Source organism: Novosphingobium endophyticum, assembly GCF_014640675.1.
Classification (GTDB): domain Bacteria; phylum Pseudomonadota; class Alphaproteobacteria; order Sphingomonadales; family Sphingomonadaceae; genus Novosphingobium; species Novosphingobium endophyticum.
Window position 1 is genome coordinate 1 of record NZ_BMHK01000028.1, and the last position, 47,139, is coordinate 47,139.

Annotated in this window: 48 protein-coding genes and 1 tRNA gene; 24 read left to right on the top strand and 25 right to left on the bottom strand. The window is 65.2% G+C overall.

The window, feature by feature from the left end; genetic code table 11:
- The 3 genes from IEX32_RS15970 to IEX32_RS15980 form a co-directional block, all read right to left on the bottom strand.
- Positions 1-639: acyl-CoA dehydrogenase family protein (locus IEX32_RS15970; RefSeq protein WP_188772549.1), on the bottom strand; the 639-nt coding region annotated here is incomplete at its 3' end.
- Between the two features lie 110 nt (positions 640-749).
- A complete protein-coding gene (locus IEX32_RS15975) occupies positions 750-1,457 on the bottom strand; it encodes a GntR family transcriptional regulator (protein WP_188772550.1) in 708 nt (235 codons plus the stop codon).
- 72 nt (positions 1,458-1,529) lie between these two features.
- Positions 1,530-2,894 (bottom strand): GntP family permease, encoded by a 1,365-nt coding sequence (locus tag IEX32_RS15980; RefSeq protein WP_188772551.1) that lies wholly within the window; start codon positions 2,892-2,894, stop codon positions 1,530-1,532.
- 164 nt (positions 2,895-3,058) lie between these two features.
- Between IEX32_RS15980 and IEX32_RS15985 the strand changes: the two genes are divergently transcribed.
- A complete protein-coding gene (locus IEX32_RS15985; protein ID WP_188772552.1) occupies positions 3,059-4,336 on the top strand; it encodes a cyclic di-GMP phosphodiesterase in 1,278 nt (425 codons plus the stop codon).
- Position 4,337: 1 nt separating this feature from the next.
- Here IEX32_RS15985 and IEX32_RS15990 read toward each other — a convergent pair whose 3' ends face one another.
- The 3 genes from IEX32_RS15990 to queF form a co-directional block, all read right to left on the bottom strand.
- On the bottom strand, positions 4,338-6,116 hold the full coding sequence (locus IEX32_RS15990; protein WP_373285462.1) for an SLC13 family permease: 1,779 nt from the start codon (positions 6,114-6,116) through the stop codon (positions 4,338-4,340).
- 21 nt (positions 6,117-6,137) lie between these two features.
- Complete coding sequence (locus IEX32_RS15995) at positions 6,138-7,703, bottom strand: carbon-nitrogen hydrolase family protein (protein ID WP_188772554.1); 1,566 nt, start codon at positions 7,701-7,703, stop codon at positions 6,138-6,140.
- Between the two features lie 190 nt (positions 7,704-7,893).
- Positions 7,894-8,355 carry a preQ(1) synthase gene (queF, locus tag IEX32_RS16000; RefSeq protein ID WP_188772555.1) on the bottom strand — a complete coding sequence of 154 codons (462 nt, stop codon included), beginning with the start codon at positions 8,353-8,355 and terminating at the stop codon, positions 7,894-7,896.
- A gap of 154 nt (positions 8,356-8,509) precedes the next feature.
- On the opposite strand from queF, the gene IEX32_RS16005 reads away from it, so the two are divergent.
- The 3 genes from IEX32_RS16005 to IEX32_RS16015 are packed head-to-tail and all read left to right on the top strand — an operon-like array spanning position 8,510 to position 12,061.
- Complete coding sequence (locus IEX32_RS16005) at positions 8,510-9,748, top strand: hypothetical protein (protein WP_188772556.1); 1,239 nt, start codon at positions 8,510-8,512, stop codon at positions 9,746-9,748.
- Between the two features lie 25 nt (positions 9,749-9,773).
- Entirely contained in the window at positions 9,774-10,994 is a 1,221-nt protein-coding gene (gene metC / locus IEX32_RS16010) for a cystathionine beta-lyase (protein ID WP_188772557.1), read from the top strand.
- Entirely contained in the window at positions 10,991-12,061 is a 1,071-nt protein-coding gene (locus IEX32_RS16015) for a mechanosensitive ion channel family protein (RefSeq protein WP_188772558.1), read from the top strand. The genes metC and IEX32_RS16015 overlap by 4 nt, the downstream gene beginning before the upstream one ends.
- A 124-nt stretch (positions 12,062-12,185) precedes the next feature.
- Here IEX32_RS16015 and IEX32_RS16020 read toward each other — a convergent pair whose 3' ends face one another.
- Positions 12,186-13,082, bottom strand: coding sequence for a GGDEF domain-containing protein (locus tag IEX32_RS16020; RefSeq protein WP_229736418.1), 897 nt, complete (start codon positions 13,080-13,082; stop codon positions 12,186-12,188).
- A 222-nt stretch (positions 13,083-13,304) separates the two neighbouring features.
- Positions 13,305-13,985, bottom strand: coding sequence for a helix-turn-helix domain-containing protein (locus IEX32_RS16025; protein ID WP_188772560.1), 681 nt, complete (start codon positions 13,983-13,985; stop codon positions 13,305-13,307).
- Between the two features lie 237 nt (positions 13,986-14,222).
- Between IEX32_RS16025 and cobA the strand changes: the two genes are divergently transcribed.
- From cobA to IEX32_RS16050, 5 genes are all read left to right on the top strand, one after another.
- Positions 14,223-15,029, top strand: coding sequence for a uroporphyrinogen-III C-methyltransferase (gene cobA, locus IEX32_RS16030; protein ID WP_188772561.1), 807 nt, complete (start codon positions 14,223-14,225; stop codon positions 15,027-15,029).
- Positions 15,026-15,322, top strand: coding sequence for a DUF2849 domain-containing protein (locus IEX32_RS16035; protein ID WP_188772562.1), 297 nt, complete (start codon positions 15,026-15,028; stop codon positions 15,320-15,322). The genes cobA and IEX32_RS16035 overlap by 4 nt, the downstream gene beginning before the upstream one ends.
- Before the next feature lie 141 nt (positions 15,323-15,463).
- Complete coding sequence (locus IEX32_RS16040; RefSeq protein WP_188772563.1) at positions 15,464-17,098, top strand: nitrite/sulfite reductase; 1,635 nt, start codon at positions 15,464-15,466, stop codon at positions 17,096-17,098.
- Positions 17,099-17,209: 111 nt separating this feature from the next.
- Complete coding sequence (locus IEX32_RS16045; RefSeq protein ID WP_188772564.1) at positions 17,210-17,641, top strand: DUF934 domain-containing protein; 432 nt, start codon at positions 17,210-17,212, stop codon at positions 17,639-17,641.
- Between the two features lie 23 nt (positions 17,642-17,664).
- A complete protein-coding gene (locus tag IEX32_RS16050) occupies positions 17,665-18,459 on the top strand; it encodes a phosphoadenylyl-sulfate reductase (RefSeq protein ID WP_188772565.1) in 795 nt (264 codons plus the stop codon).
- A gap of 6 nt (positions 18,460-18,465) precedes the next feature.
- Here IEX32_RS16050 and IEX32_RS16055 read toward each other — a convergent pair whose 3' ends face one another.
- A complete protein-coding gene (locus IEX32_RS16055) occupies positions 18,466-18,864 on the bottom strand; it encodes a dihydrofolate reductase family protein (RefSeq protein ID WP_229736419.1) in 399 nt (132 codons plus the stop codon).
- 329 nt (positions 18,865-19,193) lie between these two features.
- The gene (putA, locus tag IEX32_RS16060) at positions 19,194-22,802 is read right to left on the bottom strand and encodes a trifunctional transcriptional regulator/proline dehydrogenase/L-glutamate gamma-semialdehyde dehydrogenase (protein WP_188772566.1); all 3,609 of its coding nucleotides are present in this window, start codon (positions 22,800-22,802) and stop codon (positions 19,194-19,196) included.
- 97 nt (positions 22,803-22,899) lie between these two features.
- Here putA and IEX32_RS16065 point away from each other — a divergent pair, with 97 nt between their 5' ends.
- Positions 22,900-23,370 carry an Lrp/AsnC family transcriptional regulator gene (locus IEX32_RS16065; RefSeq protein ID WP_188772567.1) on the top strand — a complete coding sequence of 157 codons (471 nt, stop codon included), beginning with the start codon at positions 22,900-22,902 and terminating at the stop codon, positions 23,368-23,370.
- 457 nt (positions 23,371-23,827) lie between these two features.
- On the top strand, positions 23,828-25,186 hold the full coding sequence (locus IEX32_RS16070; protein ID WP_229736420.1) for an MATE family efflux transporter: 1,359 nt from the start codon (positions 23,828-23,830) through the stop codon (positions 25,184-25,186).
- On the opposite strand, the gene IEX32_RS16075 is transcribed toward IEX32_RS16070, so the two are convergent.
- From IEX32_RS16075 to IEX32_RS16120, 10 genes are read right to left on the bottom strand one after another with little or no spacing between them, the layout of a single operon-like run.
- Positions 25,167-25,769 (bottom strand): DUF938 domain-containing protein, encoded by a 603-nt coding sequence (locus tag IEX32_RS16075; protein ID WP_188772568.1) that lies wholly within the window; start codon positions 25,767-25,769, stop codon positions 25,167-25,169. The genes IEX32_RS16070 and IEX32_RS16075 overlap by 20 nt on opposite strands.
- A gap of 38 nt (positions 25,770-25,807) precedes the next feature.
- Positions 25,808-26,104 carry a hypothetical protein gene (locus IEX32_RS16080; RefSeq protein ID WP_229736421.1) on the bottom strand — a complete coding sequence of 99 codons (297 nt, stop codon included), beginning with the start codon at positions 26,102-26,104 and terminating at the stop codon, positions 25,808-25,810.
- A gap of 32 nt (positions 26,105-26,136) precedes the next feature.
- Positions 26,137-26,577 carry a chemotaxis protein CheW gene (locus tag IEX32_RS16085; RefSeq protein ID WP_188772569.1) on the bottom strand — a complete coding sequence of 147 codons (441 nt, stop codon included), beginning with the start codon at positions 26,575-26,577 and terminating at the stop codon, positions 26,137-26,139.
- 41 nt (positions 26,578-26,618) lie between these two features.
- Positions 26,619-26,990 (bottom strand): response regulator, encoded by a 372-nt coding sequence (locus IEX32_RS16090; RefSeq protein ID WP_188772591.1) that lies wholly within the window; start codon positions 26,988-26,990, stop codon positions 26,619-26,621.
- 16 nt (positions 26,991-27,006) lie between these two features.
- A complete protein-coding gene (locus IEX32_RS16095) occupies positions 27,007-27,564 on the bottom strand; it encodes a chemotaxis protein CheD (RefSeq protein ID WP_188772570.1) in 558 nt (185 codons plus the stop codon).
- Between the two features lie 2 nt (positions 27,565-27,566).
- A complete protein-coding gene (locus IEX32_RS16100; RefSeq protein WP_188772571.1) occupies positions 27,567-28,592 on the bottom strand; it encodes a protein-glutamate methylesterase/protein-glutamine glutaminase in 1,026 nt (341 codons plus the stop codon).
- Complete coding sequence (locus IEX32_RS16105) at positions 28,589-29,458, bottom strand: CheR family methyltransferase (protein ID WP_188772572.1); 870 nt, start codon at positions 29,456-29,458, stop codon at positions 28,589-28,591. Before IEX32_RS16105 ends, IEX32_RS16100 begins: the two co-directional genes overlap by 4 nt.
- Positions 29,455-31,644 carry a chemotaxis protein CheA gene (locus tag IEX32_RS16110; RefSeq protein WP_188772573.1) on the bottom strand — a complete coding sequence of 730 codons (2,190 nt, stop codon included), beginning with the start codon at positions 31,642-31,644 and terminating at the stop codon, positions 29,455-29,457. Before IEX32_RS16110 ends, IEX32_RS16105 begins: the two co-directional genes overlap by 4 nt.
- Positions 31,645-31,652: 8 nt before the next feature.
- Positions 31,653-31,901, bottom strand: coding sequence for an STAS domain-containing protein (locus IEX32_RS16115; RefSeq protein WP_188772574.1), 249 nt, complete (start codon positions 31,899-31,901; stop codon positions 31,653-31,655).
- Positions 31,902-31,912: 11 nt separating this feature from the next.
- Positions 31,913-32,071: a hypothetical protein gene (locus tag IEX32_RS16120; RefSeq protein ID WP_188772575.1), complete on the bottom strand. Its 159-nt coding sequence runs from the start codon at positions 32,069-32,071 to the stop codon at positions 31,913-31,915.
- Between the two features lie 205 nt (positions 32,072-32,276).
- Here IEX32_RS16120 and IEX32_RS16125 point away from each other — a divergent pair, with 205 nt between their 5' ends.
- From IEX32_RS16125 to ribA, 7 genes are all read left to right on the top strand, one after another.
- Positions 32,277-33,308, top strand: a complete 1,032-nt coding sequence (locus tag IEX32_RS16125) for a chemotaxis protein CheB (RefSeq protein WP_188772576.1) — start codon at positions 32,277-32,279, stop codon at positions 33,306-33,308.
- A gap of 110 nt (positions 33,309-33,418) precedes the next feature.
- Positions 33,419-34,231: an undecaprenyl-diphosphate phosphatase gene (locus tag IEX32_RS16130; RefSeq protein WP_188772577.1), complete on the top strand. Its 813-nt coding sequence runs from the start codon at positions 33,419-33,421 to the stop codon at positions 34,229-34,231.
- 6 nt (positions 34,232-34,237) lie between these two features.
- Positions 34,238-35,032, top strand: coding sequence for a polyphosphate kinase 2 (gene ppk2, locus IEX32_RS16135; protein ID WP_188772578.1), 795 nt, complete (start codon positions 34,238-34,240; stop codon positions 35,030-35,032).
- A gap of 136 nt (positions 35,033-35,168) precedes the next feature.
- Positions 35,169-35,336, top strand: coding sequence for a 50S ribosomal protein L33 (rpmG, locus tag IEX32_RS16140; RefSeq protein ID WP_054945942.1), 168 nt, complete (start codon positions 35,169-35,171; stop codon positions 35,334-35,336).
- Between the two features lie 42 nt (positions 35,337-35,378).
- Complete coding sequence (locus IEX32_RS16145) at positions 35,379-36,035, top strand: LolA family protein (RefSeq protein ID WP_229736422.1); 657 nt, start codon at positions 35,379-35,381, stop codon at positions 36,033-36,035.
- 319 nt (positions 36,036-36,354) lie between these two features.
- Entirely contained in the window at positions 36,355-37,146 is a 792-nt protein-coding gene (locus tag IEX32_RS16150; protein WP_188772579.1) for an exodeoxyribonuclease III, read from the top strand.
- Positions 37,095-38,213 carry a GTP cyclohydrolase II gene (gene ribA / locus IEX32_RS16155; protein WP_188772580.1) on the top strand — a complete coding sequence of 373 codons (1,119 nt, stop codon included), beginning with the start codon at positions 37,095-37,097 and terminating at the stop codon, positions 38,211-38,213. The genes IEX32_RS16150 and ribA overlap by 52 nt, the downstream gene beginning before the upstream one ends.
- A gap of 5 nt (positions 38,214-38,218) precedes the next feature.
- On the opposite strand, the gene IEX32_RS16160 is transcribed toward ribA, so the two are convergent.
- Positions 38,219-39,172 carry a right-handed parallel beta-helix repeat-containing protein gene (locus tag IEX32_RS16160; RefSeq protein WP_188772581.1) on the bottom strand — a complete coding sequence of 318 codons (954 nt, stop codon included), beginning with the start codon at positions 39,170-39,172 and terminating at the stop codon, positions 38,219-38,221.
- Positions 39,173-39,485: 313 nt separating this feature from the next.
- Here IEX32_RS16160 and IEX32_RS16165 point away from each other — a divergent pair, with 313 nt between their 5' ends.
- The 4 genes from IEX32_RS16165 to IEX32_RS16180 all read left to right on the top strand — a co-directional run bounded on the left by IEX32_RS16165 (position 39,486) and on the right by IEX32_RS16180 (position 42,248).
- Positions 39,486-39,668: a DUF465 domain-containing protein gene (locus IEX32_RS16165; RefSeq protein ID WP_188772582.1), complete on the top strand. Its 183-nt coding sequence runs from the start codon at positions 39,486-39,488 to the stop codon at positions 39,666-39,668.
- A gap of 74 nt (positions 39,669-39,742) precedes the next feature.
- A complete protein-coding gene (locus IEX32_RS16170) occupies positions 39,743-40,720 on the top strand; it encodes a TerC family protein (protein ID WP_188772583.1) in 978 nt (325 codons plus the stop codon).
- A gap of 54 nt (positions 40,721-40,774) precedes the next feature.
- Positions 40,775-41,680: a DMT family transporter gene (locus tag IEX32_RS16175; protein WP_188772584.1), complete on the top strand. Its 906-nt coding sequence runs from the start codon at positions 40,775-40,777 to the stop codon at positions 41,678-41,680.
- 4 nt (positions 41,681-41,684) lie between these two features.
- The gene (locus IEX32_RS16180; protein ID WP_188772585.1) at positions 41,685-42,248 is read left to right on the top strand and encodes a pseudouridine synthase; all 564 of its coding nucleotides are present in this window, start codon (positions 41,685-41,687) and stop codon (positions 42,246-42,248) included.
- A 265-nt stretch (positions 42,249-42,513) separates the two neighbouring features.
- On the opposite strand, the gene IEX32_RS16185 is transcribed toward IEX32_RS16180, so the two are convergent.
- Positions 42,514-43,530, bottom strand: coding sequence for a GGDEF domain-containing protein (locus IEX32_RS16185; protein ID WP_229736423.1), 1,017 nt, complete (start codon positions 43,528-43,530; stop codon positions 42,514-42,516).
- Positions 43,531-43,578: 48 nt separating this feature from the next.
- The gene (locus IEX32_RS16190; protein WP_188772586.1) at positions 43,579-43,965 is read right to left on the bottom strand and encodes a VOC family protein; all 387 of its coding nucleotides are present in this window, start codon (positions 43,963-43,965) and stop codon (positions 43,579-43,581) included.
- Positions 43,966-44,168: 203 nt separating this feature from the next.
- Between IEX32_RS16190 and IEX32_RS16195 the strand changes: the two genes are divergently transcribed.
- On the top strand, positions 44,169-44,840 hold the full coding sequence (locus tag IEX32_RS16195; RefSeq protein WP_188772594.1) for a glutathione S-transferase family protein: 672 nt from the start codon (positions 44,169-44,171) through the stop codon (positions 44,838-44,840).
- 12 nt (positions 44,841-44,852) lie between these two features.
- Here IEX32_RS16195 and IEX32_RS16200 read toward each other — a convergent pair whose 3' ends face one another.
- Positions 44,853-45,815, bottom strand: a complete 963-nt coding sequence (locus IEX32_RS16200; RefSeq protein ID WP_188772587.1) for a complex I NDUFA9 subunit family protein — start codon at positions 45,813-45,815, stop codon at positions 44,853-44,855.
- Positions 45,816-46,053: 238 nt separating this feature from the next.
- Here IEX32_RS16200 and IEX32_RS16205 point away from each other — a divergent pair.
- Positions 46,054-46,140, top strand: a tRNA-Leu gene (locus IEX32_RS16205).
- A gap of 148 nt (positions 46,141-46,288) precedes the next feature.
- Here IEX32_RS16205 and IEX32_RS16210 read toward each other — a convergent pair.
- Positions 46,289-47,139: tyrosine-type recombinase/integrase (locus IEX32_RS16210; protein WP_229736424.1), on the bottom strand; the 851-nt coding region annotated here is incomplete at its 5' end.

Below are 47,139 nucleotides of genomic sequence, written 5' to 3' on the forward strand. Positions count from 1 at the left end.
AGTCGGCGAGCCGCGCATGCCCAGCTTGTCGATCTTCTGTCCGACCGAGAAACCGGGCATGTCTTTCTCGATCAGGAAGGCGGTGATGCCTTTCGAGCCTTCGCCCGTTTTGGCGTAGACGACCAGCGTATCGGCATGGGTGCCGTTGGTGATCCAGAACTTGGTGCCGTTGAGCCGGAAACCGCCCGCCGCCGCGTCGGCCTTCAGCTTCATGCCCACGACATCCGAGCCCGCGCCCGTCTCCGACATGGCAAGGCTGCCGACATGTTCGCCCGAGATCAGCTTGGGCAGATATTTCGCCTTCTGCTCGTCATTCCCCCAGCGGCGGATCTGGTTGACGCACAGGTTCGAATGCGCGCCGTAGGACAGGCCCACCGACGCGGAAGCCCGGCTGACTTCCTCCACCGCGATCACATGCTCGAGATAGCCCAGGCCGATGCCGCCCCATTCCTCCTCGACCGTAATCCCGTGCAGCCCCAGCTCGCCCATCGCCGGCCACAGTTCGCGCGGAAACCAGTCCTCCGCGTCCACCCGCGCGGCGAGCGGCGCAATCCGCTCGTCGGCGAAGCGTGAAACGCTCTCGCGGATCATCTGCGCGCTCTCGCCCAGCGCGAAGTCGAATTCGGGTGTGGCTGGCATTGGACTCTCCTCGCGATAGTCCTAGCAAAATGACATTGGCGCGCAAGCTAATGCCCGAGCACCGTAATATCATTTCGCGCACGCAGCATGCCCGAATGCGATGAAGCCCGCTATTCGGCAGCGATAAGCATCTCTTCCAGCGACATCCCCGCGCCGCCGTTCCCGCCCGCCAGAAGGTGTCCGTAACGCACGAGACCGATGCGGGTTCGCCTGATGTGCAACACCAGCGCCGCCTGCGCGGTCTCGACCTCGCCTCGGCTGATGGCGTCGAACATCAGCCGGTGCTCGGTATCATGCACGCGGTTGCCGCCTGAAAACACGAGTTTGAGATAGGCCCGGCGATAGCTCTGCGTCGTATCCCAGACCCGCTCGACGATCTGCGCCAGAAGCGGCGTGTCGTGGCCGCGATAAGTGATCCAGTGAAATTCGCGTCCCAGCGCGATTGCCTCGTCTATGTCGGTAGTATGCTCGTTGCGCTCCATCACCGCGCGCAGGTCGGCAATGTCCTTGTCGGTGAGATGGGGTACGCTTTCGGCCAGCAGCAAAGGCTCGATGCGTTCGCGTATCTCGTAGGAAATCTCCAGGTCGCGCCGTGTCAGACTGGTAACGCGCGCTCCGGCATTTGGGCGCATCGTAACGAGCCCGCGCGCCTCCAGCATACGCAAGGCGTCGCGCACGGGAATGCGGCTGGTCTGGAGTGCATCCGCCAGTTCGTCCTGCTTGATCCGCGCGCCAGGCGCGAGTTCGCCCGAAAGGATGCGCTCCGCAAGGATGTCCGCAACCCGCTGACTGGCGACGTTCGGCTGGTCTTTTTTCATCGTGCTCCGCCTTCGCTATGTCGTATACCATTAACGATATGCGCAGGCTACGCAATTAACGAAACGAAATTATCAAACAATTGCAAAGAGCCCGATCGCAACGGCAAGGCCAACAAGCGGAACGAGCACAGTCAGCACGCCCACCGCCGGGTAGGCATCGTGGTGAGTCTCGCCACAGATCGCGCGGATGGTCGTGACGACGTAGCCATTGTGCGGCAGGCTATCGAGCGCGCCGCTGGCGATCGCCACCGTGCGATGGAGTTCCGCGGGGTCGGCCCCCATCGCCAGGTAATTGGGAGCGAGCAGCGGCAGGGCGATTGTCTGGCCGCCCGAAGCCGAGCCGGTGAGGCCCGCGATCACCGTGACGGCAATGGCCGCGCCGATCAGCGGATCGCCAGGCAGGTTCTGGACGGCATCGAGCGCGGCGTGGAAAGCTGGCGAGAGCGAGGCCACCGCGCCGAAACCGACCACCGCGCAAGTATTGGTGATCGCCACGACAGCGCCCGTCGCCCCGCGCGAAAATGCCGCCGGCATCGCCCCGCGCGAACGCAGGCCGATCAGGACGGCGAAGGCCATGCCAACGCCCAGCGCCATCACCAGCGCCCATTTGCCAAGCGACTGGGCCGGCAGAATCGCCGAAACGACGGGAACGGCCTGCGGATACTGGAAGAGCATGAACACACCAAGGACCGCCACAAGCGGCAACAGGCAGAGCAGCGGATGCGGCAAGTGGCGGTCCACGGCGCTGACATCGTCGCCCGGGCGGCTTTCGAAGCGCTCGCCGCGCGCCACGGCGCGTTTCACCATCCCGTCGAGCAGGTAATAGCCCAGCCCGGCCATCAGAAGCGCCACGATGAGGCTGACTTCCCAGCCGGCATAGGCGTCGGTGCCGAGGTACTGCATGGGGATCAGGTTCTGGATCTCGGGCGAGCCGGCGCTCGTCATCGTGAAGGTCACCGAACCGAAGCACAATGCGCCGGGAATGAAGCGGCGCGGCATGTCCGCCTCGCGGAACAGGTGCACGGCCAGCGGATAGACCGCGAAGCCCACGATGAAGACCGAAACGCCGCCATAGGTCAGGATCGCGCAGGCGGCGACGACGGCGAGCACCGCGTGGCGGATGCCGATCTTCCCGATCACCCAGTGCGCCACGCTGGCCGCCGCGCCGCTCGCCCCCATGACCTCGCCAAAAATCGCGCCGAGCAGGAACATCAGGAACCAGTCCGCGAAAAAGCCGGTGAAGCCATTCATGTAGGACGTCGCGAAATCGGGAGCCCCCTCGCCCGCAAGCGGCGGCAGCCAGGCGATGCCGCTGGTCATGGCGACCAGTGCCGCCGCGATCGGCCCCGCCAGAAGAATGTTCACGCCCCGGACTGTCATCCAGATCAGCAGGATAAGGGCACCTGCAAGACCGACGGCACTGATCAAGGCGGTCATCTCCCCGAAGCTCGCGTGTGAGGCGCTCTTGTTGCAGACGCGGCGCGCGCTTGTCCATGCAGCGATTGCCGTTTCGTTAACACGCCGTTTTCCAAAGGATTACGGACTCCGTTCAGCCGGGCTGCATAGTCCAGACCATCCTGGCAAACATAATGATGGTCGCAATGGCACTGAAACGAATCTCCACGTCCCAGGTCCAACCGGGCATGTACATCCATGGGTTCCAGGGCAACTGGCTCAGTCATCCGTTCTGGCGTGCCCATTTCATCGTTGGCGACGACGAACGACTGCAGACGTTGCGCAACAGCAGGATCGACGCTGTCATAATCGACACCGAACGCGGCGTCGATGTCACGGAGCGCGAGGTGCCACGGCATGCCGCCACCGCGCAGCGCTCTCCCCTTGCCCGCCGCGCGCCGCGCGTCGCCGCCGCCCGCCCGCCGTCACAGCCGAACGCGTCGGCCGCCTTCCGCTCGGGTCCGACCCCGCTCACACGCGAGTTCGGCAATGCCCGCCGCACCGCCGACAAGGCCCGCAAGGTCATCTCCGAGATCTTCCTTGAAGCCAGGCACGGCAAGGCGCCGCGCGTAATCGAAGTCGCCCCGGTGGTGGAGGACATCTACGCCTCGATCCAGCGCAACCCCTACGCCTTCTCCGGATTGATGCGCTGCAAGGCGGAAAGCGAGTTCATCTATCAGCACATGCTTTCGGTCAGCGCCCTGATGATCTCGCTGGCCCGGCAGATGAGGATGTCTCCCAACGATGCGCGGCTGGCCGGCACGGCCGGGCTGCTGCTCGACGTGGGGGTCAGCCGGATCGGTGTCAGCCTGGATGCCGTGGGCGGACGGATCGACAGGATCGCCCCGGAAACCTGGCAGGGCCACGCCTCCATCGGGCACGACCTGCTCGCGGCCGATGGCGAAGTGCCCGAGGAAGTCCGTCGCGTCGTCATACGCCACCACGAGAGGCTCGACGGCACGGGCTTCCCGCAAGGGCTGAAGGACGCTGAAATAGACATCTTTTCCCGCATGGCGGCGATTTGCGACACGTACGACCACATGGTTTCCGGCGCTCTGGGCGAAGGCAGCCTCGATCCCGCGCAAGCGCTCAAGGAACTCCAGCGCACGACCGCGTTCGACGCGGAGATAGTGGCGCGCTTCGTCGAGGCGCTGGGCGTCTATCCGATCGGCTCCTTCGTGCAATTGCGCTCCGAACGGATTGCCATGGTCGTCGACCAGAATCCCTCGGAACCCGCCGTACCCACCGTGCGCGCGTTCTACTCGCTGCCGAAGAACCGGCGCGTTGCAGAAAAGACGATCGTGCTTTCAAACTGCTACGGCGAGGACGGCATCATCGGCGTGGCCGATCTCGACGGTCTCGACCTGCCGCCCATCGAGGAACTGCGCGAACAGTTGCTGACCGGCAAGTCCGGGGCCGCGTGACTCAGATATCGTACCAGTAGACGAGCGAGGTGGAGAGCGCCGTTATCATGATCAGCACCAGCGGAATCCCCGATCGCAGATAGTCGGAGAAGCGGTAGTCGCCCTCCGTCAGGATCATCATGTTGGTCTGATAGGCAACCGGGGTCGCGTAGCACAGGTTGCATCCGAACAGCACTGCGAGGACGAGCGGTTCGGCGGGCAGGCCGAGTTGCTGCGCGATGTTGAACGCGATCGGCGTTCCCACGGCGGCGGCTGCCGTGTTCGACGCGAAATTCGTCAGTAGCGTGACGAAGACCATGATGGCGGCGAGAACCCCCGCTGGCGGAAGGAGCTGGAGAAAGATGGCGAGCAGGCCGCCCAGCCAGGCCGCCGCGCCCGAGACCAGAATGAACTTGCCCAGCGCGATCGAGGCCGCGACCAGAACGATGACCTGTGCCGAAAGCGCCCTGCCCACCCGGTCAAAGCGCACACAGCCGGTGGCGAGCATCAAGATCGCGCCCGCCAGCGCCGAAATCGCGATCGGCACGAGGCCCAGGCTGGCAAGGCCGACTGCCCCGGCCATGATCGCCAGCGCCACCGGCGCCTTGGCGGACCGCGCCACTTCCTGGACGCCCTCGATCTGCAGCAGCCCTTCGGTTTCGGCGATGCTGCGCAGTTCCTCGGGCACGCCCATGACCACCAGCACATCGCCTTCCTTCATCGGCGCATCGGGTGAATGCTGGCGCGTGTCGCGAAACGGCTGGCGAGCGTGATGGATGCCCAGCAAAGCGACCCCGTCGAGGCCGGAAGCCCGGGACGTAAGCCCGATCAGGCGGCTGTCCGGCGCGATAATCATCTCCGCGACGATAAGATCCTGCGCCGTGCGGCCGGAATCGGCCTCAACGCGATCGAGCACCCAGGCCGGAGCCAGCTTGGCGGAAATCTTGCGAGCCGTCTCCTGCAGGTCCTCGAGCGTGCCCGAGGCAAAGACACGCCGGCCGACATAACCATCATCGGCGTCCGGCGGCAGCCATGCCGTGACACCCGCCGGCAGCCGGCCGCGCACTTCCTCGATGGTCTTGCCGCGCATGGGCGAATCGGTGTCCACGCGAAGCTTGGCGAGAAAGGTGCGTGATTCCACCGCGACGGCCTTGGTATTGTCCGGCAGCAGGCGCGGCATGACCAACCATATGTACGGCAACGCGATGAGGACCGTGCTGAGCACGATCGGCGTGAAGTGAAATACCGGCAGGGTCCTCATGCCAAGGTCCTGCGCGATCGAGACGACCAGCAGGTTCGTGGACGTGCCGATGGTGGTCGACATGCCTCCGATCAGGATCGCGGCGTTGACCGGAATAAGAGTCTTGGATGCGGGCATGCCGCCGCGCATCGCCGTCTGAACCAGGATCGGGATCATCAGCACGAGCACCGGCGTGTCGTTGACCACCATGCTGAGAAACATACAGACGACCAGCGTGAAGAGCAGGCCGGCCGACTTGTTGAATTGCCAGACACGGGCCAGTGCGCGCGTGGCCGGGTCCAACGCCCCCGTCACCACCAGCCCGCGCCCCATGATCATCAACGAGCAGATCGTGACCAGCGCGTAATGTCCGAAGCCCTCGAACGCGAGCTGGAGCCCGGCGTACTGGTCCTGCCCCGGCATGGGCAGGAAGTAGAGCAGCAGCGCGATCGAGCCGATCGTCAGCAGCGAGACGATCTCTACCCGAAGCTTTCCCTGGATGAAGCCGTAAAACATACCCAGCGCGATCACCATCGCGCTGAGAGCATGAAGTTCTGGCATGTACATGCGCAGCCTTTTGGCTCAACCTTGCTTCTGCGTCCACTCAACCCGGTAGAGGTCGAAGCGGCGGTCACGCAGGTTCTGCACCGTGCCCGACTGGCGCGCGGTCAGCAGGGCATCGAGCGAAAGGTCGGCGATCGCGATGGTTTCCGTGTTCGGCGCGGCATGGGCGGCGACACCGTCACGCGAAAAGGGAAAGTCCGACGGCGTCAGGATCGCGCTTTCGGCATAGTGGACATCCATGTTTTCCACGTTCGGAAGGTTGCCGACCACGCCCGAGGTGACGACGTAGCACTGGTTCTCCACCGCGCGGGCCTGGCAGCAATAGTGCGCGCGCAGGAACCCGCGCCGTTCATCGGTGCAGAAGGGGACGAACAGCATCAACGCGCCCTGATTGACGAGATGGCGCGCCAGTTCCGGAAACTCGCTGTCATAGCAGATCATCACGCCGATCGGGCCGCAATCCGTGGGGATCACGTTGGCGCCGTTGCCGCCCTGGATGTTCCACCATTTGCGCTCGGACGGGGTGGGATGGAGCTTTTCGGATTCGTGGACCGACCCGTCGCGCAGGAACGTATAGGCAATGTTGCGGATCTCGCTGCCACCCTCGGGCAGATTGACCTTGGTCGGGTGCGAGCCGCCGATCACATTAACGTTGTAGCTTACCGCCATCTTCGACATGAATTTGACGAAGCGGTCGGTATAAGTCGCGATCTTCTCGATCGCCTGCACGGGCTGGAGTTTCTTCTCCTCGATCGAGAGCAGCTCGAGCGTGAACAGCTCGGGGAAGACGACGAAGTCGGATTCGTAATCGGATGCCACGTCCACCCAGTATTCGACCTGCTCCTCGAACTGGTCGATGGTCTCGATCTTGCGCATCATGAACTGGACGGTGGCAACGCGAACCGAACTCGGCACGCGCTCCTTGAGGCCGAGGGCGGCCTTGCCGGTGCCGCGCGGGGCAAGCGCGTTGGTCCAGTACATCAGCACCGCGTAACCGCCGCTTTCCTTGTCGTTGGGGATATAGTCGGGCAGGATTCCGCGCGGCTCGTAGCCTTCGTTCATCTGGAACAGAATGACCTGATCGCGCACCTTCTTGTTCCTGACCGCCTCCACATAGTCGGCCGGGTTCGGGTACTGGCGTCGGCGGCGGGCATAGCCCGGCATCCGGCCGGCGAAGGCTATGCCCTTCAGCTCGAAGTGCTGGCACAGCTCCTTGCGCTTGCGATAGAGGCGCTGGCCGATGCGCAGGCGCCGGAAATCGGGATCGACGCAGACTTCGAAGCCATAGAGGACATCGCCATCCTCCGCCGGAGGACGGCCATAGCCGCCGTTGCTGATCTCTTCCCACGTATGCGGCTTGAAGGCGAGATCGGCCGTGACAATCATCGTCGCGCAGTGGCCGACGATCTTGCCTTCATATTCAGCGACGAACTGCCCCTCGGGAAAGTTGATGAGCTGGCCGCGAACCTCGGCGGCGGTAAAGGCGTCAGCCCGGCCATATACTTTGACCGAAAGGCGCGCGATCGCCGGGGCATCGGCGACGGTGGCGGGGCGGATTACGAGCTTGGCTTGCGTGTTGGTCATGGGCCGCCCTCTTACGCACAGCCCGGCACGCCGTTCCAGTACCTATTGCACCCGCAGGGAAAAACAGCCTCACGGCCACATCCGAAGAGGAGGGGGCGTTGGCCGTGCCGGCATGTCCGAAAATGGCCGCTATCCCGCGCACACCCTGAGCAAGCGGCCCCTGATCCGATCGCTCGATGGGCGCATGCGGTCAGCCCCGCCCGCGATAGCCGTGCACGCCCTGCTCTGGCGTCCAGAGCCCTTCCGGTACCGGTCCCGACTGCCAGAACACGTCGATGGGGATGCCGCCGCGCGGATACCAGTAGCCGCCGATGCGCAGCCAGCGGGGCTGCATCTCGTCGAACAGCCGCTGGCCGATGCCCACGGTCACGTCCTCGTGAAAGCCGCAGTGGTTGCGGAACGATCCCAGGAACAGCTTGAGGCTCTTCGATTCGACGATCGTCTGGCCGGGCGCGTAGTCGATCACGAGGTGCGCGAAATCGGGCTGTCCGGTCACTGGGCACAGCGAGGTGAATTCCGGCGCCGCGAAACGCACCATGTAGAGCGCCCCTGCGCGCGGGTTGGGGACGTAGTCGAGCACGGCCTCTTCCGGCGAGGCGGGAAGCGCGCTCTGGCGGCCGAGATGAAGGGGATTGGCGGGTTTGTCGCTCATGTGCAGGGCCATGACGCCAACGCTTCGCGATGACAAGCGCCTTGTCGCACGCGGCGTCGCACGCGGCGCCTGTTCGGCCGCATCGCGCAACGCCTCGTCGCGCCAGCGCGGCGTATTAACTTTCGGTTCAGCGAAGTTGCTCTGTTAGGCCGACATGCGGGGCCGCTACACGATACTGACACAGACCGTCATGGCCATGGCGCTGGCAGGCCTGCCAGCGTCTGCCGGTGCCCAATCGATCGGCACCTGGAGCCTGCCGGAGCCCGAGGACACCGCGACGCCAAGGGCGCAAGGGCCGGTCGATACGCAAAACCCGGTCGTGCTGCGGCCGGATGCGGAAAGCAGTCCCTCGCCCGCGCCGACCGCCAGCGCGTCGCCCGCGCTGCAACCAACGATCACGCCGCTCCCGGTCATCACCCCGCCGCCGGTACCGCGCGCGGCGGCCGAAGCGCCCGCCTCCGGGCCAGTGGCGGCGCCCGGCGCAGGCGCCGGCGCCGCACGGCAGGAGTCGCCCCGGCCCGGCTCGTCTCCCGCAGAGACACCTTCGCCCATCCCAATTCCCTCGGAGGTGCAAGCCCCGACCATTGCCATCGGCGAACCTGCCGCCACGCAAGCACCCGAGGGCGGATGGCCCGCCTGGTGGTGGGCGGTCGCCGGCGCCATCCTCGCGCTCGGCGCGGCCGTGCTGGGCCTGATTCTGCTCCGGGGCCGCGCTTCGCAAGCCGGGGAATGGGTCGAGGTCAAGGAAGCCCTGCCGCAACCGGAAAGGCAGGCCGCAGTGCCGGAGCCGGAGGTTGCCCCGCCTCCCGTGACACCGCCGGCGCCGCTTCCGACACCCAACTTCACGCCGCCTCCGGCGTTCGCGCGCGACACCGTGACCGTCGCTCTGGAACCCGTCACGATGCGGCTTTCGCTGTTCTACGCGACCTTGCAGTACCGCATCACCCTTACCGCGTCCGAAGCCCATGCGCCGCTGACGCTGCTGGGTGACCTGATTTCGGCCCACGTCTCGCTCTCGCAGGACGAGCAGCTCGCGCCCTCGCCCGCCAACCTCCCACGGCTGCACTCATTGCCCGGCCTCGCGCCGGGCGAGACGGTGCAACTCAAGGGCGAGATCCAGCTCGCTCTTCCGGAGATCCGCGCGCTGCGCCGGGGCGGCGGCGCGTACTTGGTGCCGCTGGTACGCATCTGCCTGATCGGCGAGGACGGCACCGCCCTGCGCCGGGTCTTCACTGTCGGCCTGCCCGGAAGCGGCGCCGGCCTCGCCCCATTGCGCACCGATACCGGTCCGCGCAGCTTCGAGCCGCTCGCCGCGCGCGAAATCGAGGTTGCGCGCCAATTGCCGTTGCAAACGGAGAGCTTGCCTCTCGACCCCCAGCGCGCGGCGGGCTAGGCTTCATCCCGCGCGGGCAGCGGAGATGACCTTGAGCGATACCGACGGCTTGGGCCGGAAGGCAGCAGCAACGAAACTGGTAGGGGCCGGTCGGCGCCAGGAATGGACCGGACCGGTGGTCAATCCCCCGGTCTGGCGCGCCAGCACGCATCTTTACGAGAATACCGCCCGCCTGGCCGAAGGGCCTCGCCGCAATGAGGACGGCCGGTTCTTCTACGGCCGGCGGGGCGCGCCGACGCAGTGGGCCTTGTGCGAAGCCCTGACCCAGATCGAACCCGGAGCCGCCGGGACTGTGCTCTATCCTTCGGGCGTAGCGGCCATTGCCGGCGTGCTCCTGACCCTGCTTCGCCCCGGCGACGTCCTGCTGATGACCGACAATGCCTATGACCCCAGCCGGACCATGGGCAAGGGACTGCTCAAGGACTTCGGGATCGAAACCCGCTTCTTCGACCCGCTCGACCTGCCCGCCTACGAGGCGCTGTTCTGCGAGAAGACCCGCGCCGTCCTGCTGGAGGCACCGGGCAGCCTCTCGATGGAAGTCTGCGACTTGCCTGCGCTTGCCCGCATCGCCCGCGAAAAGGGTGCGCTTTCGGTGCTCGACAATACCTGGGCAGGCCCGCTGGGGTTTGCCGCGCTGGAGAAAGGCTTCGACGTGACGCTGATGGCGCTCACAAAGCATGTCGGCGGCCATTCCGACCTGATGATGGGCAGCGCCAGCGCCGGAGAGGAACTTTACGCCCGCCTGCGCCAGCGCGCGCAGCAGCTGGGCACGGTTGTCTCGCCTGACGATGCCGCGCTCGCCCTTCGGGGGCTGAGGACGCTCGATGTCCGGCTGAGGCAGGAAACCGCCTCGGCCCTGAAGATCGCGCAGTGGCTTTCCGGGCGTGCGGAAGTTGCGCAAGTGCTGTGCCCGATGCTTCCCGGCGCGCCCGGCCACGAGCTGTGGAAGCGCGACTTCACCGGCGGCTGCGGCCTGTTCAGCTTCGTCTTCAGGGATGTACACGCGGCCGGCCGCAACCGCTTCGTCGATGCGCTGGAACTCTTCGGCATCGGCTACTCATGGGGCGGGTTCGAGAGCCTTGCCCTGCCGATCGAGCCCGCAAACTACCGTAGCTGCATGGCGTGGCCGCCCGGCGGCGGCGCCCCCGCCGATCGCTTCGGCGTGCGCCTGTCGATCGGCCTGGAAGACCCTGATGACCTGATCGCCGACATCGAACAGGCGCTCGGCAGGATGGCGGCTTCGTGAGCGCGCCTGTCGATCCGGCCGCCACCGCCTCCCCGGCGACTGAAGCCGCCGTCAGCACGCCCCCACCCACGCCCACGGAGACCGTCACCCAGTTCGTCGACCAGCCCGTCGCCGGCGCGGAAGGTCTCAGGGATGTCGTCGCCTCGCGAAGCGGCGCCGTAGGCGACGTGATCGATACTCTGGACAGCCTCGCCCTCCAGGTCGGCACGGCCCGCGTCTCGATATGGGACATGGTCGTGATCGTGCTGGTACTGGTGCTCGTCATCACCGTCGCCTGGGCGGCCAGCCGGTTTTCCAGCCGCGTTCTGGCCCGCGCGACCCGGCTCGACATGACGCAGCGGCTCCTGACCGAGAAAATGGTCAGCCTGGTAATCTGGGCCGTCGCCATCCTCATCGGCATCGACGTACTGGGAATAGACCTGACGGCACTCGCGGTGTTTTCCGGCGCCTTCGGCCTCGCCATCGGTTTCGGCCTGCAGAAGACTTTCGGCAACCTGATCGCCGGCATCATCCTGCTGATGGACAAGTCGATCAAGCCGGGCGACGTCATCGCGATTACCGATCAGGGCGGGCAGTACACGTTCGGCCAGATTCGCCGCATCGGCATCCGCGCCGTCTCGCTGACCACGCGCGATCAGAAGGAATACCTGATCCCCAACGAGAACCTGATGATCAATCAGGTCGAGAACTGGTCCTATTCCAGCAAGAACGTGCGCATCCAGGTGCCCGTGGGCATCTCCTACACCTGCGACATCGTCAAGGCCGAGGAACTGATGCTGGAAGCGGCGCGCAAGGTGAAGCGCGTGCTCGACGCCCCGCCGCCGACTGCCTGGCTCGATTCCTATGGCGACAGCTCGGTGAACTTCATCATTCACTGCTGGATCACCGACCCTGAGGAAGGCACCGGCAATGTCCGCTCCGCCGTGCTCAAGAACCTCTGGCACCTGTTCCATGAGCACGGGATCGAGATCCCGTTCCCTCAGCGCGACATCAACTTGCGCCAGAACAAGGCTCTGCAGGAGCTGATCAAGGCGATGCAAGGCGGCGCAGCGGCGGAAAAAACCTGACGTCATCCCGGGCTCGCCCCGGGACCGGTGGAGGTCGCTCGGCAGGAGTTCTCGGCAAGGCTGCGCGTAAACACCGCCACCGGTTCCGGAGCAAAGTCCGGGATGACGATCATGCCCCGCGCTATCAATGCGTGGAGGCGGGCCGGGCCTTCTCCATCTCCAGCCGGTTGCGCCCCTTGGCCTTTGCACAGAACAGCGCCAGTTCCGCGCGCTCGATGGTGCTGTCGAGACTGTCTGCGATATGGGCGATGCTGGCGCTGGCGGTAATCGCGAAGCGGCTTTCGCCGACCTTGTGGCGCAGCTCCGCCAGCGTCGTCACCACCCGGTGGCAGATCGCCTGCGCCTGCTCGGGAGTGGTGCGCGGCAGCAGCACCGCGAAACGCTCCGAGCCGATCCGCGAGATGATGTCCTCGGAACGCAGCATCTCACGCAGGAGATCGGCGAAAACCACCAGCACCTCGTCGCCGGTCGATTGACCGTACTTCATGTTGATGGTGCGGAAAAAGTCGATGCTGAACAACGCCAGACAGCCGCTCATCTCCTTCTCGATCATGTGATCGAGCATCGAGATGAAGGCGGCGCGATTGGTCAGCCTGGTCAGGGGATCGGTATAAGTGGCGGCGAAGAGCTGATCCTTCAGGTGGCGCCGCTCGTCAATACTGCGCATGACACTGAGCGCGCCGTAGACGTTGCCCTCCTCGTCCCTCAACCCGCGCGTCCGGATTTCGAACCAGTGCTGTCGTTCGTCGGAGGTGATCGCCCTGAACTCGACCCACGCGCCCGTTTCGTTCCCCTCAAGCGCTTCGCTGTGGGCCTTTGCCACCTCCTGGCGATGCGAGGGTTCGACGAGATCGAGCAACCGGGCAGGCAGCCGCGCCTCCGGCGGACGAAACCCGAACCGCTCGAACGCTGGCGAAGCGTGAACAATGGCGCCTTCACGGTCGGTCTTCAGGATCACGTCCGACGTGGACTCCGCCAGGAGTCCGTAAAGTGTCGAACTTTCCTGAAGCGTGAAATTCATGCCCATCGTCGAATGCCCCGGACGCCCAATATCTGCACCAGCCGGAAGGAAACGGCCACGAAAGTCGCCCGCGCAGCTCATCCCGGAACAAGAAAAAACATCGACCGCGTCAGCCCCGTTATCTAACGCGATTACATTTTTCCTTTATTACTCATATATTTACTAAAAAACATCAGCCACGGAAAGCGGGATTGTGAAACGAACCCGCAATTAAGCCGGTGATCAGAGTTCGATCATGATCTTGACCTTGTCCGGCGTGGTCTCGACCGCTTCGGCAATCTGGCCGCGGCAGCGCGCGATCAGCTCCGGCAGCCCGACGATCGTGCGCCCGGGCCGCAGTTCCGCCGTGGTGACGCCAAGCGCCTCGGCGATCGGAACGATGCGATCCTCGATGGGGCGCGCGCGGTCCTGCTCCCAGGCCCAGACGGTGGGCTTACTGACGCTCAACCGCGCCGCGAGATCGCCCTGTGTCAGTCCCCTCAGCTTGCGCAGCCGGTGCAGCCTTTCGCCCAGCGTCTCGCCACCGATCGCGACCGGTCCCTGCACGTTGGGTGAAGCGTCGAGATCGACGCCGGGCTCCACCGCGCCGCGCAGCTGCGCGGCACTGAGCGTGTACTGCGACACCGGCCGGTCGAACGCGCAGCCGTAAAGCTGGCCGCTGGCCCAGACCACCCGGGCGTGGATCGGCCCTGCCTCGGGCAGGTCGACATCGATCGCCTCTTGGATCTCCAGCTCGGTTCCGCTCTCCATGAGCATGCCGGTTTCCGACAGATTGTGGATCGTGACCGGCGTTTCGGCGCCGGACTTCAGCGCACCCTGCGTTTGCAGCATGAGTCTGCGACGGTGCGCTCCCCGCCGGGTGCCGCCGCCGTCAACTTCTTCGAAATGGGCCCCTATGGGCATGGTTCGTACTCCCGCGAGTGGCCGAATCGTCCACCCTCGCGGTTAAGATTCGGTTAGCAGCCGGCTTAACCCTGCTCGGGGACCGCCCACTCCGAGGTGCGGAGCATGCCGGAACGCCCGGCACGGGCGATGAGCGGGGGCTACGCAGGCCGGAATTTTACCGGCTAAAGCTCGTCTTAGCCCCACCCAAGTCATTCTGGCTGGCATGGAAAGGCGATTGCGCCCACATGGCCCGGCATGGATGCGAATTCCGCCTCGAACCCCCGCGAAGGCACCGTCGGCACCGTCCACCTCGTCGGCGCCGGTCCGGGCGATCCCGACCTGCTGACGCTGCGCGCCGCGCGCCTGCTGATGTCGGCGGGGCTGATCGTGCATGACGGGCTGGTCGATCCCGCGATTCTGGGCATGGCGCGCCAGGGCGCGCACCTCATCTCCGTCGCCAAGAGCCGCTCACGCCACACCATGAAGCAGGACGCCATCAACGCCCTGCTGGTCAGCGAAGCGCTCGCCGGCAACGATGTCGTGCGCCTGAAAGGCGGCGACCCCTTCATCTTCGGACGTGGCGGCGAGGAGGCGGAGGCCTGCCGCGCGGCCGGTGTCCCGGTGGAGGTCGTCCCCGGCATTTCCTCCGCGCTGGGCGCCGCAGCAGCCGCGCAGATCCCGCTGACGCACCGCGACCACGCCTCGATCGTCTCGTTCGTCGCCGGCCAGTGCAAGGGGCTGACCGACCAGGACTGGTCCGGTCTTGCGGGCAAGGGCCGCACCCTCGTCATCTTCATGGGGTTGGCGACCGCGCCGCTCATCACCGAGAAACTGATCGAGGACGGGCTTGCCCCCGACGTGCCGGTGGCCGTGATCGAAAGCGCGACCCGCAAGGACATGCGTGTGCTGCGCGCCTCGCTGGCCGGGCTTGCCGATCTCGTCCGGGATGAGAAGGTGCAAAGCCCGGCGCTCATCGTTATCGGCGACGTGGCAAGCGCCGAATCCGACAACACCATTCGCGACATTGCGCTGGAAAGTGGCGCGCTGGAGGCAATCAAGTGAAGATCCTGACGGGCAATGACCTCAAAACCGGGGCGGTCATCTGGTGGACCGGCGTGGGCTGGTCGCTCGACGTCAACAATGCCGCCGATGTCGGCGAGCATGGCGCCGCGGTGATCGCGCGGGAGGAAGGCGCCCAGAACGTCTTCGCCGCCTACGTCATCGACGGCGAAAAGACCCCTGAGGGCGTGCGCCCCGCACATATCAAGGACCGCATCCGGGCGCTTGGCCCGACGGTTCGTCCGGACCTGACGCTCAAGCCGTCCGATCCCGAAGCCGTGAACTGGGTGATCTGATGGATTTGGCCATCGTCATCCCGGACTTGATCCGGGACCGGTGGCAGTGTTTACGCGCGGCCTCGCCGGGAAAGCGTGCCGAACGACAGCCACCGGTCCCGGGTCAAGCCCGGGATGACGACAGGCTTGGAGTAACGTAGAATGTACAAGTACGACCAATACGACCAGCAGATGGTCGACACGCGCGTCGCGGAATTCCGCGACCAGGTGCGCCGCCGCCTCGACGGAGACCTCACCGAGGACCAGTTCCGCCCGCTGCGCCTGCAGAACGGCCTCTATCTCCAGCTCCACGCCTACATGCTGCGCGTTGCGGTGCCCTATGGCACGCTGAACAGCGCGCAGATGACCATGCTGGGCGACATCGCGGACAAGTACGACCGCGGCTACGGCCACTTCACCACGCGCCAGAACATCCAGTATAACTGGATCAAGCTGGAAGACACGCCCGACATCCTCGCCGATCTCGCCTCGGTGGAAATGCATGCGATCCAGACCAGCGGCAACTGCATCCGCAACATCAGCTCGGACCAGTATGCCGGAGCCGCCGCCGACGAGATCGTCGATCCGCGCCCTTATGCCGAGCTGCTGCGCCAGTGGTCGAGCTTTCACCCGGAATTCCTGACCCTGCCGCGCAAGTTCAAGATCGCGGTGATCGCCAGCGAGACCGACCGCGCGGCGATGAAGCTGCACGACATCGGCATCAAGATGGTCCGCAATGATGCGGGCGAGATCGGCGCCCAGTTCTACGTCGGCGGCGGCATGGGCCGTACCCCGATGATCGGTCCGATGATCCGCGAGTTCGTGCCGCTCGACCAGCTCATCACCTATTCGGAAGCCTGCCTGCGCGTCTACAACCGCTATGGCCGGCGCGACAACAAGTACAAGGCGCGCATCAAGATCCTCGTCCACGAGCTGGGCAAGGAGGAATACACGCGCCAGGTCGAGGAAGAGTTCCGGCACCTGCTCTCGCAGGGCGTCGAGCCGCCGCTGGCCGAACTGGAGCGCATCGGGCAGTACTTCGCCGATCCGGCCTATGAGACCGGCCTTTCGGACGAACTCGACCTGTCGGACCCGGATTTCCGCCTGTGGGTGGAGCGCAACTGCCATGCCCACAAGCAGGCCGGCTACATCATCGCCACCGTCAGCCTGAAGCCGGTAGGCGGCATTCCGGGCGACGCCTCGGCGGACCAGATCCGGCTGATGGCGCGGATCGCGAAGGACTATAGCTTCGACGAACTGCGCGTCACCCATGCCCAGAACATCGTCTTCCCGCATATCAGGAAGGTCGATCTCTACGCGATCTGGCAGAAGCTCGACGAAGCGGGCCTGGGCACCGCGAATCTCGACACGGTGGGCGACATCATCGCCTGCCCCGGCCTTGACTATTGCTCGCTGGCCAATGCCCGCTCGATCCCGGTCGCGCAGAAGATCTCCGAACGCTTCGGCAGCCCGCAAAAGCAGGCCGAGCTTGGCGAGCTGAAGCTCAAGATCTCCGGTTGCATCAACGCCTGCGGCCACCACCACGCGGGCCACATCGGCATCCTCGGCGTCGACCGCAAGGGCGTGGAGAACTACCAGCTCCTGCTCGGCGGCTGCGAGGGCGCGGATACCTCACTGGGCAAGATCACCGGGCCGGGCTTTGACGAGGACGGGATCGTCGATGCCGTCGAAAAGGCCACCAAGGTCTACCTCGCCAACAAGCAGGGCGAGGAGCGCTTCCTCGACACCTACCGCCGTATCGGCATGGAGCCGTTCAAGGAGGCGATCTATGGTTGATCCGCTCCCCCGCCTGCCGTTCGTGTCGAGCGAAGTCGAGACACGCCGCGCAACGCCTCTCGACTTCGCTCGAGGCGAACGGACAACTTTGCGTTTGAAGGGCAAGTTCTGATGGTTGAAGTGCAGTTCCGGTTCCGTGACGACGAGGCTGTCAACGATCCCGCGGTCACGGTCGGCACTTTCGCCGAACAGACCAACGCCACCGCTGTCCGGATCGAACCGGGCGACGATGCGCGCGACCTGATCCCCTACCTCGACCGGTTGCGCCTGATCGAGGTAAACTTCCCGGCCTGGACCGACGGGCGCGGCTATTCCTCTGCCCGCGTGCTGCGCGAAGCAGGTTTCGACGGCGAGCTTCGCGCCGTGGGCGACGTGGTCATCGACATGCTGAGCCACCTCAAGCGCTGCGGCTTCGACGCCTTCGCGCCCGATCACGCGCTCAATCCGGCCGACGCCGAAGCGGCATTCGCGCGCTGGGACAACGTCTATCAGGCCACCGCCGACGGCCGCAAACCGGTCTGGGCGCTGCGCCACCAGAGCTGAAAGGGTTTCACAGGATTAGCGATATGAACGAACTGGCACGCATCCGTGACCGCATCGACACCGGCCCGCGCTTCGCGGAAGCCGATGCGGTGCGCCTCAACCGTCTTTTCCGCGGTACCGACACGCTCGAAATGCTCGAGACGGTGCTGAAGGAACGCATGGCGGGCGATGTCGCGGTCGTGTCCAGTTTCGGCGCGGAATCTGCGGTGCTGCTGCACCTCGTCTCGCGCGTCGACCCCACGGTGCCGGTCCTGTTCCTCGAAACCGGCAAGCACTTTTCCGAAACGCTGGCCTACCGCGACCAGCTCGTCGAACGCCTCGGCCTCAAGGACCTGCGTAATCTTGCACCCAATGCCGAGGAACTGACGAAGAAGGACGAATCCGGCCTGCGCTGGTCCTACGATCCCGATGGCTGCTGCGAGATCCGCAAGGTCAAGCCGCTGGCCAAGGCGCTGCTCGGCTTCGACGCCTCGATCACGGGCAGGAAGGCATTCCAGGCTTCCACCCGGGCCACCCTGCCGCGTTTCGAGATCGACACCACCGACGAACAGGGCCGCCTGAAGATCAACCCGCTGATCGACTGGAGCCCGGAACGCCTCGCCGCCTACATCGCGGAACACGACCTGCCCCCGCACCCGCTGGTGGCCGAAGGCTATCCCTCGATCGGCTGCATGCCCTGCACCAGCAAGGTTGCCCCGGGCGAAGACCCGCGCTCGGGCCGCTGGAAGGGTTGGGACAAGACCGAATGCGGCATCCATGCGCCCGGACAGGAAGGCCCTGCCAGCGAACTGCCTCCCGGCTTCGATCCGGTATTCTGAGGCGCGTCAGCGCCGCTGCAGCTTCATGTGAACGGTTCCGGGCGTCGTATCGACGGCGCTGACGTAGAAGTCCTTGCCGGGCCGTCCGGGGCCGAAAAGCGGTGTTCCCCCGCCGGTCGAGCGGGCGACCACGCGCAGCCACATTTCGTCCGCCATGCCGGAAAGCAGCGCCGCCTCGACAGTGCTGGCCTCCCCGATCGCCAGCACCGCCTTGTCGCCGGCGGCCGTCTTGGCCTGCTCGAAGGCTTGCGCGAAGCTGGTCACGAAGTGGAAGCTGAGGTGGTCATTTTCCTTGGGGCGGCGTTCCGGCTGCACATCGGTGACGACGAAGATCGGCGCCTGAATCTCGTAGTTGTCTGCGAACCAGTCCGGATCCTCGACCGTTTCGAACGAACGGCGGCTCATCACTACTGCGCCGCACGCGTCGATCAGTGGAGCGAGCATTCCTGTCCGATGCGCGTCCTCGACGCGAACAACGCTTCTGCCGCGCGCATCCGCACAAAAACCATCCAGGCTGGTGGCGGCGTCAATGATCATCCTGCCCAATCCGCTCTCCCAAGGTCGGGCTAATCCGAACGGAGTACACGTTATGTGGCCAAGTGAAAAGCCTTCGATTAGTTCCCGGCTTGTCGCGCAATCCGACAAGCGGAACGAACAAAAACGACGAACAGACAGTCCTGCATGCAATCCGCTGTGCAGCATCGCTCGCACACATGATGAATATTCGATCTGTCTCAGTCGATCATCATCAGGCTCGCATTGCCGCCGGCGGCCGTGGTGTTGATCGAAGTCGAGACTTCCTCGAGCAAGGCATCGAGCGGCCATTCCAGAGCCCGTTCCGGCAATGGAGCATAAACCGGGACGATTGGCCCCGGCAGCGCCGCCACGGCTTCGCTCGCCGCCCTGATCGCGTCGGCACCCCCCTCGACAAGGGCGGCCGCGAAAGGTTCGCCGGGGACGGCGCGGAATGCCTCGGCAATCGCGGCGGGCAGTCCGCGCGGAAGTTCCATCCCTTCGACGAAGCCGCGATTGCCCGTGGCGAGAACCGCCGCCATCTGTGCCAGTTGGCCCTCCCGGCTCTGCGGGCGTATCAGGATCCGGCCGCGCGGATGGAGCGCGTAGAGATTGCGTTCGCCGACCGGCCCCGGCAGCGCCAGCTCCGTACCGAGCGCCGAGGCCGACCCCATTTCCAGCGCCCGTTTCGCCGCCGCGGCCTCACCCTGCGCTTCGAGCCAGGCGGCGAAAGGCGCGAGCAAGGCCCCCGGCCTGCCCGACGGCGGCAGGACCTGCGGCGGCTGTGCGACCAGGCGGCCGAGGTAGAGCGGCCCTCCCGCCTTCGGCCCGGTGCCCGACAGGCCGCGACCACCGAAAGGCTGCACGCCGACGATCGCGCCGATCATGTTGCGATTGACGTAGAGATTGCCCGCCCTCACCCGCGAAGCGACTTGCGCCACCGTACCGTCGAGCCGCGTGTGCAGACCAAAAGTGAGGCCATATCCCGTGCCATTGATCTGTTCGATCAGCTTGTCGAGGTCGGCGCGGCGGTAGCGGATCACGTGGAGCACCGGCCCGAAGACCTCGCGTTCGACATCCGCGATCGAATCGATTTCGATGATGGTCGGGGCAACGAAAGTGCCGTTCGCCGCACCGATCGGCATCGCCGACCGTTCGACATGATGCCCCCTGCCACGCATCGCTTCGATATGGGCGGCGATGTTGTCGCGCGCCTCGGCGGTGATGACGGGCCCGATATCGACCGCGAGACGGTCCGTGTTCCCGACCCTGAGTTCGGCCAGCGCGCCCTTGAGCATGCCCAGTGTGCGCTCGGCGATCTCCTCCTGCAGGCACAGCACGCGCAGCGCGGAGCAGCGCTGCCCCGCGCTGTCGAAAGCCGAGGTGATGACGTCGGCCACGACCTGTTCGGCCAATGCCGAGGAATCGACGATCATCGCATTCTGGCCGCCTGTTTCGGCGATCAGCGGAATCGGCTTGCCCGCTTGCGATAGGCGCGGGGCAAGCTGGCGCTGGATCAGGCGCGCCACTTCGGTCGAGCCCGTAAACATCACCGCCGCCACTTCCGGCGCATCGACCAGCGCGGCGCCGAGTTTACCGTCGCCCGGCATGAACTGCAGCGCGTCGACCGGTACGCCCGCCTCGTGCAGGATCCGCACCGCCTCCGCCGCGATCAGCGGGGTTTCCTCCGCCGGCTTGGCGAGCACCGGATTGCCGGCGACCAGCGCGGCCGCGACTTGCGCGGTGAAGATCGCCAGCGGGAAGTTCCACGGGCTGATGCAGATCACCGGTCCGAGCGGCTTCTGCTCCACCCCCAGCGTCGCCCGGGCCTGCACCGCATAGAAGCGCAGGAAATCGATCGCCTCGCGCACTTCGGAAATGGCATTGGCGGCCGACTTGCCCGCCTCCCGCATGATCAGCCCCATGAGCATTGGCATGCGATCCTGCAGCATGTCCGCCGCGCGCTCCAGCATCCGCGCGCGTTCGCATGTCGACACCGCATGCCACGCGCTCATCGCGGCGCGAGTGACGGCAAGAGCCGCCGCCTCCGGCTGCACTTCGACCACTGTACCGATCACGTCGCGATGATCGCCCGGATTGACGACCTTGCGCGCCACGCCTTCGCCGCCCTCGGGCACAGCATACCAGTCGCGCCGGGTCGACCGGCGCAATTGCTCCGAAAGTGCGGCAAGCGCCTGCTCGTCGCTGAGGTCGATTCCGAAGGAATTGCGGCGCGCCGGGTAGAGATCGCGCGGCAGGGCGATCCGGTCATGCGGGGCGCCGGGGACCGGCATGGCGCGCACCAGGTCGACCGGATCCGCCACCATCTCCGCGACCCGCACGGAAGCGTCGGCGATGCGGTGGACGAAGGAGGAATTCGCACCGTTTTCCAGCAAACGGCGCACAAGATAGGCCAGCAGCGTTTCGTGCGTGCCGACCGGGGCGTAGATGCGGCAGGGCCTGTCCAGCTTCGCCTTGCCGACCACTTGGCGGTAAAGCGGCTCGCCCATGCCGTGGAGGCACTGGAACTCGTACTGGCCGACGGTGAAATCCGGCCCGGCTAGATGATAGACCGTCGCCAGCGTCTGGGCATTGTGCGTCGCGAACTGCGGGAACACCGCCTCGGGCGCCGCCAGCAGCTTTCTGGCGCAGGCGATGTAGGCGACATCGGTGTGGTCCTTGCGAGTATAGACCGGAAAGCCCACCAGCCCCTCCACTTGCGCGCGCTTGATCTCGGCGTCCCAGTAGGCTCCCTTGACGAGGCGCATCATGATCCGCCGTCCGGCGCGGCGCGCGAGATCGATTATCCAGTCGATCACGAAGGGACAGCGCTTGCCATAGGCCTGCACCACGAATCCGAGGCCGTCCCACCCCGCCAGATCGGGATCGAGAGCGAGGCTTTCGAACAGGTCGAGCGAGATTTCGAGCCGGTCGGCTTCCTCGGCGTCGATGTTGAAGCCGATGTCGTGGCGCTTCGACAGCAGCGCCAGCGCCTTCACGCGCGGCAGCAGCTCATCCATCACGCGGTCCGCCTGCGCGCGGCTGTAACGCGGGTGGAGGGCAGAGAGCTTGATCGAGATGCCCGGCCCTTCGTAGACACCCTTGCCGGCGGCCGCCCGGCCGATGGCGTGGATCGCGTTCTCGTAGTCGGCATGGTAGCGCGCCGCATCGGCCGCCGTCACGGCCGCCTCGCCAAGCATGTCGTAGCTGTAGCGGAATCCCGCCGCCTCCAACTCGCGGGAGCAGCGCAGGGCCTCGGCAATCGTCTCGCCGGTCACGAACTGCTCGCCCATCATCCGCATGGCAAGGTCCACGCCGCGCCGGATCACCGGTTCGCCCGCGCGAGCCACCAGCCGCGCAAGCGCCGCCGAAAGCCCCTCGTCGTCGACGCTGCCAACAAGCCTGCCGGTCACCACCAGCCCCCAGGTCGCGGCATTGACGAAGAGCGACTTGTCGCCGCCGAGGTGCCCGCTCCAGTCACCCTCGGCGATCTTGTCGCGGATCAGGGCATCGCGCGTCTCGTTATCGGGAATGCGCAGCAGGGCCTCGGCAAGGCACATGAGAGCGACGCCTTCCTGGCTCGACAGGGAGTATTCCTGCACCAGCGCCTCGACGCCCGTACCCTTGCGATGCGCGCGCAGGGCGGTGACGAGCCGGGTCGCGGTCTCGCGGATCGGCTCGCGCAGCGAACCGGGCAGGCTGGCCGCCCCGATCAGCGGCGCCACGCACTCGGGCTCGCTGCGGCGATAGGCCGAGGTGATCCTCTCGCGCAGCGGTGATGCCATACGAACGGGCGGTGCGAATTCGGCAAAGGGAAGCGTTCGGGCCATCCCCTATGATAGCGCAGACAGGCCGGGCGTTCCGACTTTTCAAAGCATCATGATGGACCTATTCAACCAAATATTGAGAAATCTACAGGAACAATGGATGGATAAGTCTTCCAAATCAGTCGATCTGGATCATATCGACCGGAAGATCATTGCCGCGCTGCGCCGGGACGGACGCATGACGGTGACCGATCTTGCGAAGGAAGTCGGCATATCGAAAACCCCATGCCAGGTCCGCATGCGCAAGCTGATCGATACCGGCGTCATTCGTGGCTTTCGCGCCGTGGTCGATCCGGCCAGCCTCGGCCTCGACCATGTCGCCTTTACCGAAGTGAAACTCTCCGACACGCGCGAGGAAGCCCTCAGCGCATTCAACGCGGCGGTGCGGGAACTGCCTGAAGTGGAGGAATGCCACATGATCGCCAGCAGCTTCGACTATCTGCTCAAGGTGCGCACCGCAGACGTCCGGCGGTACCGCATGGTCCTCGGCGAGAAGATCTCGAGCCTGCCCCATGTCGCCAGTACCTCCACGTTCGTGGCGATGGAAACGGTGAAGGACGCAAGCAGCTAGCGAAGGGTTGCAGCCTGACGCTCGTCGCAAGGCGAGACTGATGCTCTGATGCAACTCAAGACCCGCTGCGCAAGAATACGTACAATTCCTGCTTTGCGACGCCCCTGAAATTCTGCAATATGCTCCTGAAAGGCCATTTCTGGTCTTGCCGGCGTTGGGAGAGAGCGCGCCGGGGAGAGAAAAATCTTTCTCCGGCGCGCCGATTCTTCGCAACCGCAGCACACCATAATTCTTACCGGAAACTCTGTGTTCTTGCGGGGAACCGTTTTACTTCCATGCAAACACTGTTGTTGTGCATACGATGCTCCCCGCAGATGCAGCAAAGAATCAGATCGCGATGCCGCAGGTGCAAAAGGCGCCGTTTCGCCCCGGCCCTCGCCTTCCGATTCGCGCTTCGCGTGCGCCGATGTCTCCTGGCGATTGACCTTGCTGCCCGGCGACGGCACTGACCGGTCCCGTGAGCACGCCTCCATCCCCTGCCGCCGGCGCACCCCGAGAGAGCACCTCCCGCCTGCTGTGGTCGATCGCACTGCCCGCGATGCTGACCAATTTCGCCACGGCTCTGTTCGGCATTGCCGACATGTGGGCAATCGGGCGACTGGGCGATGCGCCGGCGCAGGGCGCGGTGGAACTGGGCGCCAAGTACATGATGGCGCTGCTCAACGTCTTCAACTTCCTGCGCACCAGCACCGTCGCGCTTACGGCCCAGAGCGCCGGGCGCGGCGATACCCCCGGCCAGTCCGAAACGCTGGTCCGCGCGCTCGCCGTCGCGCTGGCCATCGGCGCGCTGCTCCTGATCGCCATGCCCTGGTCCATCCCCCTCGGGCTCGACCTGCTGGAAGCCGAAGGCCGGGTTCGCGCCGGTGCCTCCGAGTACATCGCCATCCGCTACTGGGCCGGGCCGATCTGGCTGGGAAACTGCGTGCTGATCGGCTGGCTCATCGGTCAGCGGATGGTGCGGCAGGTGCTGGTCGTGGAGGTCGCCGCGAATGTCGTCCACATCGCGCTCGACCTGCTGCTGGTGCTGGTCGCGCACTGGGGCGTGGCGGGCGTCGCGGTGGCGACGGTCAGTTCGGAGGCGCTCAAGTTCGCGCTGCTGGCCGCGATCGTCTTGCGTCACCCTGCCGCGCGGGAATTCCGGGCGACGATCCGAATGCGCATCACATGGCAGCAGGAAGCGCTTCTTCGCCTCTTCGCGCTCAACCGGGATCTTTTTGTCCGCACCTTGCTGCTCACCGGGGCGATCCTCATCTTTGCCCGCACCGGCGCGCAGCAGGGGCCTGTAACGCTGGCGGCAAACGGCATCCTGTTCCAGCTCTTCATGCTATCGACCCTCCTTCTCGACGGCTTCGAGAGCGCATCGCAAGTGCTGTGCGGAGAGGCCCGGGGTGCGCGCGATCGCAAGCGCTTCGTCGCGGCCGTGAAGGCGGCACTGGCCTGGGGCGGGTTGACCGGCCTCATCCTGACCGGCGCCTACCTGCTGACCGGCGCCGGGCTCGCGGCCTGGTTCAGCACCGATAGCGATGTCGTGGCCGAGTCCGGAACATATGTGTTCTGGGTAGCCCTGCTGCCGCTGCTGGGCGTGGCATCGTTCGTTCTCGACGGGGTATTCATCGGTGCCGGATGGACGCGGGCCATGCTGGGTACGATGGCGGTCGCCATGGCGTCCTATGTGACGCTGCTCTGGCTGCTGGAGCCTCTGGGCAACCACGGGCTGTGGCTCGCCTTCGCGGCATTCTTCCTCGTCCGCGCGGCCGGGCAGTTCGGCGTTCTCCCGCGCCTGACCTCACGCAGCTTCAGCGCTTGCGATAGATGACGCACAGGTTGTTGGCGGGCATCTCCACGAACCGCTCGAAGGCAAGGCCCTGCCGTTCCGCCGCCGCACTGACATCCTCGAGCAGGCGCAGGCCCCAGCGCGGGTCGCGGAGTTTCAGGCTCATGTCGAAATCGGCATTGCTCGGCTCGAGCGGATACCCCTCGCGCCGATAGGGCCCATAAGTCACGAGCCGCGCGCCGGAAGGCAGGATGCGTCCTGCCCCGGCCAACAGCCCGAGCGTGGCCTCCCATGGACTGATGTGAACCATGTTGATGCAGACCACCGCGTCGGCCTGGGTAATCGGCCAGACCGGCGCGGCCGCATCGAGCATGACCGGGGCGAGGAGGTTCGCCGGTCCTTCGGCGTCACGCCAGGCCGCGATCGATGCCAGGGCGTCGGGGTCAGGGTCGGACGGCTGCCACTCGACACCCGGAAGACCGCGCGCGAAGTGAACGCCATGCTCACCCGTCCCGCTGGCAACTTCGAGCACGAGACCGGCGGGCGGCAGCACCTCGCGCAGCACCGCAAGGATCGGGTCGCGATTCCGGCCGGTGGCGGGCGCATGGCGTCGGGCGTCGGTCATGCCATGGGATTAGGTGGACGTCAGCGGGGCCGCAAGCCTCAGTCCCAGAGGCCCATGCTTTCCCCGTTGGCCTTGTCCGTCACCACTTCGCCGCAGGCCACGCTGTCGTCGATAAATCCGCTGAAGCGCGAGCGCAGGGCGTCGAGGCTGATGCGCCGCATCTCCTGATCGCTGAACCCGGCGGCGAGGATCGCAGCCAGCGCCCGCTGCTTCTGCGCGATCAGATCGATCGCCTGCAATTCGCGGACATGTTTGCCGACGAAGCCCGAATCCCGACAGAGCACTTCCCCTAGCGCCTCCACCTCGGCCCCGAGTTCGTTGAGCACTTCGGCCATGGCAAGGAATTTCGGTTCGTGTCTCATCGCGTTCAGGCGGCCAGCAGACCTTCGCCTTCAGCGCTCAGCGCCTGCAGGTCGAGCACCATGACCATCTTGTCCTCGATCGCGGCGAGCCCTTCGAGGAACGGCACGACGCTGTCGTTTCCGGTCGTCGGCGGCGGCTGGAGGCTGTCGCTGGCGAGCGCCACAATGTCGCTCACCGAATCGACGATGAGGCCCTGCGCCTGGCCATTCACATGGCAGACGATGATCGCGTGGCGCGGGGTGGCCTCGGTCGCCGGCCAGCCGAGCCTCGCGGAAAGGTCCAGCACGGGCAGCACCGTGCCGCGCAGGTTGACGACACCGGCGACATAGTCCGGCACGCGCGGCAGCGGCGTCACCGGGGTCCACGCGCGGATTTCGCGGATGGCCATGATGTCCAGCGCGAAGATCTGGCCCGCAAGTTCGAAAGTGATCAGTTCACGATGCATAACCTCGTTCCTCCTTGAACGATTGCCTACTGAAAGCCGAATCAGTGCGCGACACGGCGCACCGCCGCGACCAGTTTTTCGGTATCGAACGGCTTGACGATCCACCCGGTCGCTCCGGCGGCGCGGGCGCGGGCCTTTTTCTCGTCGGAACTCTCCGTGGTCAGCACCAGGATCGGCCGGTCGCGATGCCGGGTTCCGCCACGTACCTGCTCGATCAGGCCGAAGCCGTCGAGCCGCGGCATATTGATGTCGGTTATCACGACATCGACTTCGTTGACCGCAAGCCATTCCAGCGCCGAAACGCCGTCATCGGCCTGCGACACCGCAAAGCCGTTGCTTGTCAATGCATGGTTGAGCAGGGCGCGCATCGACGCGCTATCATCAACAGTAAGAACTCGGGTTGTCCTGGACATCGGATGCCTCATTTCTTCAGAACAGTTCGACTTCGCCACGCGGTACCTGGCTGAATACGGGTTGGGATTTAGCCTCGGGTGCATCCGAAGCGGCGACGGTACGGCACCGGACTCTTCCGGAAGCCGGTCTGAAATCGACCCTGCGCGCGCAAACGCCACCCAGGTCCTCGCGGACCAGTTCTATCCGCTCGCGCAGGAGAAAACTTCGGGCGAACTCAGCGTTGGCGGTGCCGATCTGCTGCATGCCGGAACGGATGTTCGCCCCGCCATAAAGGTGCGCGCGCAGGCGATTCTTGTGAGCGCCGTGGGCAAGCATTTCGTTGATCAGCATTTCCATCAGGTAAACGCCGTAGTGTACGTCCACTTCGCCGCGACTGTGGGAAGCAGGCGGCTCGGGCAGGAGGAAATGGTTCATGCCGCCCAGCTCGATCTCCGGGTCGAACAGGCACGTGGCAACACAGCTGCCAAGCACGGTGCTGAGTTCGACGCGCGGCCCGGCGCTGATCTTGAATTGCCCCTGCATCACGGTCAGCCGTACGCTGTTGCCGGGGGGCGAATGGACAAGAGTGGCCATGGTCAGGCCGCCTTGCTCAATGCGTGATGCGCGATGCGGCCGAGAGGGGCAACGACGCCCGCCGCCCCCAGGGAGATGGCGGCGCGCGGCATGCCGAACACGATGCATGTGCTCTCGTCCTGGGCAATGGTATGGGCGCCGGCCCTGCTCATCGCGAGCAGCCCCTTCGCGCCGTCCTGCCCCATGCCGGTCAGAAGAATTCCGACCGCGTCTCCGCCGACGCACTCGGCCACCGAATGGAACAGCGAATCGACGCTGGGCAGGTGGCCGGAGACCGGATCTCCGGCGCGCAGCTTGGCATAGAGCGTGTCCGCCCCCTTGACCGTGAGGTGACGGCCCGGGGAAGCGGCGAGATAGACGTGTCCCGGCTTCAGCGGCATGTCATGGACCGCCACGTCCACCTTGGCGGGGCAGACCTGATCCAGCGTGCGGGCGATCGCGCCCGCGTAGCGGGCATCGACGTGCTGCACGACCACGGTGGGCGGACAGTCCTGCGGGAATTCGCGCAGGAGCACCTGCAGCGCCTCCACGCCGCCGGTTGAGGAGCCTATGGCGATCAGCCGGGTGTCGCGCCGGATCGAGCGGCGGCTCTGCTCGGCCATGGACGGCGCCGACCTGGCCGGCTGGCGATAGCGCACTTGCGCGGCCTGGCGGATCAGGGCCCCCAGGCGTCCGCTGTCCTCCAGCGCTAGCTTTCCGGAAGGATCGTATTTCGAATAGCAATCGACCGCGCCAAGCGCGAGCGCGCGGGCCGTGACCTCGTTACCTTCCTGCGTGGAGCCGGAAACGATGATGACCGGCGTGGGTCGCAGGGTCATGATCTTCTCAAGGAAATCGAGCCCGTTCATGCCCGGCATCTCGATGTCCAGCGTGACGACATCGGGATCGAGCCGCTTGATCATCTCGCGCCCTTCGGCCGCGTTCGACGCCGTGCCGACGACATCGATGTCAGGCTGCTCGCGCAGGCGCGACATCAGGATCGCGCGCATGGTCGCGGAATCGTCGACGATGAGAACCCGGATCGTCATGCCACCCTCCGCCTGTAGATCGTCGGCCCGACGAGTTGCAGCCGTTCCGCCGCCGGACCGGTGACGCGCTCGGAATGACCGATGTAGAGATATCCGCCCGGAAGCAGCGCGTCGTAGAAGCGCTGGACGAGACGTTCCTTGGTGGGATTGTCGAAATAGATCATCACGTTGCGACAGAAGATCACGTCGAATCTGCCCTTCATCGGCCACTCGCCGTGAAGGTTGAGCAGGCGAAAGCGTACGATCGAGCGGATCGCGTCGGTCATCGAGACTTCGCCGTCCTTGTCCTGTGTCCACGCCTTGCGCAGCGCTTCGGGCATGCGCTTGAGTTCATTCTCGGAATAGATGCCGGCCTCGGCCTTGCGGATCGCATGAGGTGCAATGTCGCTCGCCAGGACGCGCAGGTCCTTGCGGGTCAGGTTGACGCCCGCCGCCCGGTCCTGCCCGAGCATGGTCATCATGATCGACCAGGTCTCTTCCCCGCTCGAGCACCCCGCCGACCACAGGCGCACGGGCTGGCGTTCGTCCAGCTTGGCCACCAGACGAGGACGAACCTCGTCACGCAGGTGTTCGAAATGATGCGCCTCGCGGTAGAAGAAGGTGTGATTGGTGGTCAGCGACGCCATCGCGCGGCTCATTTCGTCGCTGTCCGTGCGCAACCTCTCGATATAACTGGAGAAGGTCACGCAGCCTGCTTCGCGCACCAGCGGCGCAAGGCGCGAATAGACCAGCATCGCCTTGCCTTCGGGCAGCACTATGCCGACTGCGCCGTAGACGAGTTCAGCCACTTTCGCGAAGTCAGCGGCACTGTAGATGTCAGGGCTGACGCCGGGGATCGACTTGGACAAGGCGGACGACACGCTCATGCGGCCTGCCGCTCCATGCCGGGCAGTGCGCAGGCGACAAGGCCGTCGACATCGAGAATCAGCGCCACGCGCCCGTCGCCCAGGATCGTCGCCCCGGCCACGCCGTCGACCGGACGGAAGTTCGTCGCGAGGCTCTTGATGACGAACTGGCGCTGATCGCAGATGTCGTCAACCAGCAGCGCGGCCTGGCCGGCGCTCTCGGTGTCGACGACGATCAGCACGCCCTCTTCGGGCGCTTGCGCGCCGCTCTTCCAGCCCAACGCATTGCGCAGCGCGATGATCGGTATGAAGCGTCCGCGCACGTTGAGCATGTCGCGGCTCACGCCGAGGCCCTGAACGTCATCCTGCCCCGGACGCAGGCTCTCCACGACATTCGCGAGAGGGACGACAAGCGTCTGATCGCCGACGTTGACGATCATGCCGTCGGAGATTGCCAGAGTCAGCGGCAAGGTAAGGATAAAGTTCGTGCCCTTGCCCGGCGCGCTCTCGATAGTGATGCGTCCGCCGAGTTCCTTCACGTTCTGGCGTACGACATCCATGCCGACGCCGCGGCCGGAAATGTTCGAAACGGTCTGCGCGGTCGAAAAGCCCGGCGCGAAGATGAGGTTGTCAATTTCTTCGGCTGAAAGCTGCACGTCAGGGCTGACGATGCCCTTTTCGATCGCCTTGGCGAGCACGCGTTCCCGATTGATGCCGCCCCCGTCGTCGCCGATCGAGATGACTATGCGGCCTGAGCGGTGCTCGGCCGAAAGCGTAAGCGTGCCTTCCGGGTCCTTGCCCGCGGCGATGCGGTCTTCGGCGCTCTCGATGCCGTGATCGACGGCGTTGCGGATGAGATGCGTCAGCGGCTCGCCGAGACGCTCGACCACGGTCTTGTCGAGTTCGGTACTCTCACCGGAAACTTCCAGCTTCACATGCTTGCCGGTGGAGGAGGCAAGATCGCGCAGGATACGCGGCACCCGGCTGAAGACGCTGCCGATCGGCTGCGCGCGGATCGACATGGCGCTTTCCTGGATGTCGCGCGTCAGGCTTTCAAGAAGCGCGAGTTCCTCGGTCGCGGAAATCCCGGCCATGCCCAGCCGCTGCACCAACATGGCCTGCGCGATCACGAGTTCTCCCACAAGATCGATCAGGCGATCGAGCTTGAACAGGTCGATACGGATCGACTGGCCTGCTGCCGGCGGAGCCGGTGTCGAAGCGGCGGCCGCCGCAGGTGCGGGCGCGGCCTTGTCGTCGGCCTTCGCCTCCGGCGCCTGAGGACGCTCGACCGGCGTGGATAGAACCGCGCTATCGGCCGCAGGCGACGGTTCACCGGCCGTGGCCGCGCTCGCGGGCTTGGCGACGGGTCTCGGCGGGCTTTGCGCGATCTTCAGCGGCGGGATGTCCTGGTCCTCGCCGAAGGCCAGCGCGCAGTCCTCGCCGATGAAATCGAAGATCTCGCGCACCGCGGTCTCCTCGACTTTCTCCGGCATCGAGAACGTCCAGCCGAGATACCCCTGAGCCGGATCGAAGCCGTCGAGTTGGGGAATCTGTGACACCTCGCAGTGCGCGCATTCGCCGCCCAGCGCCGCGATTTCGCGCAGCATGAGAATGGGCTCGCTGCCGTTGCGCATCGCGCCGGCATGCGGGCGCAGATGCACTTTCCAGCGCTTTTCGCCGGCGGCAGGCGCCTCGTTCGGCTTGCTGAAATCGGCAGTGAGATCATCGAGCAAAGCGTCCAGATCGAGTCCGAAATCCTCCTCGCCTTCCGCGATGTCGGCCACTTCCGGCTGCGCGTCCTCCGCGGCGGCAGGAATCGGCGCACCGGCGTTGGCGGCCATCGACGCTTCCATTTCCGCGATCAGCGATGCATCGCCGGGTGCGTCTCCGCCCTCGCGGGCCGCTTCGACATGGTCGGAAAGCGTATCGAGCGCGCGCAGGAGAAGGTCGACGAGCTTGTTCTCGATCGGCACCAGGCCTTCACGAACGTCGGACAGCAGGGTCTCGAACGTGTGCGTATAGCCTTGCAGCGCCGCATAGCCGAAAGCACCGGCTCCGCCCTTGATGGAATGGACGGCGCGGAACACGGCGTTGACCGTGTCTGTGTCATGCGTGCCGGCCTTGCAGGCCGCCAGGCCGCTTTCGGCGGCGGCAAGCGATTCCTCGCATTCGGCGAAAAAGATCTGCTGGATTTCTTCGGGGCTCATGGCTTGCTCTACTCGAAGAGTTCTGAGGTAAGGCCGGTCAGGGCCGCGACTTCCTTGAACTGCGGTGAGGCGGTGATGACCGCTCCGCCGCCGCTGCGCCGTGCCGACACGAGAAGCTGCAGCATCGCCTGGCCGACATGCTCCACCCCGGTAGCGTCGATCGCGGTCGGGTCATCGCTCATCGCCGCGACAAGTTCGGGCCAGAGCGCTTCTGTAGCGGCACGGTCGCAGCGCGCCGGCAAGGTAATGCTGTTCATGTTGCCCCCAGTCATTCGCCGTTGGTTACCTCATCGCTCTTCAGGCCGGGTGTCGTCCGGCCTTGGGATTTGCCCCTAGCCGCCGGGTAATACGCCAGTGTTTCCAGATGCTTGGCCACCAAACGTCGCGGCATGGTAAACAGCGCGTCGACTTCGATCACTCCCGGCATCCGATGTTCCCCGCTTGCGAAGGCCGGCGTACCGACCTGTTCCCCACCCAGAGCGGGCGAATTCCCCGGTTGTTAACCTTGATATCCCGAACACGCGGTTTGCGGCGGCCTCAGGCGAAGCCCGTAGCGAGATTAAGGAGTTTGATCGCACCCAGCATGATACCCGTCGCGGCAATCGATGGTCTGATAATGAAAAGGGTCCCCCATGCACGAGGCACGCGTTCTGGTAGTCGACGATTCAGCGGCCATGCGCGCCCTGTTCTGCGACGTGTTGGAGCAAACGAAGAACGTCCGCGTCGTCGGCACGGCGGCGAACGCCGCCGAGGCGCGGGACCGCATCCCCGAACTCATGCCGAACGTGGTCACGCTCGACGTCGAGATGCCGGGGATGAGCGGCATCGAGTTCCTTGAGGAGATCATGACGACCAATCCGCTGCCGGTGGTCATGCTCTCCAGCTTGACACAGAGCGGCACAGAAACCTCCCTCAAGGCCTTTGAACTGGGTGCGGTGGAGTGCTTTCCCAAGCCCCTCAAGGCGACGCCCGAGCAGTTCGCCAAGACCGTCGGCAAGCTGGGCAAGATCGTGCTCGCGGCGGCCAATTCGAACGTACGCGACAAGCCCCGCAACCGCGGTCCCAAAAGTGACGACGGCGGCTATGTCAGCAACGGCAAGATCGCGGCGTTCAGCGCCTCGATGGGCGGCGTCGACGCGCTGACCGAAGTGCTGTCGCGCTATCCCAGGAACTGCCCGCCGACGGTGATCATCCTGCAGACCGAGCCCGTGCTGGCGCAGATGTTCATCGAGCGCGCGAACAAGGACTTCTCATGCGCCGTCAAGGCGGCCACCGACGGCGCCGAACTGTCTTCGGGGACGGTCTACATCGCGTCCGATCCGGGCAAGCACGTCATCGTCGAACCGGGTTCGCCCGCGAGGCTTCGCATGGTCGAGCGCGACCCGGTCGAAGGCTTCCGCCCATCCGCGACGCTGCTGTTCGGCTCCCTCTCGCGCGGGAACATGCCGACCATCGGCGCGGTGCTGACCGGCATGGGCGAGGATGGCGCCAAAGGGCTCAAGCTGCTGCAGGCCGCCGGCTGCCGCACGCTGGCGCAGGACCGCACCACGGCGACCGTGCCGCAGGCGCCGGCCGCCGCAGTCGAAGCCGGCGCGGTCGACGCCGAGCTGAAGCTGGAAGACCTGGCGGCCGACGTGCTGGCCAACTGCGGCGCCGAAGGCTGATCGGGACCGGCTGATCCCGGCAACGACCGGGCGCCGATATCCCCAAATTTGCTGCATCGCAGCGCGCGCCGTCTTGACTTGCAACGCCGCTGCGGCTTCGGTGCGCCGCGATGGACCTGACCTTTACCGCGATCCTCCTCGGCATAGTCGAGGGCCTCACCGAGTTCCTGCCGGTCTCATCGACCGGGCATCTCATTCTCGCCACCGAACTGTTCGGCTATGATGCCGGACAGTGGGCGACGTTCAACATCGTCATCCAGCTCGGCGCTATCCTGGCGGTTATTGTCCAGTTCTGGCGCACCTTCTGGGCTGTGGGATGGGGAATGCTCCGCCTGGAACCGATGTCGATCCGATTCGTGCGCAATGTCCTGATCGCCTTTCTGCCATCCGCGATCATCGGCCTGGCACTCAAGGATTTGATCGACCAGTTGCTGGGGCAGCCCAGCGTCGTCGCCTGGGCGCTGATCGCCGGCGGCATCGCGATTCTCGCGATCGAGAAAGTCGCGAAGCCCGGTCCGCTCACCGGTGTCGCCGAGCTACCCGCCAAGCAATGCCTCGGCGTCGGGCTGGTCCAATGCCTCTCCATGGTGCCGGGCGTCAGCCGTTCGGGCGCGACGATCATGGGCGCGCTGGCGATGGGCATAGAGCGCCGCACGGCGGCCGAATTCAGCTTTTTCCTCGCGGTCCCGACGATGATGGGGGCCACCACGCTCGAACTGTGGGGCGCGCGCGAGAAACTGGCCGCGGGCGTCGGGCCGGTGGGCTGGAACGAGATCGCGGTGGGCTTCGTGGTATCCTTCGTGGTGGCGCTGGTGGTGATCAAGGCGTTCATGGCCTTCGTCAGCAGGTCCGGTTTCGCCCCCTTCGCCTGGTATCGCATCGCCGCCGGCGCGCTGGCGCTGTTCCTCCTGTCGCGAGTCTGACCCGCGATGGGCGGCAAGCGCAAAGGCAGTCTGGGGCGCAAAGCCTACGAAAAGCTGCTGGAGCCCATGGAAGAGGAACTGGCGGGAATGGCCCGCTGGGCCGCCACCACCGGCGCGCGCATCGCCGTTCTGTTCGAAGGCCGCGACACTGCCGGCAAGGGCGGGGCGATAAACGCGATCACAGCTACGCTCAATCCGCGCCAGGTACACGTCGCCGCGCTGGCCGCTCCCGGTGAGCGCGAACAGGGGCAATGGTACTTCCAGCGCTACGTGCCCCACCTGCCGGCGAAGGGCGAGATCGTCCTGTTCGACCGCAGCTGGTACAACCGCGCCGGCGTCGAGAAGATCATGGGCTATGCAACGCCCGCGCAAGTCCAGGCATTCCTGCGTGATGCCCCTGTCTTCGAGAAGATGCTGGTCGACGATGGCATCATGCTGTTCAAGTACTGGCTCACCTGCGATCAGGAACAGCAGGAGGAGCGCCTGTGCGAACGGCTGGAGGACCCGCTCAAGCGCTGGAAGCTGTCGCCCGTCGATCTTGCTGCGCGCAGCCAGTACGGCGCCTATACGCAGGCGCGTGAGGAGATGCTCGAAGCGACGCACACTACCCATGCGCCTTGGACCCTGGTGGATTTCAACGACCAGAAGCTCGGAAGGCTGACACTGATTCGCGATTTGCTAAACCGCCTGCCGGATACGCATGTCGAACCGCCGCCGCTGGAGATGCCGCCCCTCAATCACGAGCCCTTGAAGGAAAAATTCGGCGTTCTCGACCCGATCAGGCCGTTTCCGGTGGACTGACACGCTTGACTTTGCGCCGCCGCTGACGCAAGGGCCGCAACCTTGAAGGGCGGCGCTCATGCACCGCCCTCGATGGTTTTCAACAAAACATGCCGGCCGCCAGGGCGGCTGAGACAAGAGATTACAGGAACACGCCATGGCGAAGCCCGCAACCGTCAAGATCCGGCTGGTTTCCACTGCCGACACCGGATTCTTCTATGTCACGAAGAAGAATCCGCGCAACACGACCGAAAAGATGAGCTTCCGCAAGTATGATCCCGTCGTGCGCAAGCACGTCGAGTTCAAGGAAGCCAAGATCAAGTAAGGTTCACGAAGCATTCAAGGCCGTGTACCTAGAGGCATGGCCATGACACGCATTCGCATGAATCTTCGCAACTGTGCTGGCGCGGCCGCTTTGGCCGCGCTTGCCGTTCCAGCTATATTTCCGAACGCCCCGGCGCTGGCCGCCACGCAATCGGAAAAGGCACAGCTAAATCAGGTCGTCGAGGCCCTGCGCGGCATCTCGACTATGCGGGCGGATTTCGTCCAGACCGATCGCAGCGGCCAATCGGTGACCGGTACTCTGACGCTCAAGCGCCCGGGGCGGATTCGTTTCCAGTACGAAAAAAGCGTCAACATGCTGATCGTCAGCGACGGCAAGGCGCTCACCATGGTCGACTATGACGTCAATCAGGTGCAGCGCTGGCCGATCAGCAACAGCCCGCTGGGCGCCCTGCTCGATCCCAAGCGCGATGTCGCGAGGTACGGCACGATCAAGCCGACCGGCAATCCCGACGTGGTCAGCGTCGAGGTGCGCGACAGCAAGCATCCCGAATACGGGATCATCACCCTGATCTTCACCCGCGATGCCACGGCGCCGGGGGGACTCGAACTGGCCTACTGGGTCGCGCTCGATTCGCAGAACAAGCGCACGACAATCCAGCTCAAGAACCAGCGCTACGGTGTTCCTGTCACTGACAAGGACTTTCGCTGGACCGATCCGCGCCCGCGGGTCCGTCGATAGGAAACAACACCTTGTCGCTCCATGTGCGCCGCTTGCGACAATCTGCGACATTTTCCTGAATTTCGTTCACTTGGCAGCAAGCCAACCGCCCCTACATTGAACTTGTCAGAGCGGCTCGAGGCGGGTTTCCCCCCTGTTGCCCACGCCTCCGCATGGCCCTTCTGACTTAGCGTGACGAACGCTTATGGAACCCTCGACCCCTTGCCCCCGGGTCGAGGGTTTTCCATGTCCCGGCAACCGTGTCGGCGTCATCGCCGCGAACGCGGGAACGACGCGTGCGGCTCTGGCAATTCCGGCACGCCCCCCCTAAAGCGCTCACATGCTCAAGATTGCCACCTGGAACATCAATTCCGTCCGCCTGCGCATCGATCAGGTCGGGCGCTTCCTGACCGAGCATGCGCCGGACGTTCTCTGCCTGCAGGAGATCAAGGTCGCCGAACATCTCTTCCCGCACGAGGCGTTCGAGAAGCTGGGCTACACGCACCGTGCCGTCCACGGCCAGAAGGGCTACCACGGCGTCGCGACGGTAAGCCGCGTGCCGTTTCGCGAATTCAGCCGGCACGACTGGCAGGACAATGGCGAGGCCCGCCACGTCGGCATCGAATTGCTCGGCGCGGGCCAGGGCATGGTGCTCGAAAACGTCTATATTCCCGCCGGCGGCGACGTTGCCGATCGCGGACTCAATCCCAAGTTCGGCCAGAAACTCGACTTCATCGGACGCATGACAAGATGGGCCGACGCGATCGACCGCCCGACGATGATCGTCGGCGATTTCAACATCGCCCCGCTCGATTGCGACGTTTACGACCACAAGGCGCTCCTCAAGGTCGTCAGCCACACGCCGATGGAAGTCGAGACGCTAGACCGCTTCAAGGACGCACACGGCTGGGTCGACCTGGGCCGCGAATTCATCCCGGCGCCGGAACGCAATTATTCGTGGTGGTCCTACCGCAGCTACTGGCGCCAGAAGGATCAGGGTCGCCGGCTGGACCACATGTGGGCCTCTCCGGACCTGGCCCGTCAGGCGAGAGCGCATCGCTTCGTCGAGGAAACACGCAGATGGGAGCAGCCAAGCGACCATGTGCCGCTGATTACGGAACTCGAGATCTGAGCAGGAAACGCCCCTCCCCTGCCCCGCGCCGGGTCGCCCTTGCGCTGGATGCCCTGCGGCACGGCTGGCCAATTCGCGTTGGCCGGGGACCGGTTCTGCTTCCCGCCGAGACCGGATTCGCACCCGGCGTGACCGCGCCGCGCATGCTGATCTCCGCCGCGCGCGCGGTGACGCTCAAGCTTGCCAACCAGCGCGAAGCGGCGATTCCCGAAGCGCCGGTACTGATCCGCGCCGCCGATCCGTTCGATCTGGAAACCGCCCGAGCCGTCGCCGATCCGGCACTCGACCTGCGCTACCCCATGAAGGGGCCGTTTGCCGCCGAGCACATCGACGATCCCGAAGCCGCGCGAACCGCCATGGAACTGGCGCGGCTGGCCGGCATCCTCCCCGCCTTCCTCGTTGCTCCGGAAATGGATGGAGACGTTCAGGACGTATCATCCGAGGATCTCGCAGGCTGGAAGGATACCAGCCGTCTCGCCATAGCCTCACGCGCGCGCCTGCCGGTTGCGGCCTGCGAAGATACGGAGATCGTGGCCTTCCGTTCCATCGACGATCTGCGTGAACATGTCGCACTGGTGATCGGCGCGCAGGCCGGCGAGCGGGCGCCACTGGTCCGGCTCCACTCCGAATGCCTGACCGGTGACATCCTCGGCAGCCTCAAGTGCGATTGCGGCCCGCAGCTCGATGCCTCGCTTCACGCGATGGCGGACGAGGCCGGCGCCGGCGGCTGGGGCGTGCTGCTCTACATGCGCCAGGAAGGGCGCGGCATCGGCCTCATCAACAAGCTGCGTGCCTATCGGCTGCAGGACCAGGGCTTCGATACGGTCGACGCCAACAACCGCCTCGGCCTGCCTACGGAGGCGCGCGATTTTCCCACGGCGGCGCGCATGCTGGAACTGCTCGGCGTTCATGCGATCCGGCTGATGACGAACAATCCGGCCAAAGTCGCCGCGCTGGAGGCGGTGGGCGTCACCGTGGCCGAGCGCGTGCCCCACAGCCTGCCGCCCAACCCGCACAACGAACGCTACCTGACGACCAAGCGCGACCGAACCGGCCATATTCTCTGACGCTTTCAGCGTCTCTCGTAGCGGACCAGCCCTGCCCCCAGCGTGTTCCCGGAGAGGCTCAGGGTATCTCCCGACCAGTCGGCGACGAAGGCGCTCCTGCGATCGATCCCGGGCGCGAAGCGGGCATCGTTGTTCTCGATCTGCAGCCCCTGTGAGCTGTGATAGCGGTGCTCGGCGGCGACGGCGATGAAGGCCGAGTAATTCTCCTTGTCGCGCCCCTGCACGAACCAGTTCTCCGCGATCCGGCCGGTGGCGCCGTCGGGCAGATCGATCATGTAATTGGAGCCGCGCCCGCGCGTATCGTCGAAGCTGGAGTTGAGAATGGCGACGCGCGCGGCCCGGCTCTTAGCGTAGTGTCCGCCGGCGCCGGCCTCGAAGCGACTGCGAGTGACGGTCAGTGCGCCGTAGTTGCCGACATAGATCGAATGGGCGCAGCCACCGCCGCCCTCGCACGTGCCGAGCCGGGTGAATGTGGATTTGTCGATCGTTATGGTGCCGTCCGGGTTATCCGCCGTGAGCAGCCCCTGCTCGCTATCGCGGAACCAGCTTTGCGAGACCGCCAGGTCGCCGCCCTCGAGCCGGATGCCCGCCCCGTTCTTGTCCGCCACACGGATATTGGCGAAGACCATCCCCTCGACGCGCGCGCTGCGTCCGCGCAGGACCAGCGCTGCCTTGTCCTCGCAGGCCACTCCGTCGAGTACGGCCTGACCGGGAACCCGCGCCTTGTAGGTAACCTCTCCCTCGGCCTGTACGGCGCAGTCGGCAAAGCGCATGGGCGCGAAAACAATCGTACCGCGACCAGTGCCGATGGCGTCCACTGCGTCCTGCAACCTCGCATAGCTGCGGCCGGTTTCCTCCACGGTATACGGCGGGGCGGCCTGGCCCAGCGAAAGGGACGCGGGAAGGGCTGTGCCGCCGATCACGGCGAAAGTGGCGAGAAGTCTGGTCGTGCTACGCATGGAGCCCTGATAGGGCGTGACGGTTAAGATCGCGCAAACCGCCCGGTCGGCCTCGCCTCAGTGATCGTCGATAGCAGGTTGAATGTGGACCGATTCGGTCCTACCATGGTTGCTGCGGGCCGGGCCCCTCTGGCGCGGCGCAAGCTTGACGGTGCCTGGCACCTGCAGGCCGGCGCCACGTGATGTCGGACCGCATCGGGTGAAACCGATGCAGGATCCGGTGGCCGTTTGAGACCCTCCAAACGCTCCGGCTATTTCGAATTTTGCATCGGCTCTCCGATCGAACCAAAAGCTTGTTCGATAGGGATTTGACATGACCGAACGCATTTTTCTCCTGCTCGAGCGCCATCAGCGCCTCGATTCCCTGCTACGCATCGCACAAAGCAGGCGCTTCGCCGATCCGTACAAGATTGCCAGCCTGAAAAAGAGGAAGGCTCGCATCAGGGACAGACTGGTCCGGCAAACACCCCCCGTTGCCGGTTTACCGGGTCTGTAACCCAGCGCCGGCGCGTGGCCCCCCAAATAGTTTGCGCGCCGGCGCACCCTGCCTCCTCCTGCCAGGTGCATCCCATGGATATCCTGTTCGCTGACTGGCTGGGCACTCCAGCCTGGTTCTGGCTGAGCTTTCTCGGCGTGGTCTTTCTTCTCACCGCCTTCGATCTCGGCTTCCTGCACAAGGAAGACAAGGAGATGGGCATTGCCGAATCCATCCGCCTTTCGATCTTCTACATCGCCGTAGCCATGCTCTTCGGCGTATGGGTCTGGGTCCAGAAGGGTGCCGAGTCCGGAATGGAGTATTTCACCGGATACTTCATCGAAAAGGCGCTCTCGATCGACAACGTCTTCGTCATTTCGTTGATCTTCGGCTTCTTCTGCATCGCGCCCAAGTACCAGTACCGGGCGCTGCTGTGGGGCATTCTGGCGGTCATCGTACTGCGCGGCTTGATGATCGCGGGCGGCGCGGCGCTCCTCGCGTCTGCATACTGGATCATGTACGTCTTCGCGGCGTTCCTGATTTTCACCGGCTTCAAGATGTTCTTTACGGGCGAGGACGCGCCTGACATCGGCAGAAACCGGGCTGTCCGCTGGATTTCGCGGCACATGCGGGTAACGCAGGAACACCACGGGTCGCACTTTTTCGTGAAAGTGCCCGACGCCACCGGCAGGATGGTGCACGCGGCTACGCCGCTGTTTCTTGCGCTCGTCGTGATCAATTTCGCCGATCTCGTGTTCGCGGTGGATTCGGTGCCGGCGATCTTCGCGATCACGAGAGACACTTTCATCGTCTATACCTCGAACATCATGGCGATCCTGGGCCTCCGCGCCCTTTATTTCGCCTTGGCGGCGATGGTGCACCGGTTCCACTACCTCAAGTACGGGCTGGCTGCGGTGCTGGTGTTCATCGGCGCCAAGATCTTCGTGGCTGACTTCGTCCTGGGCGGGGCCAAGTTTCCGCCCCTTGTGAGCCTTGGCGTCACCCTGGCCCTGATCGCGGGCGGCGTGATCTGGTCGCTCTGGGCCACGCGCCGGGAGGAACGAGCCACGTAGCGCGGGAAATCGATGTGTACAGGTGGCCATCGGCACGGCTAGGGCTCGTCGCCGATGGCCACCAGTCTCGAAACCGGAAGCCCCGCGCCGGGCTGGAGCGCGCGACATCTGGCGGCGCTCCTGCTTGCCAACTTCGCGCTTGCGCTCGGCCCCTTCCTGGTGCGCCTCGCGGATACGGGATCGGTTGCGGCGGGCTTCTGGCGGTTGATGATCGCGATGCCCTTCGTCTTTCTGCTTTCGCTGGGCGAACCGGCGCAGCAGCGGCGGGTCGGGGGCGCGGCGCTGCTCATCGTGCTGGGCGCTGGCGTCGCCTTCGCGCTGGACCTTGCCGCATGGCACATCGGCATCGAGACGACCAAGCTCGCCAATGCATCGCTGTTCGGCAACGGCGGCAGCGTGATCCTGATGGCCTGGGGCCTCATCGCCGCGCGGCGCCAGCCGCGATTGCTCGAGCTGACGGCGATCGCAGCGGCCCTTTCCGGCGCAGCGCTGCTGATGGGCGGCTCGCTCGAAATCAGCCGTGCAAACCTGATCGGCGACCTTTACTGCCTGCTCGCGGGCTTTCTCTACGCCGTCTACATCCTGATGATCGGCGCGGTGCGTTACCGGCTGGGCCAGTATTCGCTTCTCTTCAACTCCATGTTCGCGAGCGTGCCGCTGATGTTTCTCATCGCCTGGGCACGCGGCGAGGCGATCTGGCCGGGTGACTGGACGCCGCTCCTCGCGCTGGCTTTCACCAGTCAGCTCGTCGGGCAGGGTTTCCTGGTCTATTCGCTCAGAAACTTCCCGCCACTGATCATCGGTCTGGCACTGCTGACCCAGCCCGCAATCTCGGCGACGATAGGCTGGCTGGCCTTCGGCGAAGTGCTTACGAGAGGCGATGTGACCGGTATGATCCTGCTCGCCGGCGCACTGGCGATGGCGAAGGCAGGGGATCGGCCACTGAAGGTGAGAAGCTGAAGCGATGGCGCGCCTGATCCTGTTCAACAAGCCTTATGACGTGCTCTCGCAGTTCACCGACACCCGTTCGCCGACCCCGCGAGCCACGCTGTCGGACTACATCGACCTGCCCGGCGTCTATCCCGCCGGCCGGCTCGACCGCGACAGCGAAGGCCTGCTCCTGCTCACCGACGATGGTCGGCTTCAGGCACGGATCGCCGATCCCAGGTTCAAGCTGCCCAAGACATACCTCGTGCAGATGGAAGGCGAACCGGATGGCGATGCCCTTGGCCGCCTGCGCAAGGGCGTGGAACTGAACGACGGCCTGACGCGGCCCGCACGGGCCGAGCGCATCGCCGATCCGCAACTCTGGCCGCGCGACCCGCCGGTGCGTTTCCGCAAAACGGTGCCCGATTGCTGGATCAGCCTGACGATCAACGAAGGCCGCAACCGACAGGTCCGCCGAATGACCGCCGCCATAGGGCATCCGACCCTGCGCCTCGTGCGCTGGAGCGTGGGCGACTGGACGCTCGATGGCCTGGCGCCCGGCCAATGGCGCGAAACGCGGATCTCGCCGCACCGGCCTTAGAGCGGCGTGCGGTATATCTGAGTCACCGTGATTGCCTCAGGAAGCCTCTCGGCAAGGAGCGTTGTGCAAGTCGGGCTGGTTGCCCGGATAAGCAACGTGACGCTGTCCGAGGGGCTTCCTGAGGCAACCCCGAAGGGGCGGGCCTCTTTTGGCCGATCGCAGCGTCACTCGTCAGTCACTATGCAAAGGCATGGCTCTTTCCTCGCTCCTCGCGCTCGGCCAAAATCGGCTCCGTCACGGTGGCTCAGATATACCGCACGCCGCTCTAGGCGGCTACCGTGGCTTCCGGAACCGAGGGCTCATCGCCCGTCGGCGGCTCCGTCCTGTCGGCCTTCCTCACCGCGGATTCCCGCTCGGGCGCGTCGAACACCGGGACCGGAGGCGACAGCACCTTCTCGCCGTCGCGCTCGCCAAGCGTCGCCACGAGCACCCCGGCACGCGACTTTTTGGCCTCATACATGATAGCGTCGGCGGCCCTCAGTTCAGTGTCGATCTCCCTGGAACCGTCCGGCAGAAGCAGCACGCCGAGGCTGCAGGTAAGCCGGCGAGCGGCCTCCGGTGCGCCTGCATTGATCGTGCGATGCAATCTCCTCGCCACGACCTGCCCGGCCTCGGCATCCCTCAGCTTCATGAAAATGACGAATTCATCGCCGCCCATGCGGGCGAAGACGTCGCCCTTGCGGATGGTCTTCCGGACGATTTCGGCAAATGTCGTCAGGCTTCGGTCTCCCTGACCGTGTCCTTCCTCGTCGTTGACCTTCTTGAGCCCATCCAGATCGGCATAGATCAGGGCCGACCATCCGCCCTGGCATCGGCCGCTTTCGACAAGCTCGAAGAAGGCCTGCCGGTTCAATGCTCCCGTAAGGGCATCGGTCCGGGCGAAGCGCCATTCGCGTTCGCAGGATTTGCGCGCCATGCCGATGAAAACCACGACAATCGTGATGCCAAGAACGCGTACCGCCAGGTTCGCGACCGCGACTTCCGATCCGTTCGGATAGAAAGGCAAGGTGCCCGTCAGCAGCTTGACGAGCAGCACCGTCAGACCGATGGCAATTGCCGTGCGCGCGCTCAACGACCAGGCGGCCAGCGCGATTACCGCAAGGTAAACCGGCCCGAACCAGATCTCTCCGGGCAAGAGATATTCGACGAACGCTACCGCGCAGAGCAGCGCTATAACGATCGTCCAGGCCAGTCGCGGCGGTATCCGGAACAGAAAGGAATGCTCCAGCAAGAGGCCGGTATGCTGCGCTTCCCTGCGCTCGATCTGACCTCTCGATGGCATGGCGCATGCTTAGGCGCACCGCCCATAATTTCAAGTTAAAGGCCGCGCTCAGCCCATCTGCAGGCCGCAGTAGGCGCCCAGCTTGTTGCCGTCCGGATCGCGAAGATAGGCCCCGAACGCGCCTCGCGCCTGCGGTTTGGCTTCCGGCTCGCCCTCGCTGGTGCCGCCATTGGTCAGGCCTGCCGCGTGCCAGGCCCTCACCGCGTCCTCGCTTTCGGCCTCGAAGATGATGGTGCCGCCGTTGGCGGATGTGCAGGGCTCACCATTACGCGCCGGGCCGAGCAGGAACTTCACACCGCCCAGGTCCCACATCACTATCGGATACTGCTCCGGCGTCGCACACGGCGCCAGACCCAGCGCGCCGAACGTCGCGTCGTAGAAAGCACGGGATTTCGCAAGGTCGTTCGATCCCAGGCGCAGACTCTTGAGCAGCATTGACTTCTCTCCCTCTCGTTTACGGCGCAAGAGTGTCGACGGGCATGTGGCGGGTCAATCGCGCCCGCTTGCGCCCCGGCGATATCGCGCGCGGGAGGCCGGGGAGACCCCAGTCAAACCGCCAACTTATCCACGCGTTCCGGTGAGTGATAAATCCGGCACGGGTGGACGCTGCCACGCGGCTTTGGCATTCGATGAAGACCATGTGGCACATCTTCCAGTTCCCGCTCTGTCCGTTCAGCCGCAAGGTCCGGCTCCTCATGGCGGAGAAGGGAATCGCCTACGAACTGCAGTCGGCGCGCCCGTGGGAGAACGAGGACCGCCTCTTCGCCATGAACCCGGCCGGTCGCACGCCGGTGATCAGCGAGACCGAGCGCAACATCGTGCTCTCCGACAGCCGGGCGATCTGCGAATATTTCGAGGAAACGGTCGAGCGCAATCCGCTGATCAGCGGCACTGCGCAGCAGCGCGCCGAAATCCGCCGCCTGATCGCGATGTTCGACGAGAATTTCTTCGGCGACGTCTCCGGCCCGCTCCTGCACGAGCGGATGAAGAAGCGCCTGATCCTGCGCCAGTCCCCCGACGCGAAGATGCTGCGCGAGGCGATGAAGCTGGCGCACGACTATCTCGACTACATCGACTACCTGATCGACAACCGCCCGTGGCTCGCCGGATCGACCATGACGCTGGCCGACCTCACCGCCGCCGCGCAGCTTTCAGTGGCGGACTACCTGGGCGGCATCGACTGGTCGAGCCACGAACAGGCCCGCGCCTGGTACCTGGTGATGAAATCGCGCCCCAGCTTCCGCCCGCTGCTCAGCGAGCGCATGGAAGTGATCCAGCCGCCGAGCCATTATGCCGAGGTGGATGCATAGGGTATCCGCAAGTTACGTCGCTTTCTTCGTCCCGAACCGCCCGTGCTTGCGGAACTGCACCATCCAGCGGTCGAGGAACAGCGCCAGTGGACGCGGCTCCACGCCTAATTCGGCAAGGCCGGGCAGGTCTCCGCTGGCCACGCTTCCGGCCGTGAGCAGCCGGAACTGGTCGCTGGTGATCGGCGCGCCGGGCAGCCATCCGGTAGCGCCCGCGATCAGGCCGCCGACCGCATCCGGCAGCGCGATCAAACGGCGCGAGCGACCCGCGGCGTCGGCAATGCGACGGTTGAGTTCCAGCATCGTCAGCACTTCGGGGCCGGCGATCTCATAGGTCTTGCCGCCGTGGGCCACGGGATCGGCAAGGGCGTTGCCGATCGCCTCGGCCGCGTCGTCGACGAAGAGCGGTTGCAGCCTGGCCTCGGGGCCGAACACGGGCAGCACGGGGAACATGCTGATCAACCGGCCGAACATCATCACGAAGTTGTCGTCCGGGCCGAACATCAGCGAAGGCCGCAGGATCGTCGAGGTGGGAAAGGCCTCACGCACGGCAGCTTCGCCATCGGCCTTGGTGCGCGCGTAGTCGACTTCCGATTCGGCATCTCCGCCGATCGCCGAGATGTGGACGAAGGCCCCGGCACCGGCCGCGCGGGCGGCGGCGGCAATCCTGCCGGCACCCTTGCCCTGCAACGCATCGAGATTGCCGGCGAAGGCGCCCACGAGGTTCACCACCGCGTCCGACCCGGCCAGCACCGCCGCCAGCGATTCGGGCTTCGTCACGTCGACCCGCGCGAACTGCACCTGCCCCAGATTGCCCAGCGGCTTGACCGAGAAGGCCTTCTGCGGATTGCGGCTGGCAACGCGCAGCCGCGCGCCGCGCGCCAGCAGTTCCTGCGCAAGGTGGCGGCCGACAAAGCCGCTGCCGCCCAGGACGGTGACGATCTTGCCGGCGAGAGAATTGTCAGGGCGTTGGCTCATGGGTCGGGCTTTCGGTCCTTCGAATGCGACGCTCTTCGCGCCGCTGCGCATGATTTTTCGCCCTTGGCACAAGCCCATCGCCGGGGCAACCGACCAAACACGCCCGCCCCGCCCGGCACCACCGCACACCCGAACCAAACAATTCGCACCTGCTTGCACCAAAGCGTTGACAAGCCCCCGGCCAGACCTTAGTGGCGCCCACCTACCCTACGGGATGCCAGCAAGGCACCCCGACCGTGCCCAGATGGCGGAATTGGTAGACGCACCGTCTTCAGGTGGCGGCGCTCGAAAGGGCGTGGAGGTTCGAGTCCTCTTCTGGGCACCAGCTACCTGCTCGCAGGTATCCCCAAATGTTCGAAAAGCCCGGATTTCTCCGGGCTTTTTGCTATCTGGCGTTCGCAGGTGTTCGTCCGTAAAGGCCCCCAACCGCGATCACGTGGGGGCCTTTTGGGGGCCTCGAAAAGGGCATGCGATCAGCCCCCTCCGGCCTTGAGTTCGTCGAGCCAGTCGCTCCACCACTGCATCATCTCGACCCGCTCATCCCAATAGGCGGTGCGGTTGTAGATGGCGCTGGTTGCGTTACCCACCTGCCGGGACATTGCACGTTCAATGGCGTCGGGGTTCCATTTTCCGCTCTCGTTGAGCAGCGAACTCGCGGTGGAGCGAAAGCCGTGGGCGGACTGCTTGCCGGCGTAGCCCAGCCGCCTCAATGCGCCATTAACGGTGTTTTCGGAAATCGGCTTGCTCCCCGTGTGGAAGGCGGGGAACACGTAAGGGCCGTTTCGCAGTTCCGCCATTTCACGGATGATCGCCAATGCCTGCCGGGAAAGTGGTACGTCGTGCGGCCGACGCTTCTTCATGTCCGCAATCGGAGGAGACCAGCGGGCACCGTCGAGATCCAAGTTTTCCCATTTCATCTTCCGGATTTCACCGGGGCGCTGGAACAGGTGCGGGGTAATCCGCAGAGCGGCAAGCGTTGACGGGTAGCCTGTGCAGTTGTCGATCGCTTGAAGCAGCTTGCGCAGTTCATCGACATTGATGATGGCAGCCATGTGGTTGACCTCGGGCGCCAGCAGGGCGCGCTGCAACGCAACGGTTGGGTTGTTTGTGGCCCGGCCCGTCGCGATCGCGTAGTTGAAAACCTGACCGGCGACCGACCTGAGGCGCTTCGTGGTTTCCCTCGTTGGCAAGGACAAGCCGCGCCCCCTGCAGGGCAGCCAATTGCGCGGGCAGCGGATGTCCATCCGAGCTTGATCCACCGCTGGCGGCGGGAGCGCACGCAGCGGGTTTGTTCGTCGGACAGCCAGGCGAGTTTTATGCCGGT

Coding starts and splice junctions, on each gene's coding strand:
- IEX32_RS15975 (WP_188772550.1), bottom strand. CDS start 1,457: ATGAAAAAAGACCAGCCGAACGTCGCCAGTCAGCGGGTTGCGGACATC.
- IEX32_RS15980 (WP_188772551.1), bottom strand. CDS start 2,894: ATGACCGCCTTGATCAGTGCCGTCGGTCTTGCAGGTGCCCTTATCCTG.
- IEX32_RS15985 (WP_188772552.1), top strand. CDS start 3,059: ATGGCACTGAAACGAATCTCCACGTCCCAGGTCCAACCGGGCATGTAC.
- IEX32_RS15990 (WP_373285462.1), bottom strand. CDS start 6,116: ATGCCAGAACTTCATGCTCTCAGCGCGATGGTGATCGCGCTGGGTATG.
- IEX32_RS15995 (WP_188772554.1), bottom strand. CDS start 7,703: ATGACCAACACGCAAGCCAAGCTCGTAATCCGCCCCGCCACCGTCGCC.
- queF (WP_188772555.1), bottom strand. CDS start 8,355: ATGAGCGACAAACCCGCCAATCCCCTTCATCTCGGCCGCCAGAGCGCG.
- IEX32_RS16005 (WP_188772556.1), top strand. CDS start 8,510: ATGCGGGGCCGCTACACGATACTGACACAGACCGTCATGGCCATGGCG.
- metC (WP_188772557.1), top strand. CDS start 9,774: ATGACCTTGAGCGATACCGACGGCTTGGGCCGGAAGGCAGCAGCAACG.
- IEX32_RS16020 (WP_229736418.1), bottom strand. CDS start 13,082: ATGAATTTCACGCTTCAGGAAAGTTCGACACTTTACGGACTCCTGGCG.
- IEX32_RS16025 (WP_188772560.1), bottom strand. CDS start 13,985: ATGCCCATAGGGGCCCATTTCGAAGAAGTTGACGGCGGCGGCACCCGG.
- cobA (WP_188772561.1), top strand. CDS start 14,223: ATGGATGCGAATTCCGCCTCGAACCCCCGCGAAGGCACCGTCGGCACC.
- IEX32_RS16040 (WP_188772563.1), top strand. CDS start 15,464: ATGTACAAGTACGACCAATACGACCAGCAGATGGTCGACACGCGCGTC.
- IEX32_RS16045 (WP_188772564.1), top strand. CDS start 17,210: ATGGTTGAAGTGCAGTTCCGGTTCCGTGACGACGAGGCTGTCAACGAT.
- IEX32_RS16050 (WP_188772565.1), top strand. CDS start 17,665: ATGAACGAACTGGCACGCATCCGTGACCGCATCGACACCGGCCCGCGC.
- IEX32_RS16055 (WP_229736419.1), bottom strand. CDS start 18,864: ATGAGCCGCCGTTCGTTCGAAACGGTCGAGGATCCGGACTGGTTCGCA.
- putA (WP_188772566.1), bottom strand. CDS start 22,802: ATGGCCCGAACGCTTCCCTTTGCCGAATTCGCACCGCCCGTTCGTATG.
- IEX32_RS16065 (WP_188772567.1), top strand. CDS start 22,900: ATGGATAAGTCTTCCAAATCAGTCGATCTGGATCATATCGACCGGAAG.
- IEX32_RS16075 (WP_188772568.1), bottom strand. CDS start 25,769: ATGACCGACGCCCGACGCCATGCGCCCGCCACCGGCCGGAATCGCGAC.
- IEX32_RS16080 (WP_229736421.1), bottom strand. CDS start 26,104: ATGGCCGAAGTGCTCAACGAACTCGGGGCCGAGGTGGAGGCGCTAGGG.
- IEX32_RS16085 (WP_188772569.1), bottom strand. CDS start 26,577: ATGCATCGTGAACTGATCACTTTCGAACTTGCGGGCCAGATCTTCGCG.
- IEX32_RS16090 (WP_188772591.1), bottom strand. CDS start 26,990: ATGTCCAGGACAACCCGAGTTCTTACTGTTGATGATAGCGCGTCGATG.
- IEX32_RS16095 (WP_188772570.1), bottom strand. CDS start 27,564: ATGGCCACTCTTGTCCATTCGCCCCCCGGCAACAGCGTACGGCTGACC.
- IEX32_RS16100 (WP_188772571.1), bottom strand. CDS start 28,592: ATGACGATCCGGGTTCTCATCGTCGACGATTCCGCGACCATGCGCGCG.
- IEX32_RS16105 (WP_188772572.1), bottom strand. CDS start 29,458: ATGAGCGTGTCGTCCGCCTTGTCCAAGTCGATCCCCGGCGTCAGCCCT.
- IEX32_RS16110 (WP_188772573.1), bottom strand. CDS start 31,644: ATGAGCCCCGAAGAAATCCAGCAGATCTTTTTCGCCGAATGCGAGGAA.
- IEX32_RS16115 (WP_188772574.1), bottom strand. CDS start 31,901: ATGAACAGCATTACCTTGCCGGCGCGCTGCGACCGTGCCGCTACAGAA.
- IEX32_RS16120 (WP_188772575.1), bottom strand. CDS start 32,071: ATGCCGGGAGTGATCGAAGTCGACGCGCTGTTTACCATGCCGCGACGT.
- IEX32_RS16125 (WP_188772576.1), top strand. CDS start 32,277: ATGCACGAGGCACGCGTTCTGGTAGTCGACGATTCAGCGGCCATGCGC.
- IEX32_RS16130 (WP_188772577.1), top strand. CDS start 33,419: ATGGACCTGACCTTTACCGCGATCCTCCTCGGCATAGTCGAGGGCCTC.
- ppk2 (WP_188772578.1), top strand. CDS start 34,238: ATGGGCGGCAAGCGCAAAGGCAGTCTGGGGCGCAAAGCCTACGAAAAG.
- rpmG (WP_054945942.1), top strand. CDS start 35,169: ATGGCGAAGCCCGCAACCGTCAAGATCCGGCTGGTTTCCACTGCCGAC.
- IEX32_RS16145 (WP_229736422.1), top strand. CDS start 35,379: ATGACACGCATTCGCATGAATCTTCGCAACTGTGCTGGCGCGGCCGCT.
- IEX32_RS16150 (WP_188772579.1), top strand. CDS start 36,355: ATGCTCAAGATTGCCACCTGGAACATCAATTCCGTCCGCCTGCGCATC.
- ribA (WP_188772580.1), top strand. CDS start 37,095: ATGGGAGCAGCCAAGCGACCATGTGCCGCTGATTACGGAACTCGAGAT.
- IEX32_RS16160 (WP_188772581.1), bottom strand. CDS start 39,172: ATGCGTAGCACGACCAGACTTCTCGCCACTTTCGCCGTGATCGGCGGC.
- IEX32_RS16165 (WP_188772582.1), top strand. CDS start 39,486: ATGACCGAACGCATTTTTCTCCTGCTCGAGCGCCATCAGCGCCTCGAT.
- IEX32_RS16170 (WP_188772583.1), top strand. CDS start 39,743: ATGGATATCCTGTTCGCTGACTGGCTGGGCACTCCAGCCTGGTTCTGG.
- IEX32_RS16175 (WP_188772584.1), top strand. CDS start 40,775: ATGGCCACCAGTCTCGAAACCGGAAGCCCCGCGCCGGGCTGGAGCGCG.
- IEX32_RS16180 (WP_188772585.1), top strand. CDS start 41,685: ATGGCGCGCCTGATCCTGTTCAACAAGCCTTATGACGTGCTCTCGCAG.
- IEX32_RS16185 (WP_229736423.1), bottom strand. CDS start 43,530: ATGCCATCGAGAGGTCAGATCGAGCGCAGGGAAGCGCAGCATACCGGC.
- IEX32_RS16190 (WP_188772586.1), bottom strand. CDS start 43,965: ATGCTGCTCAAGAGTCTGCGCCTGGGATCGAACGACCTTGCGAAATCC.
- IEX32_RS16195 (WP_188772594.1), top strand. CDS start 44,169: ATGTGGCACATCTTCCAGTTCCCGCTCTGTCCGTTCAGCCGCAAGGTC.
- IEX32_RS16200 (WP_188772587.1), bottom strand. CDS start 45,815: ATGAGCCAACGCCCTGACAATTCTCTCGCCGGCAAGATCGTCACCGTC.